The sequence below is a fragment of the Mesorhizobium sp. B2-3-10 genome (genome assembly GCF_006442275.1).
Classification (GTDB): domain Bacteria; phylum Pseudomonadota; class Alphaproteobacteria; order Rhizobiales; family Rhizobiaceae; genus Mesorhizobium; species Mesorhizobium australicum.
In genome coordinates this window covers 1-54,627 of record NZ_VFVT01000002.1, presented here as the reverse complement: position 1 = coordinate 54,627, position 54,627 = coordinate 1, and the positions used below count along the sequence as shown (strand labels likewise).

The 54,627-nt window shown below is 62.3% G+C and carries 60 protein-coding genes and 1 tRNA gene; 40 read left to right on the top strand and 21 right to left on the bottom strand.

All coding sequences use genetic code 11. The annotated features are described in order from the left end of the window. Positions 1 to 159 precede the first annotated feature (159 nt). Genes FJ943_RS06770 through FJ943_RS06755 form a run of 4 tightly spaced genes read right to left on the bottom strand, consistent with a single transcriptional unit; the run spans position 160 to position 3,538 of the window. Positions 160 to 1,137, bottom strand: a complete 978-nt coding sequence (locus FJ943_RS06770; protein WP_140720467.1) for a quinone oxidoreductase — start codon at positions 1,135 to 1,137, stop codon at positions 160 to 162. Between the two features lie 27 nt (positions 1,138 to 1,164). After that, complete coding sequence (gene pcsA, locus FJ943_RS06765; RefSeq protein ID WP_181174510.1) at positions 1,165 to 1,983, bottom strand: phosphatidylcholine synthase; 819 nt, start codon at positions 1,981 to 1,983, stop codon at positions 1,165 to 1,167. After that, the gene (locus FJ943_RS06760) at positions 1,980 to 2,594 is read right to left on the bottom strand and encodes a DUF1326 domain-containing protein (protein WP_023795157.1); all 615 of its coding nucleotides are present in this window, start codon (positions 2,592 to 2,594) and stop codon (positions 1,980 to 1,982) included. Before FJ943_RS06760 ends, pcsA begins: the two co-directional genes overlap by 4 nt. A gap of 14 nt (positions 2,595 to 2,608) precedes the next feature. Further along, a complete protein-coding gene (locus FJ943_RS06755; protein WP_140619648.1) occupies positions 2,609 to 3,538 on the bottom strand; it encodes a DUF2182 domain-containing protein in 930 nt (309 codons plus the stop codon). A gap of 72 nt (positions 3,539 to 3,610) precedes the next feature. On the opposite strand from FJ943_RS06755, the gene FJ943_RS06750 reads away from it, so the two are divergent. Further along, positions 3,611 to 4,825 carry a UbiH/UbiF family hydroxylase gene (locus FJ943_RS06750; protein ID WP_140720463.1) on the top strand — a complete coding sequence of 405 codons (1,215 nt, stop codon included), beginning with the start codon at positions 3,611 to 3,613 and terminating at the stop codon, positions 4,823 to 4,825. A gap of 147 nt (positions 4,826 to 4,972) precedes the next feature. Beyond that, positions 4,973 to 5,296, top strand: a complete 324-nt coding sequence (gene hspQ, locus FJ943_RS06745) for a heat shock protein HspQ (RefSeq protein ID WP_027142695.1) — start codon at positions 4,973 to 4,975, stop codon at positions 5,294 to 5,296. A gap of 84 nt (positions 5,297 to 5,380) precedes the next feature. Here the strand turns inward: hspQ and FJ943_RS06740 are convergent, their stop codons facing one another. Then, positions 5,381 to 6,010, bottom strand: coding sequence for an invasion associated locus B family protein (locus tag FJ943_RS06740; RefSeq protein ID WP_015317881.1), 630 nt, complete (start codon positions 6,008 to 6,010; stop codon positions 5,381 to 5,383). A gap of 232 nt (positions 6,011 to 6,242) precedes the next feature. Here FJ943_RS06740 and FJ943_RS06735 point away from each other — a divergent pair, with 232 nt between their 5' ends. The 4 genes from FJ943_RS06735 (at position 6,243) to mgtE (ending at position 12,872) form a co-directional block, all read left to right on the top strand. Then, positions 6,243 to 8,063 carry an extracellular solute-binding protein gene (locus FJ943_RS06735; RefSeq protein WP_140720461.1) on the top strand — a complete coding sequence of 607 codons (1,821 nt, stop codon included), beginning with the start codon at positions 6,243 to 6,245 and terminating at the stop codon, positions 8,061 to 8,063. A gap of 15 nt (positions 8,064 to 8,078) precedes the next feature. Continuing rightward, complete coding sequence (locus FJ943_RS06730) at positions 8,079 to 8,759, top strand: DsbA family protein (protein ID WP_140720460.1); 681 nt, start codon at positions 8,079 to 8,081, stop codon at positions 8,757 to 8,759. Positions 8,760 to 9,344: 585 nt separating this feature from the next. Next, positions 9,345 to 11,237: an ABC transporter ATP-binding protein/permease gene (locus FJ943_RS06725; RefSeq protein ID WP_181174527.1), complete on the top strand. Its 1,893-nt coding sequence runs from the start codon at positions 9,345 to 9,347 to the stop codon at positions 11,235 to 11,237. A 270-nt stretch (positions 11,238 to 11,507) separates the two neighbouring features. Beyond that, on the top strand, positions 11,508 to 12,872 hold the full coding sequence (gene mgtE, locus FJ943_RS06720) for a magnesium transporter (protein ID WP_140720456.1): 1,365 nt from the start codon (positions 11,508 to 11,510) through the stop codon (positions 12,870 to 12,872). A gap of 57 nt (positions 12,873 to 12,929) precedes the next feature. On the opposite strand, the gene gor is transcribed toward mgtE, so the two are convergent. The 3 genes from gor to rpiA all read right to left on the bottom strand — a co-directional run bounded on the left by gor (position 12,930) and on the right by rpiA (position 15,788). Next, a complete protein-coding gene (gene gor / locus FJ943_RS06715; RefSeq protein WP_140720454.1) occupies positions 12,930 to 14,321 on the bottom strand; it encodes a glutathione-disulfide reductase in 1,392 nt (463 codons plus the stop codon). A gap of 116 nt (positions 14,322 to 14,437) precedes the next feature. Continuing rightward, the gene (locus FJ943_RS06710; protein WP_140720452.1) at positions 14,438 to 15,070 is read right to left on the bottom strand and encodes a DUF2059 domain-containing protein; all 633 of its coding nucleotides are present in this window, start codon (positions 15,068 to 15,070) and stop codon (positions 14,438 to 14,440) included. Next, positions 15,057 to 15,788, bottom strand: coding sequence for a ribose-5-phosphate isomerase RpiA (gene rpiA, locus FJ943_RS06705; protein WP_140720450.1), 732 nt, complete (start codon positions 15,786 to 15,788; stop codon positions 15,057 to 15,059). Before rpiA ends, FJ943_RS06710 begins: the two co-directional genes overlap by 14 nt. Positions 15,789 to 16,039: 251 nt before the next feature. Between rpiA and FJ943_RS06700 the strand changes: the two genes are divergently transcribed. From FJ943_RS06700 to FJ943_RS06680, 5 genes are all read left to right on the top strand, one after another. Further along, positions 16,040 to 16,723, top strand: a complete 684-nt coding sequence (locus FJ943_RS06700; RefSeq protein ID WP_140720448.1) for a phosphoglycolate phosphatase — start codon at positions 16,040 to 16,042, stop codon at positions 16,721 to 16,723. A gap of 138 nt (positions 16,724 to 16,861) precedes the next feature. Further along, a tRNA-Val gene (locus FJ943_RS06695) sits at positions 16,862 to 16,936 on the top strand. A gap of 151 nt (positions 16,937 to 17,087) precedes the next feature. After that, positions 17,088 to 17,345 (top strand): PepSY domain-containing protein, encoded by a 258-nt coding sequence (locus FJ943_RS06690; RefSeq protein ID WP_015317872.1) that lies wholly within the window; start codon positions 17,088 to 17,090, stop codon positions 17,343 to 17,345. A gap of 138 nt (positions 17,346 to 17,483) precedes the next feature. Next, complete coding sequence (locus FJ943_RS06685) at positions 17,484 to 18,227, top strand: lysozyme inhibitor LprI family protein (RefSeq protein ID WP_246671836.1); 744 nt, start codon at positions 17,484 to 17,486, stop codon at positions 18,225 to 18,227. Positions 18,228 to 18,331: 104 nt separating this feature from the next. After that, on the top strand, positions 18,332 to 18,808 hold the full coding sequence (locus FJ943_RS06680; RefSeq protein ID WP_140720444.1) for a hypothetical protein: 477 nt from the start codon (positions 18,332 to 18,334) through the stop codon (positions 18,806 to 18,808). A 3-nt stretch (positions 18,809 to 18,811) separates the two neighbouring features. On the opposite strand, the gene FJ943_RS06675 is transcribed toward FJ943_RS06680, so the two are convergent. Beyond that, on the bottom strand, positions 18,812 to 20,695 hold the full coding sequence (locus FJ943_RS06675; protein WP_140720442.1) for a murein L,D-transpeptidase: 1,884 nt from the start codon (positions 20,693 to 20,695) through the stop codon (positions 18,812 to 18,814). A 209-nt stretch (positions 20,696 to 20,904) separates the two neighbouring features. Beyond that, complete coding sequence (locus FJ943_RS06670; RefSeq protein ID WP_015317868.1) at positions 20,905 to 21,651, bottom strand: 3-oxoacyl-ACP reductase family protein; 747 nt, start codon at positions 21,649 to 21,651, stop codon at positions 20,905 to 20,907. Between the two features lie 100 nt (positions 21,652 to 21,751). On the opposite strand from FJ943_RS06670, the gene FJ943_RS06665 reads away from it, so the two are divergent. Further along, positions 21,752 to 22,366, top strand: coding sequence for a TetR/AcrR family transcriptional regulator (locus FJ943_RS06665; protein ID WP_140720441.1), 615 nt, complete (start codon positions 21,752 to 21,754; stop codon positions 22,364 to 22,366). Positions 22,367 to 22,429: 63 nt separating this feature from the next. Then, entirely contained in the window at positions 22,430 to 22,825 is a 396-nt protein-coding gene (locus FJ943_RS06660; protein ID WP_015317866.1) for a rhodanese-like domain-containing protein, read from the top strand. 12 nt (positions 22,826 to 22,837) lie between these two features. Here the strand turns inward: FJ943_RS06660 and FJ943_RS06655 are convergent, their stop codons facing one another. Further along, positions 22,838 to 23,749, bottom strand: coding sequence for an alpha/beta fold hydrolase (locus FJ943_RS06655; RefSeq protein ID WP_015317865.1), 912 nt, complete (start codon positions 23,747 to 23,749; stop codon positions 22,838 to 22,840). Positions 23,750 to 23,796: 47 nt separating this feature from the next. Here FJ943_RS06655 and FJ943_RS06650 point away from each other — a divergent pair, with 47 nt between their 5' ends. Continuing rightward, positions 23,797 to 24,249, top strand: coding sequence for a MarR family transcriptional regulator (locus FJ943_RS06650; RefSeq protein WP_140720439.1), 453 nt, complete (start codon positions 23,797 to 23,799; stop codon positions 24,247 to 24,249). Between the two features lie 16 nt (positions 24,250 to 24,265). On the opposite strand, the gene FJ943_RS06645 is transcribed toward FJ943_RS06650, so the two are convergent. Both FJ943_RS06645 and FJ943_RS06640 read right to left on the bottom strand, forming a co-directional pair. Next, complete coding sequence (locus FJ943_RS06645; RefSeq protein WP_015317863.1) at positions 24,266 to 24,877, bottom strand: pyridoxamine 5'-phosphate oxidase family protein; 612 nt, start codon at positions 24,875 to 24,877, stop codon at positions 24,266 to 24,268. Positions 24,878 to 24,941: 64 nt separating this feature from the next. Beyond that, positions 24,942 to 25,295, bottom strand: a complete 354-nt coding sequence (locus FJ943_RS06640) for a DUF971 domain-containing protein (RefSeq protein ID WP_015317862.1) — start codon at positions 25,293 to 25,295, stop codon at positions 24,942 to 24,944. Positions 25,296 to 25,488: 193 nt separating this feature from the next. Here FJ943_RS06640 and moaA point away from each other — a divergent pair, with 193 nt between their 5' ends. The 12 genes from moaA to FJ943_RS06580 all read left to right on the top strand — a co-directional run bounded on the left by moaA (position 25,489) and on the right by FJ943_RS06580 (position 34,712). Continuing rightward, positions 25,489 to 26,484 (top strand): GTP 3',8-cyclase MoaA, encoded by a 996-nt coding sequence (moaA, locus tag FJ943_RS06635; protein WP_140720437.1) that lies wholly within the window; start codon positions 25,489 to 25,491, stop codon positions 26,482 to 26,484. Positions 26,485 to 26,512: 28 nt separating this feature from the next. After that, entirely contained in the window at positions 26,513 to 27,013 is a 501-nt protein-coding gene (locus tag FJ943_RS06630; RefSeq protein WP_246671835.1) for a hypothetical protein, read from the top strand. A 136-nt stretch (positions 27,014 to 27,149) separates the two neighbouring features. Further along, a complete protein-coding gene (locus FJ943_RS06625; RefSeq protein WP_015317859.1) occupies positions 27,150 to 27,509 on the top strand; it encodes a hypothetical protein in 360 nt (119 codons plus the stop codon). Between the two features lie 178 nt (positions 27,510 to 27,687). Further along, entirely contained in the window at positions 27,688 to 28,608 is a 921-nt protein-coding gene (locus FJ943_RS06620) for a DMT family transporter (RefSeq protein WP_140720971.1), read from the top strand. A 54-nt stretch (positions 28,609 to 28,662) separates the two neighbouring features. Further along, on the top strand, positions 28,663 to 29,289 hold the full coding sequence (mobA, locus tag FJ943_RS06615) for a molybdenum cofactor guanylyltransferase MobA (protein ID WP_140720435.1): 627 nt from the start codon (positions 28,663 to 28,665) through the stop codon (positions 29,287 to 29,289). Continuing rightward, positions 29,286 to 29,795 carry a molybdopterin-guanine dinucleotide biosynthesis protein B gene (gene mobB / locus FJ943_RS06610; protein WP_140720433.1) on the top strand — a complete coding sequence of 170 codons (510 nt, stop codon included), beginning with the start codon at positions 29,286 to 29,288 and terminating at the stop codon, positions 29,793 to 29,795. Before mobA ends, mobB begins: the two co-directional genes overlap by 4 nt. Positions 29,796 to 29,954: 159 nt before the next feature. Beyond that, on the top strand, positions 29,955 to 30,740 hold the full coding sequence (locus FJ943_RS06605; protein WP_015317855.1) for an ABC transporter substrate-binding protein: 786 nt from the start codon (positions 29,955 to 29,957) through the stop codon (positions 30,738 to 30,740). Between the two features lie 74 nt (positions 30,741 to 30,814). After that, positions 30,815 to 31,531: an ABC transporter permease gene (locus tag FJ943_RS06600; protein WP_015317854.1), complete on the top strand. Its 717-nt coding sequence runs from the start codon at positions 30,815 to 30,817 to the stop codon at positions 31,529 to 31,531. Beyond that, positions 31,528 to 32,352 (top strand): ABC transporter permease, encoded by an 825-nt coding sequence (locus FJ943_RS06595; protein ID WP_140720432.1) that lies wholly within the window; start codon positions 31,528 to 31,530, stop codon positions 32,350 to 32,352. Before FJ943_RS06600 ends, FJ943_RS06595 begins: the two co-directional genes overlap by 4 nt. A 113-nt stretch (positions 32,353 to 32,465) precedes the next feature. Continuing rightward, positions 32,466 to 33,335 carry an NAD(P)-dependent oxidoreductase gene (locus FJ943_RS06590; RefSeq protein ID WP_140664534.1) on the top strand — a complete coding sequence of 290 codons (870 nt, stop codon included), beginning with the start codon at positions 32,466 to 32,468 and terminating at the stop codon, positions 33,333 to 33,335. Positions 33,336 to 33,340: 5 nt separating this feature from the next. Next, positions 33,341 to 34,045: a DNA alkylation repair protein gene (locus tag FJ943_RS06585; protein ID WP_140720430.1), complete on the top strand. Its 705-nt coding sequence runs from the start codon at positions 33,341 to 33,343 to the stop codon at positions 34,043 to 34,045. A 103-nt stretch (positions 34,046 to 34,148) separates the two neighbouring features. Then, positions 34,149 to 34,712 carry a DUF3299 domain-containing protein gene (locus FJ943_RS06580; protein WP_140720428.1) on the top strand — a complete coding sequence of 188 codons (564 nt, stop codon included), beginning with the start codon at positions 34,149 to 34,151 and terminating at the stop codon, positions 34,710 to 34,712. Positions 34,713 to 34,721: 9 nt separating this feature from the next. Here the strand turns inward: FJ943_RS06580 and FJ943_RS06575 are convergent, their stop codons facing one another. From FJ943_RS06575 to FJ943_RS06560, 4 genes are all read right to left on the bottom strand, one after another. Then, entirely contained in the window at positions 34,722 to 35,213 is a 492-nt protein-coding gene (locus tag FJ943_RS06575) for an Lrp/AsnC family transcriptional regulator (protein WP_015317849.1), read from the bottom strand. 108 nt (positions 35,214 to 35,321) lie between these two features. Further along, entirely contained in the window at positions 35,322 to 35,996 is a 675-nt protein-coding gene (locus FJ943_RS06570) for a uracil-DNA glycosylase family protein (RefSeq protein ID WP_140720426.1), read from the bottom strand. Continuing rightward, the gene (locus FJ943_RS06565; RefSeq protein WP_140664545.1) at positions 35,936 to 36,547 is read right to left on the bottom strand and encodes a glutathione S-transferase; all 612 of its coding nucleotides are present in this window, start codon (positions 36,545 to 36,547) and stop codon (positions 35,936 to 35,938) included. The genes FJ943_RS06570 and FJ943_RS06565 overlap by 61 nt, the downstream gene beginning before the upstream one ends. Before the next feature lie 33 nt (positions 36,548 to 36,580). Continuing rightward, positions 36,581 to 37,204 carry a thermonuclease family protein gene (locus tag FJ943_RS06560; protein WP_015317846.1) on the bottom strand — a complete coding sequence of 208 codons (624 nt, stop codon included), beginning with the start codon at positions 37,202 to 37,204 and terminating at the stop codon, positions 36,581 to 36,583. A 76-nt stretch (positions 37,205 to 37,280) separates the two neighbouring features. On the opposite strand from FJ943_RS06560, the gene FJ943_RS06555 reads away from it, so the two are divergent. Further along, positions 37,281 to 38,801 carry a HAMP domain-containing sensor histidine kinase gene (locus FJ943_RS06555; protein ID WP_015317845.1) on the top strand — a complete coding sequence of 507 codons (1,521 nt, stop codon included), beginning with the start codon at positions 37,281 to 37,283 and terminating at the stop codon, positions 38,799 to 38,801. Positions 38,802 to 38,829: 28 nt separating this feature from the next. Here the strand turns inward: FJ943_RS06555 and FJ943_RS06550 are convergent, their stop codons facing one another. Then, a complete protein-coding gene (locus FJ943_RS06550; protein WP_140720424.1) occupies positions 38,830 to 39,828 on the bottom strand; it encodes a nicotinate-nucleotide--dimethylbenzimidazole phosphoribosyltransferase in 999 nt (332 codons plus the stop codon). 197 nt (positions 39,829 to 40,025) lie between these two features. Between FJ943_RS06550 and FJ943_RS06545 the strand changes: the two genes are divergently transcribed. Both FJ943_RS06545 and FJ943_RS06540 read left to right on the top strand, forming a co-directional pair. Continuing rightward, the gene (locus FJ943_RS06545; RefSeq protein WP_140720422.1) at positions 40,026 to 40,256 is read left to right on the top strand and encodes a DUF1289 domain-containing protein; all 231 of its coding nucleotides are present in this window, start codon (positions 40,026 to 40,028) and stop codon (positions 40,254 to 40,256) included. 37 nt (positions 40,257 to 40,293) lie between these two features. Then, entirely contained in the window at positions 40,294 to 40,971 is a 678-nt protein-coding gene (locus FJ943_RS06540) for a TIGR02281 family clan AA aspartic protease (RefSeq protein WP_041163451.1), read from the top strand. 2 nt (positions 40,972 to 40,973) lie between these two features. On the opposite strand, the gene dusA is transcribed toward FJ943_RS06540, so the two are convergent. Both dusA and FJ943_RS29550 read right to left on the bottom strand, forming a co-directional pair. Then, positions 40,974 to 41,972, bottom strand: coding sequence for a tRNA dihydrouridine(20/20a) synthase DusA (gene dusA, locus FJ943_RS06535; protein WP_140720420.1), 999 nt, complete (start codon positions 41,970 to 41,972; stop codon positions 40,974 to 40,976). Positions 41,973 to 42,018: 46 nt separating this feature from the next. Next, complete coding sequence (locus FJ943_RS29550) at positions 42,019 to 42,156, bottom strand: hypothetical protein (protein WP_157163660.1); 138 nt, start codon at positions 42,154 to 42,156, stop codon at positions 42,019 to 42,021. 80 nt (positions 42,157 to 42,236) lie between these two features. Between FJ943_RS29550 and FJ943_RS06525 the strand changes: the two genes are divergently transcribed. Genes FJ943_RS06525 through FJ943_RS06480 form a run of 10 tightly spaced genes read left to right on the top strand, consistent with a single transcriptional unit; the run spans position 42,237 to position 51,618 of the window. Further along, entirely contained in the window at positions 42,237 to 43,166 is a 930-nt protein-coding gene (locus FJ943_RS06525; protein WP_348642064.1) for a heme-binding protein, read from the top strand. Further along, complete coding sequence (locus tag FJ943_RS06520) at positions 43,163 to 45,040, top strand: methanol/ethanol family PQQ-dependent dehydrogenase (RefSeq protein WP_140720418.1); 1,878 nt, start codon at positions 43,163 to 43,165, stop codon at positions 45,038 to 45,040. Before FJ943_RS06525 ends, FJ943_RS06520 begins: the two co-directional genes overlap by 4 nt. A 58-nt stretch (positions 45,041 to 45,098) precedes the next feature. Beyond that, entirely contained in the window at positions 45,099 to 45,890 is a 792-nt protein-coding gene (locus FJ943_RS06515; RefSeq protein ID WP_246671833.1) for a substrate-binding domain-containing protein, read from the top strand. Continuing rightward, positions 45,887 to 46,420, top strand: coding sequence for a c-type cytochrome (locus tag FJ943_RS06510; RefSeq protein WP_140720414.1), 534 nt, complete (start codon positions 45,887 to 45,889; stop codon positions 46,418 to 46,420). Before FJ943_RS06515 ends, FJ943_RS06510 begins: the two co-directional genes overlap by 4 nt. Beyond that, positions 46,417 to 47,430 carry a cytochrome c oxidase subunit II gene (coxB, locus tag FJ943_RS06505; protein ID WP_015317836.1) on the top strand — a complete coding sequence of 338 codons (1,014 nt, stop codon included), beginning with the start codon at positions 46,417 to 46,419 and terminating at the stop codon, positions 47,428 to 47,430. The genes FJ943_RS06510 and coxB overlap by 4 nt, the downstream gene beginning before the upstream one ends. After that, a complete protein-coding gene (gene ctaD / locus FJ943_RS06500; RefSeq protein ID WP_140720412.1) occupies positions 47,427 to 49,403 on the top strand; it encodes a cytochrome c oxidase subunit I in 1,977 nt (658 codons plus the stop codon). Before coxB ends, ctaD begins: the two co-directional genes overlap by 4 nt. Further along, the gene (locus tag FJ943_RS06495; protein WP_140720411.1) at positions 49,400 to 50,005 is read left to right on the top strand and encodes a cytochrome C oxidase subunit III; all 606 of its coding nucleotides are present in this window, start codon (positions 49,400 to 49,402) and stop codon (positions 50,003 to 50,005) included. The genes ctaD and FJ943_RS06495 overlap by 4 nt, the downstream gene beginning before the upstream one ends. Further along, entirely contained in the window at positions 50,005 to 50,346 is a 342-nt protein-coding gene (locus FJ943_RS06490) for a hypothetical protein (RefSeq protein WP_140720409.1), read from the top strand. Before FJ943_RS06495 ends, FJ943_RS06490 begins: the two co-directional genes overlap by 1 nt. Next, positions 50,343 to 51,221, top strand: coding sequence for a cytochrome c oxidase assembly protein (locus FJ943_RS06485; protein ID WP_140720407.1), 879 nt, complete (start codon positions 50,343 to 50,345; stop codon positions 51,219 to 51,221). Before FJ943_RS06490 ends, FJ943_RS06485 begins: the two co-directional genes overlap by 4 nt. Further along, positions 51,202 to 51,618 (top strand): c-type cytochrome, encoded by a 417-nt coding sequence (locus tag FJ943_RS06480; protein WP_140720405.1) that lies wholly within the window; start codon positions 51,202 to 51,204, stop codon positions 51,616 to 51,618. Before FJ943_RS06485 ends, FJ943_RS06480 begins: the two co-directional genes overlap by 20 nt. A gap of 184 nt (positions 51,619 to 51,802) precedes the next feature. On the opposite strand, the gene FJ943_RS29880 is transcribed toward FJ943_RS06480, so the two are convergent. Continuing rightward, positions 51,803 to 51,874: a hypothetical protein gene (locus tag FJ943_RS29880; RefSeq protein WP_246671849.1), complete on the bottom strand. Its 72-nt coding sequence runs from the start codon at positions 51,872 to 51,874 to the stop codon at positions 51,803 to 51,805. A gap of 977 nt (positions 51,875 to 52,851) precedes the next feature. Between FJ943_RS29880 and FJ943_RS06465 the strand changes: the two genes are divergently transcribed. Continuing rightward, positions 52,852 to 54,627: DUF5801 repeats-in-toxin domain-containing protein (locus tag FJ943_RS06465; RefSeq protein ID WP_224644356.1), on the top strand; the 1,776-nt coding region annotated here is incomplete at its 3' end.

The following is a 54,627-nucleotide window of genomic DNA, read 5'->3' as shown; positions in this document are numbered from 1 at the left end:
TGCGAAAGCAGCACCCAACTTGAAAGAGCTTCAAGAATTTCAGCGGAAACTCAAGGGCAAAGATCAGCCTTCCTTCGCACAAGCATATGGCGGGCCGGCTTTTCGGGCAAACCATGCTCGCGGCTGCGGCAGCGCGCTGAAAACCCAGGCAGATTGCCGTCAGGGAACCAGGATGGTCGTACCTGTCGTTCTGCGGCCTTCAAGGTCCGCATGTGCCTTGCCGGCATCTTTCAGCGCATAGCGCTGATTGATCTTGATCTCGACGGCGCCGCTGAGCACGACCTCGAACAGTGCGGCGGCGGAGGCATCGAGGTCCTCACGTCTGGCATTGTAGACGAACAGCGTCGGCCTGGTTGCGAACAGCGAGCCCTTCTGCGCCAGCAGCGACATCGAGAACGACGGGATGGGTCCCGAGGACTGACCGAAGCTGACGAACATGCCGAGCGGCTTCAGGCAGTCGAGCGATGCCGGAAATGTGTCGTTACCCACCGAATCGTAGACGACGTCGCACTTCTTGCCGCCGGTGATGGCTGCTACGCCGGCGACGAAATCCTGCTCCTTGTAGTTGATGACATGGTCGAAGCCGTGCGCCTTGGCGAGTTCGATCTTGTCGGTGGAGCTGGCGGTGCCGATGACCATCGCGCCGAGATGCCTCGCCCATTGGCCGAGGATCAGGCCGACCCCGCCGGCCGCGGCGTGAAACAGGATGGTGTCGCCCGCCTTCACCTTGAAGGTGCGGCGCAGAAGGTATTCCGCGGTCATGCCTTTCAGCATCATGGCGGCGGCCTGCTCGTCGCTGATGCCGTCCGGTACCTTGACGACCTTGCTGGCATCGATGACGCGCTCTTGCGCGTAAGCGCCTGTCGTCACGGCATAGGCAATCCGGTCGCCCGGCTTCAGCCAATTGACGTCCCCGCCGACTTCCAGCACCACGCCGGCGGCTTCGCTGCCCGGAATGAGCGGAAATCCGCCGGGCGGCGGATAAAGACCCGAGCGATGATAGACATCGATGAAATTGAGACCGATCGCGGTATGCCTGATCAGGATCTGCCCCGAACCCGGCTGGCCAGGATCGGCGTCCTCATGGATCAGGACTTCCGGACCGCCATTGGAGTGGATGCGGATGGCTTTGGACATGGAGAGGATTCCTTGAAGAGCGGCTGGTCAGGCCTTTTTGGCGCCGAGGTTCGGAAGGAGCTGCATGAGGCCACCAATGGTTGCGAGATAGAGCCCGGTAACGGTGATTCCGATCTTCGTGAAAGTGCCGACTTGCTCGCCCAGCACGCCGATCTGGTCGTAGAAAGCGGCGAGTGCGGCCTGCGCAAGCGCGAGCGCGCCGAAAGCACACCACAACAGCGTCATGCCGAGGTTGATCGGCCGCAGCCGCTTCACCCGCACCGGATGGATGAAGTTTATCGGGACAAAAGTCAGAATGCCGGCCACCACCACCACCGCGAACGAGACCCATTGTCCCGGTTCGATGACAAACAGCGTGAACACGACCATGTTCCAGACCACCGGGAATCCCTTGAAGAAATTCTCCTTCGTCTTCATGCCGGTGTCGGCATAGTAGATCGCGCTGGAGACGACGATGATCGCCGCCGAAAGGAACGACAGGCCCTCGCCCATGAAGCCCCGTTGGTAGAGCGCGAAGGCCGGGATCAGCACGTAGGTCACGTAGTCGATGATGTTGTCGAGGAGTTCGCCGGACCAGGTCGGCAGGATTTCCTTGACCTCCAGCTTTCGGGCGATCGGCCCGTCGATGCCATCGACGAACAGCGCCAGGCCTAGCCACCAGAACATGGCCGTCCAGCGCTCCTCGCTCGCCGCCACCAGCGACAGGAAAGCCAGGAACGAACCGGAGGCGGTCAGCAGATGCACCGAAAACGCACGCGCCTGCGGCCAGGTGACCTTCTTCTTCGGCCGCGGAATCCGGTCGGTGATCTTCCCGGCGATCTTGCGGGCTTTTGTGTTCTTGCTCACGGGCCCCGCCAATCAAGCTTGCAGATCTCGGCCGAGCGGCCGGCGAAATTCCAGTTGCGGCCAAAGGCGCGCATCTTGCTCTTGTCGGACCTTGCCACGATGATCTCCGGCGCGATCCAGTATTCCGAGTTCGTGATCACCGTATCCTTGTCGCGGTCCTTGCCCGCGATTGGCGTGACCGCCCCGTCGATGATCTTCGGAATCTGGAAGATACGCGTCTTGTCCCGTGTCTCGTAGGTGATCGGCACCTGTTCTACGCCCAGGAATTTGCCGACGAGGATCGAGAGCAGCGACGTGGTCCCGCCGGCCTTGCCGGTGAAGATCCTGGTCAACGCCTTGACCGCGTAAACCGAGGCTCTGATGTCGATGAACAGGCCCGCGGTCCAATTGCCGCGGCTCATGTAACCGGGGATTTCCATGATCAGCCCAAGGTTGAGGCCGGAGAGGTCGACTTCGCCGAAGTGACCCGCATCGATACGGAAACCCGCCCATGTCTGGCAATAGCCTTCTGTTGGTGGGTGACTGCCGAGCGACAAGACGCAAGGGCAAAAAACCGTGCAATTGCAGGAGAGTACGAGCTCTCCTTTCATTGCCCAGCCCGGGTCAGTCATCGAATTCCCCCCAATCACAGTGAGACTACTAGCAGCACGGCTGCCCAGACAAGCAGTATCGCACCGGCCAGCCGGGTTGGAAGACTGCCCATCGTTTGTTTTTCAATTAGGGTGAACACGCCGATCAGCGCCATCCAGAAGACGTTCATGACGCCGACGGCGAACATCACCAGCATCAATGCCCAGCAGCATCCCAGGCACCAGATACCTTGCACGATGCCCAGCCGAAAGATGCGGAAGGTCTCGGCACTCCAGTTTGAAAACAAGGTCGAGAATGGGTTCCGGCATTTCGTCAGGCAGGCCTCCTTGAGGCCGCTGAACTGGTAGAGGCCGGCAACCAGCAAGGCCAGCCCACCAGCAACGCCAAGCACCGGATCGAATACCCCCGCGGACGCGGCGACTGCGTGGACGGCAAGTGTCAGTGCCGCAAACAGCAGCGATGCGGCGAGCCAGGCGCAGAGGTAGCCGGCAACCAGCACCAGCGGATGGACGACCGGCGCCCGCTTGATCCGCGCCGTATCGGCGATCTCGCAATAGGTGCGGATCATCGGTGCCGCCGACGGCAGCATCGCGGCGATCGCCATCAGGAACCACATGAGGATGAGTGCCAAAGCACGCGGGCCGATGCTTGCGTCCAGCGGCGCTGGCGAAAGGCAAAGAACGAAAAAATGGTCCAGGAAATCGGGCAGCGGCAGCTGTGGCAGGTTGCGCAGGAGAGCGTCACCCGGCGCGCTGATCCGCGCCTCGGCGCCGCGTATCGCCATCGCGGCAAGCAGCAGCCAGGCCAACGCGATGCTTGCACAGACGACGACGTTGACCGTCAAACGCGGGTCGCGCGCGACATTTGCCGTGGCGCGGCCGGCGCGGTCGAGATGGCTGAAGTCGTCCTGTTGGCCGGTCATGACATCCGAATGGGCCGAATCGCCGCGTTGATCAAGCCGCATGATCTGCCCTATATGCCTGTTTGGACTGGCAGGTCTGGTGGCCGCCTCTCAACTGCAGACCGGAAGCCGATCTTGGAGCATCAGGAAACAGCGCGGATACTGATTGCGGGCACGGGGCCGGCGGGGTTGATCGCCGCGCTTGCCTTGGCCGATGCCGGCTTTCCGGTGACGATTGCCGGGCCGGAAACCTCGGCTCCCGACGGTCGCACCACGGCGCTCATGACGCCTGCCCTGAAGGTGCTCGAAGGGCTGGGCGTGCTCGAGGACATCAGGTCCAAGGGCGCGCCTTTGAAGGTGATGCGCATTGCCGATGCGACCGGCCGGCTGATCCGCAGCCCCGTCGTCACCTTCCGCGCCAGCGAGATCGGCGAGGAACAGTTCGGCCTGAACCTGCCCAACGGCGTCCTTGGCCCGGCGCTTGCCAGCAAGGTGGCCGCGCATTCCGGCATCGAGTGGCGCAGATCCATGGCGAAGGCATGGCATCTCGGCGCCGGCAAAGCGCATGCCACGCTGGCTGATGGCAGCGAGATCGATGCGTCCCTTGCGGTCGCCGCCGACGGCCGCCTGTCGCCGGCCCGCGAGGCCGCGGGCATCTCGACGGCGGCGCGCGCCTACCCTCAGGCGGCGCTTGTCCTCAATTTCGGCCACAACCGCGAACATGGCTTCACCTCGACGGAATTCCATACAGAGACCGGCCCGTTCACGCAGGTTCCACTGCCGGGCAATCGCTCCAGCCTTGTCTGGGTGGTCAAGCCAGAGACCGCCAAGGAGCTTGCCGCTTTGGACGATGCAACGCTCTCGCTCCGCGTCGAGCAAAAGATGCAATCGATGCTGGGCCGGGTATCCGTCGAGCCGGGTCGCCAGATTTATCCATTGTCGACGGTGACCCCCCTGCGTTTCGCGGCGCGACGGGTGGCGCTTGTCGGTGAGGCGGCGCACGTGTTCCCGCCGATCGGCGCGCAAGGCCTCAACCTAGGCATCAGGGATATTGACGATCTGGTTGGAATCGCGCGTGAAAATCGTGAGGATCCGGGGGCTGTTGCGGCCCTTGCTGCATACGATTTCAAGCGCCGGCCCGATATTCTGGCGCGCAGCAGCGCAGTCAATCTGCTCAACATGTCGCTGCTTTCGGACATGTTGCCGGCGCAGATGGCGCGTGGCGTTGGCCTGGGTGTACTTGGCGGCTTTACGCCGCTGCGCGCCTTCTTCATGCGGGAAGGGCTTCGCCCGGGCAGCGGCTTTGCGGCAGTTGCGGGCGGCCTTCGGAAGCCGGCTCGGCAGCGGTAGCGATTTTGCGGACTTTGCCGCGGTATCGCGACGTTCATCAAAACCTTTGTTGCGCATACCGCGTATCTTGAAGGCGCTCAGACGCTCGGGATTGAATTGATGCGGAGTCTGCGCCAAATAAAGCCAAGGAATTCAGTGGTGAGTGCGATGAAAACGGCCAAATTCGCGATCGGACAGGTGGTTCGCCACCGGCTGTTCCCGTTCCGAGGCATCATTTTCGACGTCGATCCGCAATTCGCCAACACCGACGAATGGTACGAGGCCATCCCCGCCGACGTACGGCCGCGCAAGGACCAACCATTCTACCACCTGCTCGCCGAGAATTCGGAAACCGAATACATCGCCTATGTGTCCGAGCAGAATTTGCTCGAGGACCAATCGGGAGAACCTGTCCGCCATCCGCAAATCAAGGAAATGTTCGACAAGAAGCCGGATGGGCGCTATGCGCCGAAACGGCAGTCCAGGCACTGACTTCCGGCATGCTGAGTATGGCCAGAAATGAAAAAAGCGGGGCATGACCCCGCTTTTTTGACTCGCTATATTCCCGACGCCGGATCAGTTGGCGGTCTTCGCCTTGTCCTGCTCGTCCTTGAGCTTCTTGGCGAAATCCTGGTTGTTCTTAGCGACGAAGTCCTGAAGCTTCTTCTGCCGGTCCTCGATGTCCGACTGCTGCAGCGGCGGGCCGTCATAGGCGCCGCTGAAGCCCTGCAGCGCGATCTTGATCGGGTTGGCCTGGTTCTGGAAATTGATCGAGGTCAGCGTGATCCCCTGACCCTTCTTGAACGAAGCGACAAGCTGATCGGTCAGCGGCACTTCCGCCACGCAACGATCCGGGAAGCAGATGACATAGTCGAGCTTCTGCGCCTTGCCGGTGTCGATCTGCAGGCCGATGCCGGGAGGCACGAGGCGGCCGGTCGGGACCGTCACCTGGAACACTTTGCGGTTCACCTTGCCCTTGAGCTCGATCAGGCTGACGCCGGTGACGAGTTGGCCATTGCCAGCGGTGACGATGTTCTGGACATTGCAGATGTCGACGTCTTCCTGCTTGGTGCAGGCCTTGAACCAGCCCTGCGGAATCTGCGGCTGCTGCTGCGCGGAAGCAGAGGGAAGTCCTGCGCCGAGAAAGCCAACCACGCCTGCGGCCATGACCGACAGGCGGTACGCGTTGCTGTTCAGGCTCGTCATGTCGTGCACTTCCTCTCAATGATCCCGGGACCGGCTTCTTCGCGCCGTGTGGTCCAGCTACCTGTTGCCAAAATGAGGCAACAGAATGACTTCGGACGGCGTGTTACACTGCAAGCGGCGTCGAATCCAGCCCGCCGACCGGTAATTCTTGACGACGCCATTGGCCGCCACGCAGGTGCCCCATGCTAGGGTGCGGACCGAATCATCAAGCCGACCTGTTAAGGAGACGGTCATGGGCCGCGTTCTTGTTTGGCTGGTCACCGCATTATCGTTTTTCAGCCTGTCGTCGCCTCCGGCGCTGTCGGAGCCGAAACACGCGATTGCGATGCAGGGCGAACCGGCCCTGCCGCCGGACTACACCCATTTCAGCTACGTCAATCCCGACGCGCCGAAGGGTGGCAGCATTACCTATTGCGTCGTCGGCAGCTTCGACAATCTCAACCCTTTCATCCTGAAAAGCCTGCGCACGACCGCGCGCGGCATGATGGACACGATTTACGGCAATCTGGTCTTCGAGCCGCTGATGCAGCGCAGTGCCGACGAGGCCTTTACCCTTTATGGGCTTCTGGCCGACACCGCCGACATGGATCCCGAGCGCAAGACCATCGAATTCCATCTCAACCCGAATGCCAAATGGTCGGATGGTCAGCCAGTGACGCCGGAAGACGTGCTGTTCACCTACGATGCCTATACGCAGAAAGGCCGTCCGCCCTACAGCGACCGCATGGCCAGGATCGCCAAGCTCGAAAAGACGGGCGACCACAGCGTGCGCTTTACCTTCAATGACAAGGCCGATCGTGAGTTTCCGCTGATCATCGCGCTGACGCCGATCATCCCCAAGCACGCTTTCGACATCGGCACTTTCGACAGGACGACGCTGAAGCCGTTGATCGGCAGCGGTTCCTACAGGATCGCGCAGGTGACGCCCGGCCAGCGCATCGTCTTCAAGCGCAACCCCGACTATTGGGGCAAGGACGTTCCCGCCAAGCGCGGTTTCGACAATTACGACCAGATCACCATCGAGTATTTTCTCAACGCCAACGCCAAGCTCGAAGCCTTCAAGAAGGGTCTTTGCGCCATCGATGACGACAGCGATCCGGTGAAACGCGAGCGCGATCTCGACTTTCCGGCGTTTCATAGGGGAGACGTTGTCTCAGAAACCTTCGATACCGGCATTCCACCCGTCGTGACGGGTTTTCTGTTCAACACGAGGCTGCCGAAGTTTTCCAACCCCGTGGTTCGGCGCGCGCTCGGCATGCTTTATGATTTCGAATGGGCCAACAAGAACCTGTTCGGCGGCAAGTACACCCGCACGATGAGCTACTGGCAGAACTCGGAGCTTTCCGCGCTCGGCCATCCTGCTGATGACAGGGAAAAGGCGCTGCTGGCGCCCTACCCCGGCCGCGTGCCGGCCGACGTCATGGACGGCACCTGGAAACCGCCGGTGACGGACGGTTCGGGCCAGGACCGCAAGGTGCTGAAGACAGCTTTCGACCTTCTGAAAAGCATCGGCTACCATGTGCAGGACGGCACGATGATCGATCCTGACGGTAAACCTTTCGGCTTCGAGATTCTGACCGCCTCGCAGGATGAAGAACGTCTGGCCGGCATCTACCAGCGCACGCTTGAGAAGATCGGCATCAATGTCAGCATACGCAGCCTGGACGGCGACCAGATCCAGTCGCGCAAGCAGCGTTTCGATTTCGAGGTCCTGATCGGCTCCAGCGGCTTCAACAATTCGTTGTCCCCTGGCATCGAGCAGATCGGGCGCTGGTCGTCCGCCGCGGCCAGGACCGAGGGATCGTTCAACCTCGCCGGCGTCGCCGATCCGGCGATCGATGCGGCCATCGACGCAATGCTGCGAGCCCGTTCAAAGGAGGACTACGTCGCGGCGGTTCGCGTTCTCGACCGGCTGCTGATCTCCGGCTATTACATGGTGCCGATGCAGTACAATACGCAGCAGTGGCTTGCTTACTGGAATTATCTGGAACATCCGCGCAAGACGCCCATATTCGGTTATCAGCTGCCAACATGGTGGCGCAAACCGAACTGAAACCCGGAGATCGAGATGAGCGAAGCGAACGCCATAACCGTCGATGTGGTGTCGGACGTCGTCTGCCCGTGGTGCTTCATCGGTCAGAAGCGGCTGGACAAGGCGATCGCCGCGGCCGGCGACGTCGAAGTGCATATACGCTGGCGGCCGTTCCAACTCGATCCAACCATTCCGCCGCAAGGCAAGGACCGCCACGACTACATGCTGGCCAAGTTCGGCAGCGACGAGCGCATTCGCGAAATTCATGCCCGCATCGAACCGCTTGGCGAAGCTGAAGGCATTTCCTTTGCCTTCGACGCCATCAAGCTGGCGCCGAACACTCTCGACGCGCATCGGCTGATCCGCTGGGCCGGTGCCGCCGGCGAGGACGTTCAGAACCGACTGGTGCGCCGCCTGTTCCAGCTGAATTTCGAGGAAGGCGCCAATATTGGCGACCACACCGTCTTGGTCGAAGCTGCCCGCGAAGCCGGCATGGACGCCGCTGTTGTCGAAACGCTCTTGCCGAGTGACGCTGATGTCGAGGCGGTTCGCACGGAAATCGCCACCGCGTCGCGCATGGGCATCACAGGCGTGCCGTGCTTCCTGCTCGAGGACAAATATGCCGTGATGGGCGCGCAGGATGCCGACACGTTGGCCGATGCGATCCGCCAGGTCGCGGCGGCCAAGGCGCGTGGCGAGTTGGAGAAGGTTGTCTGAGGGCCAGCGGACGCCACTTCGGCCCAATTTGCCTTTGCTGATGAAACAGCCGCTTGCCATTGGGCCGGTGCGGATCACCCTTTTGGTTGACGAATGGGCAAGCGACGATCCTGCACTCCCGCTGTTCCAATGCGATATTGGCGACTTCGCCACGGCAAGGAATCAGACGTTGAGGACAGCGTGTTCTCAGGCATTCTGGCCAGGTCTCGGCGAGAGAACCCCGGCCCTCATGATTTTTTGAGGTCACGAAACCGTGTGCCAGGTTTCCCCAGGGGAAGATCGACAGAAGCCCCGTTCGCCGCGTCCAAGTTGCTGAAACCAATCAAAATTTTCTGGTCGTTGCCCACCGTTTTGCTGGCGATTCGATCTTCAATCTGTTGCCTCAGTGCAACGGCCGCGAGAGCAATCCCATAGGCTTGGTTTAAAAATTAATGGAAAATGATCAATTGGTGTTACCATCCGTAACAAAACAAAAAAGGTTTGGGCGGGATCGTGATTCGGATCGGCAGGCGATCGCAAGAGTCAGTACCGGATGGACTACACAGCGACGCCGCAGGGCGGTCGCATTTGACGCCGGTATCCTCGATGCGCAATTTCTGGGGGCTCGTGCGAGCCTACTGGATTTCGGACCGCTGGAAGGAAGCCTGGGCGCTGACGCTGGTGATAGCCCTGCTCACCGCGCTGTCCAGCAAGGCCAGCGTGTGGTTCGCCATGGCGTCGGGCGAATTGGTGAATTCGATCGCCTTCCTGCACGATGCCGCCAACACCAGGCCCTTGGAGACAATCCTGACCAACGCCGGCATACTGGTGCTGCTGGTCATGCTCAAGGACGTCGGCTTCACCGGCGTGCGCAATCTCGTCTCGGCAACCTTGCACCGCAAATGGCGCGGCTGGCTGAACGACCAATTCAACCAGGCCTTGCTCGACGGCAACCATACTCATTTTCACGCTCAACATGATTCCGCGGACGGCGGCATCGTTGCGCCCGACAATGTCGACCAGCGCATCCAGGAATCGATCAAGGACATGACCGGCGGTGCGATCGGCCTCGCCATGGGCGTGCTGGGGCTGGCGACTTCGCTCTACTTTATAGGCCAGAACCTGTTGCAGTCGTCAGTGGAGGTCAAAGGCCTGGAGTTCCTTGGCAGCTATGGCAGCGCTGTTCTCGCCCTTCTCGCGGTTGCCACTTACGTCCCCCTCAACACCTGGATCGCCGTCAAGCTCGGCAGCCTGCTGGAACGTCTCAACATTCGCATGCAGAAGGCCGAGGGAAGTTATCGTAGCGAACTGACGACGTTCCTGCGCCGCAGCTTCCATGTCGCCGCCTCGCATGGCGAGGGCGTGCAGAAGAGGATGCACGACCGGCTCTATGTCGACATCGATCGCACCTGGGGGCGGCTGAATGTCGTCAACTCCAGCTATATGTCGTTCGAGCTGATCTACAACTTCGTCGGCGCCCGTATCGTCGCCTATGCTCCAGGCCTTGTGCCGTTCATCCACAGCCGCTTGGACTATAAAGGCTACATCACCGGCTCCGAAATGGTCGCCCAGCTCATCAGCCAGTGTTCCTGGTTCATTCATGTCATGCCCGCCATCGCGACGCTGCGCGCCAACAGCCAGCGCGTGACGGAGCTCGCCAACGCGATCGAGAAAGTCCAGCACCCGCAGGAATTCTACAGCCAGAGCGGCCGTTCCGACTTCCACTACGCCAGCCAGAATCCGGTCTTCGGTCTGACCATCCAGAAGCTGGAGCTGGCGCATCAGGGTGAGGATGCGACACCATTCCTAAGTTCCGCCAACCTGCGCTTCCGGCGCGGCGAATGGACCTTCCTGAAAGGCGAATCCGGGTGCGGCAAGACCTCGCTGATCAAGGCGATCAACGGCCTGTGGCCTTATGGCCGCGGCACCATCGTCTTCCCCGAGGGCGTCAAGAGCTTCTATGCCGCCCAGGAGGTCAAGCTGCCGCAGGTGTCGCTGAAACAGCTGGTCTGCCTACCAGGCTCCGAAGGCGACCACGGCGATACCCAGGTCGCGTCGGCACTGCACAAGGCTGGCCTTGGCGATTTCATCGAACACATGGCCAATGAAAGCCGCGAGGGCAAGAGCTGGGATCAGGTCCTGTCGGGCGGCCAGAAGCAGAAGCTGGTGGTGGCTCGTATCATCCTGCAGCAACCGGGCCTGCTGTTCCTCGACGAGGCGACCGGGGCTCTCGACCCTGATGGCAAGATTGCCTTCCACCAAGCCATCAAGGACAACTGCCCTGATGTGACGGTGATCAGTGTCATGCACGAAGCCGTGGCACCGAGATCTGCTGCCGGGACCGAGTTCTACCACTCGATGGTCCTGATTGCCGACGGCGTCGCCACGAAGAAGCCGCTTGCCCCAAGCCTGCCGCTGGAACTCACCACGATCCTGGCCCAGCCAAGGCCGGTCGAGGACAAATGGACGCGTTTCTCGCGCCGGCTGAAGCAGAAATAACGCTGATGTCCCCGTGGCTTGCCACGGTGAACGGTCCACGGCGATCACAGTCTCGCGATCCGGGCCGTTCGGCACTGTTTTCCTTCCTCACCGCGATTGACTCGGCAAGGCGCGCTCCTATGTTGCGCCGGCTTGCAGCAGTCAAAAGCGAACCCGCAAGCAGAAAGGTCACCGCGCCATGCCTGGCGACAGTCACAGTCGAACGCAACCGCCGTCCGCCTAGACGTGACCTGAATGGTTCATGTCCTGCCGGACGGCAAGGAGTGAGCCATGAACGATTTTTTCCCCGTAGCGGACGACGAGGCCGTCGCTATCGCCCGCATCCTTGCCAATGATCACGTCGCCGACCTTGTCGAGGCGCTCAACCATGAATCGCGCGAAACCGCGACGGAGCTGCTTTGCGCCGTACCCTTCGAACGGCTGGTCGAGATTTTCGACCAGCCTGAGCTCGAAGGCGCGCCCGAACTGGCGGAGGCCCTGCCCCGTCCCAAGGCGAGCAAGCTGCTCACCGCCATGTCAGTCGACCGCGCGGCCGACATCCTGCGCGAGCTCGACGAGCCGGCACGCTCCGAGCTGCTCGGTGCGCTGGCGCCGCCGCTGCGCGCCACCCTGCTTTCCATTCTGGGCTATCCCGAAGGCAGCGCCGCCTCGATCATGACGACGGAGTTCGTCAGCGTGCCCTCCGACTGGACCGTCGGACGCACGCTCGACTACATCCGCAAGGTCGAACGGACGCGCGAGACCGTCTATGCAATCTACATCGTCGATCCGCGGACAAATCTCCTGGTGCGGTCGACGGGCTTGCGTCGGCTCATCACCGGTGAACCGGACGACCCGATCCTGTCGGTAGCGCCGGACCGCGTGCCGGTGACGGTCACTCCGCTGACGGATCGTGAACACCTGGCGCAGACGATCTCCAAATACGATCTGCTCGCCGTCCCGGTCGTCGACAACGGCAAGATCCTCGGCATCGTCACCATCGACGACATCATCGACACGATGATCGAGGAGACGACCGAAGACGTGCATCGCTTTGGCGGCATGGAGGCTTTGGACGAGCCGTATATGAAGATGAGCTTTCTCGCCATGATCAAAAAGCGCGGCGGTTGGCTCTGTGCGCTGTTCATCAGCGAGATGCTGACGGCCAATGCCATGCAAAGCTATGAGGGCGAGCTGGAGAAGGCGATCGTGCTGACGCTGTTCATCCCGCTGATCATGAGCTCCGGCGGCAATTCCGGCTCGCAGGCGACCTCGCTGGTCATCCGCGCGCTGGCGCTGCGCGAAATCGGCCTTCGTGACTGGTGGCGGGTGGCGCTGCGCGAACTGCCTACCGGTCTCGTGCTCGGCGCCATGCTGGGCGTGGTCGGCGTCTGCCGCATCGCGCTCTGGCAATATATGGGCTTCTATGACTATGGCCCGCACTGGCCGTTGATTGCCGCGACCGTTGGTGCCGCACTGGTCGGCATCGTCACCTTCGGTTCGCTGTCGGGGTCGATGCTGCCTTTCGCCCTGAAACGGATCGGTTTCGACCCCGCCAGTGCATCCGCGCCGTTCGTCGCCACGCTGGTCGATGTCACCGGACTGGTGATCTATTTCTCGGTGGCGCTCGTCATCCTGCGCGGCACTTTGCTGTAGCGGTTCGACTGCCGCCGCCGGCCATGGCTGGCGGCGGCAGCGCCGCGTCAAGCGACGTCAGACGCGCTCGCCGTCTTTCACCCGATAGGTCGGCTTGTACATGGTAACGAGCTCTTCGGAGGCGGTCGGGTGCACGGCCATCGTGCGGTCGAAGTCGTCCTTGGTCAGTCCGGCCTTCAGGGGGATGCCGAGCAGCTGTGCCATTTCGCCGGCATCCGGCCCCAATATGTGGGCGCCGAGAACCCTGCGCGAAGCGCCATCGACGACCAGCTTTATCAGCATCTTTTCGTCACGGCCCGACAGCGTGTGCCGCATCGGCCGGAAGCTGGCGCGGTAGATTTCGATATCGGCGAAGCGCTTCACGGCTTCGTCTTCCGACAGGCCGACCGTGCCAATTTCCGGTTGCGAGAAGACAGCCGTCGCGATCGTGTCGTGGTCGGGCGCCGTCGGGTTGTCCTTGAATGCCGTCTCGACGAAGCACATGGCTTCGTGAATCGCCACCGGGGTCAGCTGCACGCGGTTGGTGACATCGCCGATCGCCCAGATATTGTCGATGTTGGTGCGGGAATACGGGTCGACCTTGATCGCACCGGTCGCGGCGGTCATCTCGATGCCTATGCCTTCCAGGCCCATATTCTCGGTGTTGGGGAGGCGGCCGATGGCCAGCATCACCTGATCGACCGTCAGCACCTGCCCCCCGATGAGCTGCGCGTCGAGCCGTCCGTCCGGCCGCTTGCTGACCGATTCGGAGACGGAATGGCAAAGGATCTTTATGCCCTTCTTCTCCATCGTCTCGTGCAGCGTGCGCCGCAGGTCGATGTCGAAGCGGCCGAGGATTTCCTTGCCGCGATAGACCAGCGTGGTGTCTACGCCGAGGCCATGGAAGATGTTGGCGAACTCGACCGCGATATAGCCGCCGCCCTCGATCATGATCGCCTTTGGCAGGTCCTTGAGGTCGAAAGCCTCATTGGAAAAGATGCAGTGTTCGTGGCCGGGCAGCGCCGGATGCGCCGCCGGACGGCCGCCGGTGGCGATCAGTATCTGATCGGCGGTGACGGTGCGGTCCTCGCTCAGGAGGTGGATCACGTGCGGGTCGACGATCATCGCCCGCGTGTGAAACGTCTCGCCACCCGAACCCTCGACATTCTTCTTGTAGATCGCTTCCAGCCGGCTGATCTCGCGGTCCTTGTTGGCGACCAGCGTCCGCCAGTCGAAACTGGCTTCCGGCACTGTCCAGCCATAGCCCGCGGCGTCGGCGAAATGCTCGGGAAATTGCGAGGCATAGACATAGAGCTTCTTCGGCACGCAGCCCCTGATGACGCAGGTGCCACCGAAACGGTATTCTTCGGCAATGCCAACGCGTTTGCCGAGCGCTGCCGCGACCCGCGCCGCCCTCACCCCTCCGGAGCCGCCGCCGATGACAAAGAGGTCGTAGTCATAACCGGCCATGAAGCGGCTCCTTGAACGCCAAAATGCGACTGACAGGTAGGCCGCAAACCGTCAAAAGAAAAGCCCGGACAAGCCGGGCTTCACAGATGGCCGCAAGGCCGTCGGAAAGATCACGATCAGTTCTGCGTGCCGTCCGCCGGCGCAGAACCGTCGGCGGGGGCCGCGCCATCCGCCGGAGCAGCTCCGTCCGCAGGAGCAGCACCGTCCGCGGGCGCGGTTGCATCGGCGGGTGCGGCCGGCGCCTTGGCTTTTGCCGCCGCTGCCAGAGTCTCGCCGACTTGCTGGGCGAGATCGCGCGCGACGCCGTTCTGCCAGATGTCGGCGGCCTTGACGAGGTCACGCGTCACGGTCGGGCCGCTGTCGAGCAGCTTCTTGCCGGACTCGGAGCTGTAGAAAGCCGCGATGTCGGAGAGTTCCTTTTCGGAAAACACCTTCGCATAGGCAAGAGCCGCCTCCTTCTCGAGATCCGCACGGCGTGAGGCCATCGCCAGCGCCTTCTCGTTGATCGTCTTGCCGATCAGTTCCTGCATGTCCGGGTTCTTCTGGATAAGCTGCGATTCGAGCGCCGCGGCGGCTTGCGGCAGGATGTTGTCGAACGGGTCGGTCGCGTGGATCGCGGCGACCGCGGCGCGTGCGGCCTTCAGATGCGATTCCGTGACGTCCTGCGCGAAGACAGGCGAGGAGAACGCGAAGACGGCCGAAGCCGCCACAAGGACGGAAAGACGGCAAACCCGGTTATGCAACATCATGATCGGTAGAACTCCCTGGTTTTCGGGCGGCATGGACAGTTTGGATACCGTCGCCGCCGGCGATGATGGCCGCTGACGCCAGCCCGATGAAAAGACCATGCTCGACCACGCCAGGAATGGCGTGGAGAGCATTCGAAAGCGCTCTTGTATCCGGAATGCGGCCAAAAGATGCATCGAGGATAAAATGGCCGCCGTCTGTAACAAAAGGCTGGCCTCCCGTCATCCTCAATGTCACCGGACCGGAAAGGCCGAGATTTCCAGCCGCCATGACCACGGCGATCTCGGTCGCGCGCAGGCCGAACTGGTTGACTTCGATTGGAAGCGGAAACCGGCCGAGTGTCTCGACCATCTTCGATCGGTCTGCGATGACGATCATGCGCTGCGAGGCCGCGGCCACGATCTTCTCGCGCAGCAGCGCCCCGCCGCCGCCCTTGATCAATGTCAGCTCCGGGTCGACCTCGTCGGCACCGTCGACGGTGAGATCGAGCTCAGGCGTTTCCTCCAGCGTCGACAGCGGCACGCCGAGTTCGCGGCACAGCGCAGCAGTGCGTTCAGAGGTCGGCACGCCTGTTATGGTCATGCCGGTGGCGACCTTGTCGGCAAGCAGCCGCACGAACTCCTCGGCAGTGGTGCCGGTTCCGATGCCGAGCCGCATGCCGTCGCTGACATGGGCAAGGGCCGCCCGCGCGGCCTCGACCTTCAATTGCCTCGCATCCATGCTGCTTTGCTGCCCCGAAACCGAATGCATGTCGCCCAAATGACCTCGGCTTTGGAAAAACGACATGCATGAAAGAAAGACCTGAAGCGCGCCGCATGAGTCTGTTTCGACGCGACGCGCTTTAGCGTTTTCGGCTCCTAGCATTTTTGCAGGCCGGGTCAAAGCCCTTGGCAGCCGCCCCGCCGGTCTGCTTGCCTTAACGCGTCGCAGCCGTTATCGCCTGCCATGCACAAACCTGCGCAGGATGGATCATGACTCGCCCGATCATCGTGTTCGACCTCGATGGAACGCTGATTGACACGGCGCCGGACCTGCTCGACAGCCTCAACCACAGCCTGGCGGCCAGCGAACTATCGGCCGTCGACGAAGCCGGCTTCAAACGCTTCGTCGGCCATGGCGGCCGGGTGATGATCGAACGGGCGCATGCCGCGCAGCAACGATCCCTCAAGGTCGAGGAGCACGACCGGCTGCTGAAACTGTTCCTCGATCACTACACCGATAACATTCCGGGCAAATCCCGCCCCTACCCCGGCGTGATCAAGGCGATTGCCCGCTTTGAGAAGGCCGGCTATCTGCTGGCCATCTGCACGAACAAATACCAGGCCAATTCGCTGGCGCTGATCGAAGCACTCGGCTTGACCAGGCATTTCGCGGCAATTGCCGGGCAGGACACGTTCGCGTTCCGCAAGCCCGATCCGCGCCACCTGATCGAGACCATCAAACTCGCCGGCGGTGATCCGCACCGCGCCTTGATGGTCGGCGATTCGCAAACCGATATCGACACCGCCAAGGCGGCCGGCATTCCTGTCGTCGCCGTTGATTTCGGCTACACCGACCGTCATGTGCGCGAGTTCGAGCCCTCGGCGGTGATCTCGCATTTCGATGCGTTGACGCTCGATCTGGCGCAAAGGTTGATCGGCGCCGCCGCACACTGAGCGCCACGATGAAAATCTCTGCGGAACGGGCCTTGGCGAGACCGCAAATCCGATCTGTGTGACAACACCAGACGCTGCCTTGACTTAATGGGTCGGCCTCCCTTATATCGCGGCTCGCTTGGCCTTCGGGCAACGAGCGGGCGATTAGCTCAGCGGGAGAGCACACCCTTCACACGGGTGGGGTCGCAGGTTCAATCCCTGCATCGCCCACCATCTGTTTGCTGAACATCACATCGGCAGCTACAGCCCGCTTTCCCCTTTGGCGCTCTGCCTTTCCGCACAGGCGCTGAACGCCGTAACACCCACATGCGGAACAAACCTGCATGACAGCGAGTTTCCTTGCGTCGAAACTTGAGGGAAAACCATGTCCAGATTTCTGCTTGCGGCCTCCGTCGTCGTTCTTTTCGCCGCCGGACCCGCCTTTGCCGCGGATGAAACTGCACTGCCGCCACCCAATGCCAAGAAGCTGTCGGAGATCATCGCCAAGGTCGAGCAGCGTGACGGGTTTCGGTACGTGAAGGAGGTCGACTGGGACAAGGACGGCTACACCGTCACCTACTATACCTCGGACAAGGCAAAGGTCGAAATCGTCTTCGATCCTGTGACGGCCGAACCAAAATAAGGTTCGCGGACATCACGTCGCGAATGCGCTGCGTCTGCGTGTTCTCAACGACAAGCCGAGCGTCAAAATTGTCCATCCTGGCGTATGTTAGGCTGGGCGCGGGGCCGCGCCTTCGGCAATCCTGTTGGCTTGGGGGCCATGATGCGATGTTTCGTTAGACCCTATCTTCTGTCTGTATTCGCCATCGTCTCAGCCGGCGGCTTCCTTGCCGTTTCTCCGGCATTGGCGGACGGGCCGTCCTTCGACTGCGGCAAGGCAAACCTGCCGGCGGAAAAGGCGATCTGCGCCGACCCGCAGTTGTCGGCGATCGATCTGCTGGTTTCGAAGGCCTATAAGGAATTCGAGCCGGCGTTCGGCGGCGACAAGCGCAAGATTGCCCGCGGGCTGATCGCCGATCGCAATGCTTGCAAGAGCGATACCCCCTGTATCGTCAGCGCGCTCGACAACGCCTTGCAGACCTATGGAAATGCGCCGTCCTGGGTGCAGGACTACACCATCGCGCTGATCGGCAAGAAGGCGCTGGACGCCGCTGCACGGAACCCCGGCAATAAGGACCAGCCCCTGCCCTCGGCGATCGGCCAATGCGCGTCGACGCATATCGAGACGCTGACCACGCGGCTTGGCGACGATCCGCTGGAAACGGCTACTCCCGAAGCGGGCAGCGCGGCCACATTCACCAATGGCGGCGGCGCCGTATCCTATGATCGCGAGGCTGGCCTTGCCGCCTCGAAGGTCGGCGAACCCGTCGTCATGTGCTTGATCTCCATTCCCAGGGACTGCCCCAAGGACGACGACCGTGGCCGGGTTTATTATTCCGTCGACCTCGTCGCGAAAGGCTCCTGGGCTCTCCCGGATTCGCAGCACATGTGCGGCGGCGCCTGAGCGGCGGGATTTTCACCAGCGGGCCACCACGAGTGTTCCGTCTCCCCTTGCGTCAATTCGCCATTGATGGCTGACTGTGGAACGACCGGCTTCAGGGGGTGGGCATGTCGACTGCGAAGCACTTGATGAAGCGCGTCCTCATGATGCTGGCCGGCTATCTCGTCGCCATACTGGTTGGTCTGATCGCCGTCGTGGCGATCTATGCCGCGCTGAGTTCCCTGCCCAACGCGCCAGCCTATTTCGACCTCATGGGGGTCTCGCCGATCGCGGCCTTTGTGGTACCGCCGCTCGGCATGTTCATCTATTTCCTGACCATCGTGGTAACCGCGCCCCAGACGCTGATTTTTGCGCTGATCGCCGAATTCTTCTCTCTTCGCAACGCTATGCTGCACATGGTCTTCGGCGCCGCGGCTGCGGTCGGAGGTTTCTTCCTGATCTGGCCGGGCGCGGCGGAGGACGTGGATCTGGAGCGCTGGGTCGACATCGGCATCATAGCCGCCGCCGGTCTGGTTGCCGGGCTGGTCTATTGGCTGATCGCCGGGCGCGACGCCGGTTTCAGGCGCTCGCTGTCGGAGCGATAACGACTAGCTCGAGGGTGAGCGCACCGCCTCGGTTGCGTCCAGGGCCTGCTTCAGCCGGGAATCGCGATCGTAGACGTCGCTGAAATACTCGACCTTGCCGGACATGTCGGGCCAGGCGGTGAAATAAGCGACATAGACTGGGATCTTGCGTATCACATCCTCGGTCGAGTGTCCGTGCTTCAATTTCTCCGCGATATAATCGACCGAGGTGCCGAGCACTGCCGCCGCCATGCCGCGCGGATCCTGCAGGCGCACGCAGCCATGGCTGAGCGCGCGCATATCCTGCTTGAAGAACGATTTCTGCGGCGTGTCGTGCATGTAGATCGCGTGCTTGTTGGGGAACAGGATCTTCAGTTCGCCCAGAGCATTGGCCTCGCTCGGCTGCTGGCGCACATTATAGGGAATGTTGGCGCCATAAGCGCCCCAGTTCACCGCCGACGAAGGGATGCGCTTGCCGCGTGAATCCGTCACCTCATAGCCGGCCCGGTCAAGATAGCCGGGATCGCCGCGCAACCTCGGCAGCATTTCGTTGACGATGATCGACTGCGGCACGCCCCAGTAGGGGTGGAAATCGACCTGCTTGATCTGGTCGTAGAAGAAGGCGGTCTGGTTGGTGACGCGGCCGACGACGGCACGCGTCTTCAATTTTTCCTGGCCGTCGTCGATATAGCTTGCGGTGAAGGCAGGCTGGTTAATGAAAACACGCGGGCTGCCGAGATCGGAAGGCAGCCAGCGCAGTTCTTCCAGCGCCACCTCCACCTTCAGCAGCCTGTCGGCCTTCGACGTCCCGGCCAGCGTGGCGACCGTGCGTGGACCGATGACGCCATCGCCCTTCATGCCTTCCTTCTGCTGCACCGCCTTGATCAGCGGCACCAGCTCGGGAACGTAGACTTCGCTGGTTGCCAGCCGCGACAGGACCTCGCCATAGGTGCCGCCCATTTCGTCATCGAGATTACGCGCGATCAGCGACAGCAGCTTCGGCAATTCGGGGCTGGTTTCGCCTGGCTTCAGCAGCAGCTTGGGATCGACGACGATTTCGTTCTCGGCGCTCGCCTGCAGCGCTTCCAGTTCGACGCGCAGCGCCTGATATTCCGCATTCTGCGGATGGCGCGATTCCAGATAGGTGCGAACCTCCTGGGTATGCGCCAGAGTCTTCAGCACGCCCATCATGTCGAGCGGCTTGGCCGGGAAATCGTAGTAGCCGGTCATGCGGTTGGGCTCGACACGGCCATTCTGGGCGTCATGGGCATAGCGCAGGACACGTGCCGACAGCGCCATCTCGAACCGCACGAGCTCCTTCAGCTTGGCTGCCTCGTCCACCGAGGACGAACTGGCGGCAGGCACATCGACCGTGTAGTCGGCAGGCGTGAGGCCATAGCTTGCAGCCTCGCCGAGCACCCGCACGGCATCCTGGGCGCGGTTGTTCAGGGTGGTTCCGGTCACCCAGATGAAATCCGGGTTGGCCGAGTAATAGGCGATCAGCGCCTTGGCGATGTCGGGCTCGGCATAGAGTTCATAGTCGGCGAGCCCAGCAATGGCTTCATGGAAGGCAGCACCCGTGGCCGAAGGCACGAAAGCGGCGTCTTGCGGTGCAGCCGGCTGCGGCGCCGTCGCCAGCGTCGAGAAGTCGACACGCACCAGCTTGTCGGCCTTGTAAGTATAGTAGGACGGACTGCTGATCCTCACGCCGCCGCCGGCCGGAGCGTTCGGCTTGGGTTTGTGCTTTGGCGGAGGAGGCGGAAACTCGCCTTTCGGCTCATGCCTGATGCCACCGCCGAACAGCATGTCGAAAAATCCCTGGGCTCCTGCCTGAGGCATGCCGAAAGCCAGCGTCGCCGTAATCGCCACCAGCGGCATCACGGTTGCTTTTTTACCGAGGAATTTCATGGATCACCCGCTCCGGTCGCAACCGGTTCCCGTTCCGCACGCTAGACCGTCCCGCTCACCGCATGGCGGATGTAAGGCGCGACTATACCGATTCATACCGATTTCGTTAAGCTTTCATAAATTTCGGCAGGGCTGTTGCAGAACGGTTTCACAACATCGTGACGGCCGGCGCGACCGAACTGTCGCGCCGGCCCGGGAATCCCTGTGGCTTACGCGTTTGCGCCTCCATCGATGGTCAGCGCGGCTCCGGTGACGAACCTGCCCTCCGGTCCGGCGAGCCAGGCAACCATGCCGGCGATATCGTCCGCCTGGCCGAATCGCGGGGTGGCCATCTTCTGGCGCTGATGCTCGGCATGCGGGCCGTCGGCCGGGTTCATGTCGGTGTCGGTCGAACCGGGATGGACGACATTGGCGGTGATGCCGCGTGACCCGAGGTCGCGGGCCAATGCCTTGGTCAGGCCGACCAGCGCCGCCTTGCTGGCCGAGTAGGCGCCCAGGCTGGTGTCGGTGACCCGCTCGGCCAGATTGCTGCCGATCGAGATGATCCTGCCGCCCTCGCCCATGTGCCTTGCCGCCGCTTTCGAGGCGATGAACGGCGCTCTCAGATTGATCGACATGGTTTCGTCGAAATCGGCAAGCGACAGCGCATCGATCGGCGCGGCGCGCCAGATGCCGGCACTGTTGACCAGGATGTCGAGCCGGCCGAAGGCAGTCACAGCATCGGCCACCGCCTGGTCTATGGCCTCGGCGTCACGGTTGTCGGCTTTAATGGCGATGGCGCGACCGCCCTTGGTCTCTATCTCGGCGACGACGGACCGAGCCTGCTCCTCGCCATGCACATAGGTCAGCGCCACATCGGCCCCCTCCGCCGCCAACCTTCGTGCAATGGCCGCGCCGATACCGCGGCTGCCTCCGGTGACGAGTGCTGCCTTGCCGTTCAAATTTCCTGATGACATCGGTTTCTCCATTTATGTAGCGATTGATACATAAATACCTGCCAGCCTTGCCTGGCCGCGTCAACTCATTTATGTATCGATCAACACAGAAAAGAGCATCATGTCGGAAAGAGGCCGTCCCCGAACCTTCGATCGAACCGCGGCCTTGCGGCGCGCGATGGACGTGTTTTGGGCCAAGGGCTATGAAGGCGCATCGATCAGCGATCTCGCCGTGGCAATGGGCATAAATTCGCCGAGCCTCTACGCCGCCTATGGCAGCAAGGAGGCCCTGTTCCTCGAGGCGACCGATCTCTATTCCCGCGTTGAGGGCGCCGACATCTGGCTCGCGCTGGAAGAGGCGCCAACGGCGCGGCTTGCGATCGAGCGGTTCTTGCGCCGGACCGCGAAGGCCTATTCGCAAAGCGATCGTCCGCAGGGCTGCCTGATTACGCTGGGTGCGCTGCACGAAGACTCGAGCCGGGGCGCGATCTGCGCGGATTTGCGGCGCCGGCGCGCCGAGAATCTAGCCGCGCTGAAGAAGCGTCTGCAGCGCGGCGTGGCCGAGGGTGAATTGCCTGCCGACTTCGATTGCCTTGCAGCCGCGACCTTTTTCGCAACAGTCCAGCATGGCATGTCGATTCAGGCGCGTGACGGCGCTTCCCGCGCCGCCCTGATGGCGACGGTAGCCGGGGCAATGGCCGCTTGGAAGGCCATGGCCGGCACCATCGAGGCGTGACAAACACCATCCGTTGTGCTCGAAATCCGACTTGCCAGCAAACTTGCGGCCGGAGGGAACCACGTGAAAAAAGGGTATCGCGAACTGCTGGATGAAGCCAATGCCGAGATCGAAGTGGTTTCGCCCGAGGAAGCGGCAGGGCTGCTTGAGGACGAAGACACCATCTTCGTCGATCTGCGCGATCCTCGTGAAATCGAACGCGACGGCAGAATTCCCGGCGCCAAGCACGTCACGCGTGGCATGCTGGAGTTCTGGATCGATCCCGAAAGCCCCTACCACAAGCCTTTCTTCGCTTCCGGAAAAAGCTTCGTCTTCTTCTGCGCCGGCGGCTGGCGTTCAGCGTTGGCTACCAAGACGGCGCAGGACATGGGTCTTTCCCCGGTCAAACACATCCTCGGCGGCTACACGGCCTGGAAGGCTGCCGGACTGCCTGTAGAGCCCGGAGACAAGAAGAAATAGCCTGAGTGCCGCTCAGTGGAGCAGCGACGGGTTCTGCTGCATGGTCACGAACCCGACGGCGCGTTCAACCACGCCCTTGTCGGCCAGAATGCGGCGATGGCCGAGTCCGTCGGCCCAGTGCAGCCGTACATGGTCGCCGGCGCCGGCATAGCGTCGTGCATGTTCAGCCGGCACCTCCCGGTCGTCGGGCGCGTGGATGACCAACGTCGGCACGGGCGCCTGGGCGAGCTGCCGGTCACCGGTGAATTCGTGCAACGGCCGGCCGGAGAGATATTCGACGCGGTCAGCCATGGCGACCTGCGAGCGGGGACCGACATTGAGCATGCGGCTGAAGTCGGCGAAGATTGCCGGCAGCGAGCTTGGTGCCGCGATCAGCACAAGACGTGCGGCCGACAGCGGCGGGATGTCCTTGACGGAGCCGGCGATGGCATTGGCGGCAACGGCGCCTCCGAAGGAATGGCCGACGGCAGCCACGAACGGCCCAAACCATTCGCCGGCCACTCTTGCGGCTTCGACGGCATTGACCATGTTCAGGTGCCTGCCCTGCGAATGGCCATGACCGGGAAGATCGAGCGAGACGACCTTGTAGCCGGCGGCGCGAAAACCTTCGATCAGCACGCGCATATATTCGGTACGCGAGCGCCAGCCATGGATGACGAGGACGGTGCCGGCGGACTCGCGGCCCGGCTCGGGGCGGAATTCATGAACCATGACGCAGCCGGTCGCGGTCTTCAGCCGATGATGCCGCGCCTCGGCCATGAACTCCGCGGCGCGGTCGATGGCGCGGCGCTCGCCGTCGGTCAGTGTCCTGGTGCTTGGCGTACGGCAGAACAATTCGAAAGCCGCGCGCCCGGTGATGCGCGGCGCGACATGTTCGGCCGCACCAAACACACCTCGGATGACCTTCAGCCCGAATGATGCCATAGTCAGAATCCATCCATACGTTCAAGCATGAACATAATAGTTCAAAGATGAACAATAAACAAGAGCTGCCCTGGGACAACCCGCGTTTTCGCAACTGGGTCGCGGTGGCGCGCGCCTGCCATGTGCTGGAGCGCACGCTGGCGGTGAAACTTGCGCCGCTCGACCTTAAGCCGGCGCAGCTCGACGTGCTGATGAACCTCTACCGCCACCCGGGCATGTCGCAGCACGACCTCGCCCGCAAGCTGCTCGTGGGCCGCTCCAACATCACCATGCTGTTGCCGCAGTTGGAGACGCGTGGCCTGCTGCGGCGCGAAGGCGATGAGAAGGACAAGCGCATCTTGCGGCTTACGCTGACCGAAGCCGGCGAGGCGCTGCTGATGCGGGCGTTGAAAGTGCATATGGCGCTGATCGAGAAGGCGATGAGCCAGTCGACGCCGGAACAATGCGACATGATCGGCGAGCAGATGCGCAAGATCTATGACGTGCTGAACGAGGCGTGATCGCGCTTCCAGGCGATCACCACATCGACTTCTTCGCCCGCTCCGGCCACTCCCTGTCGTAGGTTTCGCCGTCGATATTCTTGCGGCTGGTGATTTCCAAAATCCTTCCGGGTGTCGGCAGCGACTTCGGGTCGACATGCTTGGCAGGGTTCCACAGTTCCGACCGCACGATGGCGCGAGCGCACTGGAAATAGACCGAATCGACATCGATCACGGTGACCGAACGCGCAGGCTTGCCGTCGACCATGAACGACGCGCACAACGCTGGGTCCGTGGTGATATGGGCCCGGCCGTTGATGCGCAGCGTCGTGCCGGAGCCCGGCACCAGGAACAAAAGGCCGACGCACGGATCCCTGATGATGTTCTTCAGCGAATCGGCACGGTTGTTGCCGCGCCGGTCCGGCATCATCAGCGTTTTCACATCGACGATGCGCACGAAGCCCGCGAGATCGCCGCGCGGCGAACAATCCAGCCCCTCCGGGCCGCTGGTGGCTAGCGCGACAAAGGGCGAGGCTTCGATAAAGGCGGCGTATTCGGGAATGACATGGTCGAGTTCCTTGACCACCGAGGCCTCGCCCGGCAATCCGTAAAGGGCTTCGAGTTGTTCGACTGTGGTGATGACCGACATTTTTTTCCGTCTCCCGTTCCGCCCCCTACGCCCGATCGGTGACGTTTTGACGACGCAATGGCGGCTAACGATCGCGGCTCAGACCCTTCTCGTCGAGTTCCGCGAGATAGGCATTCCAGCGCGCATCCTTCTCATGGCCGAGCGTGTGCAGGTAATTCCAGGTGAAGATGCCGGTGTCATGGAAGTCGTCGAAGGTGATTCGCACCGCATAGTTGCCGACCGGCTCGATCTTCAGGATGGCCACATCGCGTTTGCCGGGAACCGTCACCCGCTGTTCGGGCGAATGGCCCTGCACTTCCGCCGACGGTGAGGCGACGCGCAGCAGCTCGGCCGGCAACTCGAACGGCTGGTGGCCGGGAAAGGTCACGGTGAGCAGCTTGCGGTCCTTGGAGACCCTCAGTTCTTTCGGAGCCGTCATGATCGATCCTGCCTGAATTTGCCCTTCCCTACGCTGCTTCGCGCCAAGCGAAAAGGTATGGGATCGTGCCGACACGCAATGTCGGTCGCGGAATGTTACCAAAGATCGAGGTCGGCTATCTTGAATGGCGGGCTGGATCGTATCACATAGCTGTATATAACGGCGCCGTTAACGGCCACGGAAACGCTCGAACATGAACATGATCGACCCCTTCGGTCGCACGATCAGCTATCTCAGAGTGTCGGTCACCGACCGCTGCGATTTCCGCTGCACCTATTGCATGGCCGAGGATATGGCCTTCCTGCCCAAGAAAGACCTGCTGTCGCTGGAAGAACTCGACCGGCTCTGCACCGTGTTCATTGAAAAGGGTGTCAAACGGTTGCGCCTCACCGGCGGTGAGCCGCTGGTGCGCAAGAACATCATGCATCTGGTGCGCCAGCTTTCGCGACACCTTGACAGCGGCGCACTGGAAGAACTGACGCTGACCACCAACGGTTCGCAGCTTTCACGCTTCGCCGCGGAACTCGCCGATTGCGGCGTCAAGCGCATCAATGTTTCGCTCGACACGCTTGATGCCGACAAGTTCCACGCCATCACCCGCTGGGGTCATCTCGGCAAGGTCATGGCCGGCATCGACGCTGCCCAGGCGGCTGGATTGAAAGTCAAGCTCAACGCGGTGGCGCTGAAGGATTTCAACGACGCCGAGCTGCCCGAAATGATGCGCTGGGCGCATGGCCGCGGCATGGACCTGACCGTCATCGAAACCATGCCGATGGGCGAGATCGACGCCGATCGCACCGACCAGTACTTGCCGCTGTCGCTGCTGCGCGCATCACTGGAGCGCCAGTTCACGCTGAACGACATCCCGTTCAAGACCGGTGGCCCGGCCCGCTATGTCCAAGTCGCCGAGACCGGCGGAAAACTCGGCTTCATCACGCCGATGACGCATAATTTCTGCGAAAGCTGCAACCGGGTCAGGCTGACTTGCACGGGCACGCTCTATATGTGCCTTGGCCAGGAAGACGCGGCCGACCTGCGCGCCCCGTTGCGCGCGTCCGAAGGCAATGAACTGGTTGCCGACGCTATAGACGAAGCCATCGGCCGCAAGCCGAAGGGCCATGACTTCATCATCGACCGCCGCACCAGCCGTCCGTCGGTGTCTCGGCATATGAGTGTCACGGGCGGCTGACCTCGTCGCCTGTCCGTGCGAGAATGCCATGCAATCATCGGCTTCGGGGCAAGGCATGCGACGGCTCTACTCAATCGTCATATCTCTTGCCGCGGTCTCGGCGAATACCGCGTTTGCCGCGCAATCCACCTACGTGAACGAGCGCTTCGGCACCGTTTGCACCTTCCCCGACGACATCTTCACCGATCGCCAGCCCGAGCCTGAGAATGGCGACGGTCAGGTATGGCTGAGCGCGGACGGCGCCAGCCTGACATGCTCCGGCATCCTCAACATCGACCATGAGACGCCGAAAGACTTTGTCGTCAGCGAAAAGGCGAGCAATGAGCCTGGCTACAAGGTCACCTACGGCAAGGCCGGCAAGGATCGGGCGGTGCTGTCGGGAGTGAAGAACGGAAAGATTTTTTACGAGCGGCGGCTGTTCGGCGGGGATGGCGTCATCCGCACGGTCTGGATCGACTATCCGCCGGCGCTGAAATCGAAATATGACCCGCTGGTCGGCGCCATCGCCGGCAGCCTCAAGGGGCCATGAACCGTTCGAGCCAAGAGTATTTTAGCCACACCGCAAACAAATCTCTGTCGGCAAATGTCGGTCTGATTTACTGGTCATGGTTTCCCGCCTACCCTCCGTTCCGTAGCGATTCATCGCATTTTCGGGGGATTACATCATGCGCAAACTTCTTCTCGCTTTCGCCTTGCTCGGCTTGGCTGCCCTGCCGGCGGCTGCCCAGTCGATCGGCGGCACTTACACCGTTGCCGGCACCAATTTCGATGGTTCGTCCTATGGCGGCGAAGCCACCATCACGCTGACCAGCGGCACCACCTGCACGATCCACTGGGAGACCGGCGGTTCTTCTTCCGATGGCATCTGCATGCGCAACGACAACGCATTCTCCGCTGGCTACGAAATGGGCAAGGATATCGGCCTCGTCGTCTACAAGGTCGAGGATGACGGGTCGCTGCATGGTCTGTGGACCATCGCCGGCAAGGAGGGGAACGGCACCGAGGTGCTGTCACCCAAGAAGTAGACAATCCCTCGTCCGCACCGTGTCGGGAGGCGTTGCCGCCTTCCGACAGAATTCATACCTCGTCCGGGATGGTTTCACGCCGGCGAAGATGGATATCGGGTCCTGGCCCAGCCCTTTGCCGTTGCTGTCTCGTGGCGGGCTGTTACAGCCTTGCTTGCCAAAGCAACCGGTAGATGTCTTGCCCCTTTCCCCAAATCTTCGCGGCGCGTTGTTCATGGTGGTAGCGATGGTTGGCTTCACGCTCAACGACGCCATCACCAAATACTCTTCGGAGTCGATGAATATGGCGCAGGTCATGTTGATCAGAGGGGCGTTCGCCTCGCTGTTCGTCGGTCTGCTGGCTTGGCAACGTGGCGCACTTTTTCAGCCGCGCCTGATGCTGCAGCCGCTGGTGGCGGTCCGTGTCCTGGGCGAGGCGGGCGCTACGGTGTCCTTCCTGGTCGCGCTCGCCCATTTGCCGATCGGCAGCGTTTCGGCCGTTCTGCAAGCGCTGCCGCTGGCGGTGACGATGGGCGCGGCGCTGTTTTTCGGTGAAGCGGTCGGCTGGCGGCGCTGGCTGGCGATCGCCATCGGGTTTGCCGGGGTCATCATTATCGTGCGGCCGGGTTTCGAGGGCTTCAGCATTTACTCGCTGGTGGCGCTGGCATCCGTCGCCTGCTGCACGGTGCGGGACCTTGCCACCAAGCGCATCCCCCAAGCGATCCCGACGATGCTGGTCTCGACCGCCACCGCGCTGGCCATGACCGTAGTCGGTGCGTTTTTGTTGACGTCGATGGGTGGCTGGACACCGATGACCGGCAAAAGCACGGCGCTGCTGGCGCTGGCCGCGGTGCTGGTGCTCATCGGCTACCAATTCATCATCATGGCGATGCGATCGGGTGAGATCTCCTTCATCGCCCCGTTCCGCTACACGGCGCTCCTCTGGTCGATACTGCTTGGCTTGATTATTTTCGGTGACATACCGGACGTGCCGATGATTGCCGGCGCGGCAATAGTTGTTGGCTCGGGTCTCTATACGCTTTATCGCGAGCGGATGGTCGGCCGGCGAAAGATCGTCGCCGAAAGCACCGGCCCGGCCATGGCGCCGGAAGGACTCTAGCACCCCCTTGAAGCCGCTTGCGATTTCCCGCGGCTGGCGTACAGGCTGGATAGCATGAAGCGGGATATCGCGGGGATCATCCTGGCAGGTGGCCAGTCGAGGCGGATGGGCGGTGGCGACAAGGCGTTGTTGCCGCTGGGCGGCGGCTGCGTGCTCGACCAGGTGCTGTCGCGATTTGGCCCGCAGCTCGAGACCCTGGCGCTCAGCGCCAATGGCGATCCGGCGCGGTTCGCCCGGTTCGGGCTGCCGGTGCTTGCCGATACCATCGAAGGCTTTGCCGGGCCGCTTGCCGGAATCCTGACCGGCCTGGAATGGGCCGCCGCCGGCACGCCTTGCAGGGCGATCGTCACAGCGGCCGGCGACACGCCTTTCCTGCCGCCGGATCTCGTTGATCGTCTTGCGGCGGCGGCGCATCAACACCCCGGTTCGATCGCCGTCGCCTCTTCGGTGGGCCGGCGGCATCCGACCTTCGCGCTGTGGCCAACCGGATGCCGCGAAGCCTTGCGGCATTTCCTGGTCGATGAGGACAACAGGCGCGTTTCGGCCTTTATCGAACAACACGGCCATGTCGACGTGGAATTCCCTGTCCCGCAATCCGTCGGAATCGATCCTTTCTTCAACATCAATGTGCCGGACGATCTTGCCCAGGCTGAACAGCTGTTGCAGAGCATGTCGCCATGAACAGACGCATCTTCGGCATCACCGGCTGGAAAAACTCCGGCAAGACCACACTGACGGAAAGGCTGGTCGCGGAGCTTGTGCGGCGCGGCTGGAAAGTCTCGACGGTCAAACATGCTCATCATCATTTCGACATCGACAAGCCCGGCGCGGACAGCTTCCGCCACCGGCAGGCGGGTGCTACCGAGGTTGCGATCGTATCGGGCAATCGCTGGGCGCTGATGCACGAATTGCGTGGCGAGCAGGAGCCGCCGCTGGACGCCATCCTGTCGCGGCTCGCCCCCTGCGACATCGTGCTGGTCGAAGGCTACAAGCGCGAATCCCACCGCAAGATCGAAACGAGGCGGCTGGAAGCGAAGGACCGGACGCCGCTTGCGGTGGGTGATCCCAATATTGTCGCCGTCGCCGCGGATTTCGCCATCGCCGACCAGAGCCTGCCGGTGTTCGAGCTCGACGACGCAAAATCCATAGCCGACTTCATCGAGCGTACGACCGGCCTCGTTGCTTGAGAAGTAACGTAACGGTAGAAGCCCATTACCGATTTCGGCGGTTTTGCGGTTGCTTTTTTCTTGGAAAGAGTGGGAGTATCGGCCTAGCGGGCGGTCAAAAAGCACCGCCCCACAGAGCCGTTTCGGAACGACGGCCGGGACCATAAAGAGAGGACTATCATGCGTATTGCACTGCGTATCGCGCTCGCCGCATCGGCTGCGCTGCTGACGCTCGGCGTAGCCCAGGCCCAGGAGAAGACCCTGCGGATCGGCACCGAAGGCGCCTACCCCCCCTTCAACAACCTCACCGCCGATGGCCAGCTTGTCGGCTTCGACATCGACATCGCCAAGGCACTTTGCGATGAGATGAAGGTCAAGTGCACCTTCGTCGCCCAGGATTGGGACGGCATCATCCCCGCACTTCAGGCCGGCAAGTTCGACGCCATCGTGGCCTCGATGTCGATCACGCCGGAGAGGCAGCAGAAGGTCGACTTCTCGCACAAATACTACAACACCCCGTCGGCGATCGCCGTGCCGAAGGATTCGCCGCTCAAGGGAGTGACCAAGGAAGACCTCGCCGGAAAGAATATCGGCGTCGCCACCACCACCACCCATTTCAACTATGCCTCGAAGACCTACACGGACAGCACCATTAAGGGCTATCCGAGCAGCCCCGAGGAACAGGCTGACCTCGCCAATGGCCGTCTCGACGCCATCGAGGACGATATTGTCGTGCTGCAGCAGTTTCTGGATTCGCCTGAAGGCGCCTGCTGCAAGATTCTCGGCCAGCCCTCGCCGCAACCTGTCGAAATTTTCGGACCTGGCGCCGGCATCGCCGTTCGAAAGGGCGATACCGACCTGGTCAACAAGCTGAATTCCGCCATCGACGCCATCCGCGCCAACGGAAAATACAAGGAAATCAACGACAAGTACTTCAAGTTCGACGTCTACGGCGCCGAGTCCTGATCATCATTGCCAAGGCGGCGGGGTTTCCCTGCCGCCTTGTTCATCTCGGGAGCGCCGTGGGGTAAGGCCAGTCAATGCCAGTCCAAAGCATATGGACACTGCTCAGTTGGGGACCGGAGGGCTGGAGTGACGATATTGCCTATGGTGCGTTGGTCACCATCGCGCTCGCGCTTGCAACGCTGCCGATCGGCCTGACGATCGGCTTTTTCGTAGCCTGGGCCAAGCAGTCCGAAGAACCGTCGCTGCGGCTGGCCGCCAACATCTACACCACCATGTTTCGCGGCCTGCCGGAATTGGTGACGCTGTTCCTGTTCTTCTTCGGCATGCCCATCTTGCTGCAATACGTCATCCGCCTCTTCAAGCCCGAGGCAACGATCGATGTCGACAGCTTCATCGCCGGCATGATCGTGCTGTCGCTGATCTTTTCTTCCTACGCCAGCGAGGTATTCCTCTCCGCCTTTCGCGCCATTCCGAAGGGCCAGTATGAAGGCGGCTATGCAATCGGCCTGTCGAAATGGCTTACCATGCGCAAGGTGATCCTGCCGCAGCTGCTGCGCATCGCCTTTCCCGGCCTTGAGAATTGCTGGCTGAGCCTGCTCAAGGACACCGCCCTCGTCTCGGTCGTCAACCTCGCTGAAACCCTGCGCAATGCCGGCGTGGCGGCACGTGTCACCAAGCATTCCTTCCTGTTCTACAGCGTCGCCGCACTGGTTTTCCTCGTCCTGGCGATCCTGTCGTCGATCGCGACCGGGTTCATCTTGCGCTCGCTGGGGCGGAGGGAGGCACGATGAGCGTCACGGAAGCGATCTCGGTCGACCGCCCGCCGCCGCGGGCACGCGGCTGGCCGCGCACCCGCATCGTCGGTTACGCACTCGTCGGCCTCTGGATCCTCTTCGGCCTCGGTATCCTCGCCTATCTCGTCTACGCCTGGAATGGCGAGTTCTTTGCCAGGTATGTACCCGCCTATCTGCAGGGGCTGTGGACCACGCTGTCGCTCGTGGCGATCTCGATGGTGGCCGGCGCGATCTTTTCGCTGCCCGTCACCTATGGCCGCATGTCGAAGAACCGGTTCTTGTCCGGCCTTGCCTATTGCTATGTCTATTTCTTCCGCGGCACACCGCTGCTCGTCCAAGTCTACCTCGTTTACTATGGCTTGGGCTCTTTCCGGCTGCAGCTCGAGTCCATCGGGCTGTGGTGGTTCTTCCGCGAGGCCTTCAACTGCGGCGTGTTTGCCTTTGCGCTCAACACCGCGGCCTACCAGGCCGAAATCCTCCGCGGCGCCATCGAGAGTGTTCCCAGGGGCCAATGGGAAGGCGCTGCCTCGCTCGGCCTCCACAAGCTGCAGACGCTGCGCAAGGTCATCCTGCCGCAGGCGTTCATCGTGGCCTTGCGGCCCTACGGCAATGAACTGGTTCTAATGATCAAGGCCTCGGCGATCGTCGCCATCATCACGGTCTATGACCTGATGGGGAATGCGAAGCTTGCCTACGCCAAATCCTTCGATTTCCAAGCCTATGTCTGGGTCGCCATCGTCTATCTGGTGATGGTCGAAATCCTGCGCCATGGCGTCGAATGGATCGAGCGCAGGATTACGATCCACCTCAATCGCTGAGCCGTTCCTGATCGGCCTGTGCCAGTCGATGCCGCAGCGCGCGCCTTGACGAATTCGTCGCATGGCCTAGAGCTTCCACAGCTGAAATCTCTTTTCCGTCGGAAGGACAAGGCATGGCATCGGTGGCATTTCTCGGTCTTGGCGTCATGGGCTATCCCATGGCCGGACACCTGAAGAACAAGGGTGGCCACGACGTGACCGTCTACAACCGCACCCAAGCCAAAGCTGAGCAGTGGGTCGCCCAACATGGCGGCGGCTTTGCCGCGACGCCGGCCCAGGCCGCCGAGGGCAAGGATTTCGTTTTTTCCTGCGTCGGCAACGATGACGACTTGCGCTCGGTGACTACAGGCCCCGCGGGCGCCTTCAAGGCGATGAAGAAAGGCTCGGTCTTCATCGACAACACCACGGCTTCGGCTGAAGTCGCGCGCGAACTGGCCGAAGCCGCGCAATCGGGCGGCTTCTCATTTCTCGACGCGCCCGTCTCCGGTGGCCAGGCCGGCGCCGAGAACGGCGTGCTGACCGTGATGGTCGGCGGCGATGAGGCCGCCTTCGACAGGGCCAGGCCAGTTATCGACGCTTTTGCCCGCATGGTTGGACTGATGGGATCGGCGGGCGCCGGGCAGCTCACCAAGATGATCAACCAGATCTGTATCGCCGGGCTGGTGCAGGGGCTTTCGGAAGGCATCCATTTCGGCAAGAAGGCAGGTCTCGACATTGAGAAGGTCATCGAGGTGATTTCCAAGGGCGCGGCCGGTTCCTGGCAGATGGAAAACCGGCACAAGACCATGAATGCCGGCAAATATGACTTCGGTTTCGCCGTCGACTGGATGCGCAAGGATCTCGGCATCTGCCTTGAAGAGGCCGATCGCAATGGCGCCAGGCTGCCGGTGACCGCGCTGGTCGACCAGTTCTACAAGGACGTGCAGGCGATGGGCGGCAAGCGCTGGGACACGTCCTCGCTGCTGGCGCGGCTGGAGAAGTAGGCGCAGTGTCCCTGCCCGTTCCAGGCTGGACCGCGCAGGACATCGTCGCTCATCTGCATTCGATCGGAACCGAGGAAGTCCGCGCCGGCATGGGGCGGTTCGGTATCAACACCGCGACCGCGCTCGGTGTCGCCAATGCGGATTTGCGGCCTTTGGCGCGCAAGCTGAAACGCAACCATGAGCGATCCCTGGCGCTGTGGGACAGCGGCGTTCGCGAAGCACGGCTGATGGCGGCCTTCACCGGCGAGCCGAAAAAGATCACCATCGGAGAGTGCCGCCGCTGGGCCGGCGATTTCGATTCCTGGGAGATCGTCGACACCGTCTCGGATCTGTTCGTGGATACGCTGTTCTGGCGCCAGCTGGTCGAGGAGTTTGCCGCCGACGAGCGCGAATTCGTTCGCCGCACGGCCTTCGCGATGCTGGCATGGGCGTCAGTGCATTTGAAAAAGGAACCGGACGCGACGTTTCTGTCCTACCTGCCGCTAGTCGAGGCTCATTCCCTCGACGAGCGCAATTTCGTCAGGAAAGCGGTCAACTGGGCGCTGCGGCAAATCGGCAAACGGTCGGCGGGTTTGCATGGCCCTGCCCTTGCCCTGGCGCAGGAACTTGCCAACTCCGCGAACAGGACGGCGCGCTGGATCGGCAAGGATGCGGTGAAAGAACTCTCGCATGCCAAAACCCACGAACGTCTCGCCACCAGAAAGACCTGACAAGGCGGGGATTGCCGCAGCCGGTTCTCGCCGACATGTGACGCGGCTCGAGCATTGACGCCACCGACAGCGGCGTCTTTACTCGCCCGCAAAGGATGCGACCATGAACCATTTCAAAGCGATCCTGGCGCTTGCGGCCGCGCTTGCACTCTCCACCGCGGGCGCTTCGGCCGAGACCACGCACATCTTCTGGAAGGATCTGCGCCCGGCGACGCAGGCCATCGCCGAAGACGCCGGCTTGCCGATGATCGCGGCGAAACTGCCGGATCATGGCGAGACACTCTCAGTCGCCCTGCACGACAAGACCATACAATTAGCCGGCTATGCATTGCCGGTCGATCGCGACGGAGATCTCGTTTATCAGTTCCTGCTGGTGCCATGGACGGGTGCGTGCAGCCACATGCCGACGCCTCCGCCCAACCAGATCGTGCTGGTCACACCAGCCCGTCCCTACAAAATGTCCGAGGCCTACCAGTCGGTTGCCGTCACCGGCGCCCTGAACCCGGACATGGAGAAGAGCCAGCTGTTCATTCTCGACGGCGTCAGCGTCATCCAGTCCGGCTACACCGTGCGCAAGGCAGATGTCGTGGGCGTCGACACGGTTCCGGACTCTGTTGTGTTGCCGGTGAACTCGCCCTGGAGCTTCCTCAACAAGAAGAAGAATTGAACGGCGGGCTCAGGCTGCGTTCGCGCCCGACTCCTTGTCCAGCAGCATATAGTCGAGCGGGATTTCCGTCGTGTACTTGATCTGCTCCATGGCGAAGGACGACGACACGTCCCGGATCTCGATCTTGGCGATCAGCCGTTTGTAGAAGGCGTCGTAGGCGGCGATGTCGGGCACCACGACGCGCAAGAGGTAATCGACGTCGCCACTCATGCGATAGAATTCGACCACCTCGGGAAATTCCTGGATAACCTCGGAAAACCGGCGCAGCCATTCATGACTATGCGAATTGGTGCGGATCGACACGAAGACGGTGACCCGCACATTGACCTTCTCGTGGTCGAGAATGGCGACGCGCCGTTTGATGACGCCCTCCTCCTCCAGCTTCTGGATGCGTCGCCAGCACGGCGTGGTCGAGAGGCCGACTTTCTTGGCGACGTCGGCGACCGCGAGCGTCGCGTCCTCCTGCAGCAGGCGGAGAATTTTTCGGTCGAGGCGATCCATCGGAGGCTCCTGGTGGAATAGTTTCGCTATATTCCCTTTTATTTGGGCCATTCACAAGAAAAAAATTCTGCCGCTTGCGTCGAAAGCGAGTGTTTTCTTGCTCAATGCCTAACCGAGGCGATAGCGGATTTCCGAGCGCAGGAAAGGCAGCAAATCCATTTCAAACCACGGATTCTGCTTCAACCAGCCTGTGTTGCGCCAGGATGGATGTGGCAGCGGCAGCACTTTGGGGCCGACGGAATTCTCCCAGATGGCGCGCCAGTCCATCACCGTTTCCGTCAGCGAGGCGCGCCGCGCCGCGCCCATATGCCAGGTCTGCGCGTAGATGCCGATCGTCAGCACCAGGTCGATCCTCGGCATCAGCGCCATCAAGGGCGCCCGCCAGGCCGGGGCGCATTCGCGCCTCGGCGGCAGGTCGCCGCCCTTGGCGTCCTGTCCCGGAAAGCAGAAGCCCATCGGCACGATGGCAAATTTCTCGATGTCGTAGAATTCGTCGCTTGTCACATCAAGCCAAGTCCGCAAACGGTCGCCCGAAGCATCGGTGAAGGGCATGCCCGACAGATGCACCTTGGTTCCGGGTGCTTGGCTGGCGATCAGGATGCGGGCGCTGGAAGAGGGTCGTAGCACCGGACGCGGCTCATGCGGCAGCGGCTTGCCGATGGGATTGTCCGCGCAGATGCGGCAAGCGCGGACCGTCGTGGCGAAGCTGTCCAGTTCCACGCTCAAGCAGCGGCACTCGGCCGGCTGGAGATTGCCTGATGCCAACGCGACACATTGGTGCATTCCTCTGGCACCTTGATGCGTGCCGGCTTCATGAAGTCGATTGCGATCAGCCCTGTGATGTCGGCAATGGAATAGCTGTCGCCGGCGACGAATTCACGGCTGCCGAGTTCAGCATCGAGCAGCATGAGAAACTCCACCGCCTTCGGCTTGTTGGCCTCACCCCATTCGGGGACCTGCGGAATTTCCCATTCCTTCATGGCGGGATGGACATGGCGGAAAGCCTGCGTGACGCTGCTGAGCAGGTTGAATTCCATTCGCCTCTGCCACATCTCGACCTGCGCCTTGCCAAGCGCGCCGTTTCCGAACAATGCCGGCTCGGGATGGAGTTCCTCGAAATAGCGGCAGATGGCGACGGATTCGGTGAGGATGGTGCCATCATCGAGTTCCAGCACCGGCAGGCGCCGCAGCGGGTTGCGCGAGCTTATTGGCTGCTGCTTGTGTTCCAGCGCGCCCATGTCAACGGGCACCAACGGAACCGCGATCCCCTTCTCGGCGAGAAAAACCCGAACCCGCCGAGGGTTGGGTGCCCGGCCGCCGTCGAACAGCTTCATTTCGATCCTCCTCTTCCTTCCGCCAGACACGCTTCACCAGAAGCGAAAGATCTCGCGCGCCGCGTCGCCGATCGACGCCAGTGTGCCATGTTTTCGCTCGACGACCTCGCCGTGATGACTGTCGCGCCAGTCCTGTGGCAGGTCGAACGTGCCCGCCCAGATGCCAACCCTGGCCGCGCGGGCCGTCGCTTCCTCGCCTTCGAAAGCGCCGTAGGCAACGGCCCAGCCGGCCTCGACTTGGGCGCGGTTTAGGTCGGTGCCGCCGGCCTTGCAGTCGCCGAGCAACCGGCCATAGCGGTCGCGCTGCCAGCCGCTGCAGGTGACCGGCCTGCCTGCGATCAGCCGCACCAGCGACTGGCGCGCCAGCGTGCCACAGGCATAATCGGCGCCGTTCTTGTGGCAAGTCTGGGTGTATTCCGGGGCGTCGATGCCGCGCATGCGGATGCGCTCGGTGCCGAGCGTGATCGAATCGCCGTCATTGATGATGGCTATACCTTGCGTCTTGCGTGTCTCCACTCGATCGAGACGCGCCGCAAGCAGGATCAGCAGCCCCAGAATGATGACGGTCAGCCCGTAATCCAGCAGCTTTCGCCACGGACTTCTCGGGCGCGCTGCCGCGTACCTCGGGCGCGACCTTGGCGACCACGAACGGCTCATATGGCAAACGGTTGGTTAATCATTCGAACGTAGCTTAACACCTTGAAATCGCTGCGCGCATAAATTGAAGCTTTTGATGCCCTTGCAACGCTCGAACACGGCGGACAAGTTCATTGTGGACCGCAGGAAACGGCATCGCAACAGCGATGTCGCGCGCGCGGTGCGCAAGACGCGCGACCGTCTTTCGCAGCAGGCCGGCAATCTCGATTTCGACCGCGAGCTGCTGAAGCTCCATGCCCAGGCGATGACCAGCGGTGCCGTCGTCATCCCGATGCTCGTCCTGGCGATCGCCGCGGCCGGTCGTCTGGCCGGTGTCGGCAATGAGATCGGGCTCTGGGCGTTGTTTACGCTGACCTCTTATACGATCGTCGTTTTCATGGCGCGGCGCATCGAGCGCACGGAAGCTTCCGAACTTAACGCCTTGCAAACGCGAAGGGAATTCCTGGTCGGCCATTTCCTTTGTGGTCTGGGCTGGGCCTGGTTCGTCTGGCTGGGCTGCGGGGCCTGCGAGGTCGACCAGTTCCAGGCGGTCAAGGCGGTGGTGCTGCTGTTTGCCATGGCAGGGACGGCGCTCATGGCCTCGTCCCTGGGCGGAGCACTGCTGGCGACCTTCGCGGTTCCAGTGGCGCTCTACGCCTATGCCGCGACCAAGTCGTGGATGCCGGTCGAGGCCATCATGGCCGCGTTGCTTGTCCTGTCGCTGCCTTTCTTCGCCTATATTGCCAGTCACCTCAATCGCTTCTCCCTGCTGCTGTTGTCGTTCCGCTCCGAAAAGGACGCGCTGATCGCCGAAGTGGAGACGGCGAAGTCGATGTCGGACGAGGCGCGGCGGCGGGCTGAGGACGCCAACCTGGCAAAATCGCGTTTCCTCGCTTCGATGAGCCACGAATTGCGCACGCCGCTCAACGCCATTCTCGGCTTTTCCGAGGTGATGGCGAACGAAGTCCTCGGGCCGATGAGCAATCCCACCTATCGTGACTACGCCCACGACGTGCATGACTCAGGCCAGCATCTGCTCGACCTGATCAACGAGATCCTCGACCTATCGCGCATCGAGGCCGGCCGCTACCAGCTCAACGAGGAGCCGGTCATGTTGCTCAACATCGTCGAGGATTGCTGCCACATGATGGAGTTGAAGGCGCGCAACAAGGACATCCGCGTCATCCAGGATTTCGAACAGACATTGCCGCGGCTGTTCGCCGACGAGCGCGCCGTGCGCCAGATCACGCTCAACCTTCTGTCCAATGCCATCAAGTTCACCGCCACCGGCGGCGAAATCCGCGTCCGGGTCGGCTGGACGGCGGGCGGCGGACAATACATTTCGATCAAGGACAACGGTCCGGGCATTCCCGAGGACGAGATTCCGGTCGTGCTTTCAGCCTTCGGCCAGGGTTCGATCGCCATCAAGAGCGCCGAGCAAGGCACCGGGCTTGGCCTGCCGATCGTCCAAGGGCTGCTCGCCATGCATGGCGGCGAGTTCGAGCTTCATTCCAAGCTGCGCGAAGGCACCGAGGCGATCGCTATTTTCCCGCTGAGCCGGGTGATGGAAGAACTGCCGGCGCTGCCGACCGCGGCGGTGGCCGCGCGACGGCGGTAAGGACCCCGTAAACGCTGGTGCTGCGTGGTCAACCCCGCACAGCCGCCGCCATGCCCGAACTGGTCAGTGCCGCCGCCTTGACCAGCCCAGCCGCCAGAGCGGCTCCCGCCCCTTCGCCGTGGCCGATCCCCAGATCGAGCAGCGGACGCAGCCCGAGGTGCTCGGCCGCCCTTGCATGCGCGAACTCCGGCGACAGGCTGGCGAGAAGACAATGATCAAGGGCTGCGGGGTTCGCTGCATGCAGCACCGCCGCGGCTGCCGTTGCCGCGAATCCATCGAGCAGTACCGGTATTCGCTGCGTCCGCGCGGCAAGGATTGCGCCGGCTATCGCCGCGAACTCGCGGCCGCCCACCCGGCGCAGCGCCTCAAGCGGATCTTCTAGATGGCGGCCGTGAAAGGCCAGCGCCGCATCGACCACCTCTGCCTTGCGAGCCCGCATCGCCGCGTCGGCACCGGATCCCGGGCCAACCCAGTCGGCACCCCTGCCCCCCAAAAGCGCGGCGAGCAGGGCGGCGGCGACGGTGGAATTGCCGACACCGAGATCGCCGAGGCAAAGCAGGTCGGTGCCGCCGGCAATCGCCTCCATGCCGAAGGCCATGGTGGCGGCGCAACCGCGCTCATCGAGCGCCGCGTCCTCGGTGATGTCGCCGGTCGGGATGTGCAGGGCAAGATCGAACACTTTCAGACCGAGGTCGTTGGCAATGCAGATCTGGTTGATCGCCGCACCGCCGGCCGCGCAAAGCTCGACCGCGTTAGCGGTCGCCGCCACGGGCCTCGGCGAAATGCCTTGCCTGGCAACGCCATGGTTGCCGGCAAAGACAGCCATCAGGGGCCTGGTCACGGCAGGCGGAGCGCGACCGCTCCAGGCTGCGAGCCATGCGGCGATGTCCTCGACGCGACCAAGCGAATTCTCAGGCTTGTCGGCCTTGGCAAACAGTGTGCGCACGCGCGCTTCAGCTTTGAGGTCGGCCAATGGCAGATTGCCGAGCAGGTCGCGGAAATCGTCGAAAGGCAGTGCACTGGTCATGTCGCGAACAATCGTTGCTGGAGCAGAGGAGCGGAATAGCTGTCTTGCGTGACCGGCACAACCTCCTCGATCGTCCTTCCTGATTTGCCGCAAAGGCAGCCACGGAAGGCGCGATCGGGAGGGCTTGCATTGGCTTTGCCGTTGCACCATGTGGAGATGAAAGAGCGGATTCCGAACGGGTCCCTCGAGAGAAAGTCATGACGGCCATCGAATCTCCCTGCATCCTGGTCTGTTCGATCGATATGAAAACCGGCTTCTGCTTCGGTTGCGGCCGCACGCGCGAGGAGATCGGCGCCTGGATAGGGATGACGCCCGAGACGCGCCGCAGCGTGATGGCCGAACTGCCAGCCCGGCTCGAAACCGTCGAGCGCCGGCCGCGCCGGGAAACGCGCCGCACCCGCATGGCACGCGAACGCGACGCACCCTAGCGAGGGACGAGTGAGCAGCCGGCTGTTCTGGGTTGTGATGGCGGTGATCGGTGTAGGGGCAGCCCTGCTCATGCTCAACGATTCCGCCGGCAGCACGTTCGGCGTCGAGAATTACGATTTTGGCCGGCTGATCTGGCTTGGGGCTTTCGGCGCCCTTATCGGCGCCGGCTTGCTGCGGTCCGCTCCGCTGGGAGTAATGGCCCGCAATCTCGGCGCCTGGGCGGCTATCGTGCTCGCGCTGATCGCCGGCTATCAATATCGCTACGAGCTGCAGGACGTCGCCAGCCGGGTGACCGCCGGCCTTGTTCCCGGCAGCCCGCTGGCGCTCGGTGTCGAAGACGGCCACGCCACCGTGACCTTGGACAAGGCCGACAATGGCCATTTCGAAGCGCGCATCCTGGTCAACGGCAACCCGGTTCGCGCCGTTGTCGACACCGGCGCCACCAGCACGGTTCTGACTTCGGAGGACGCCCAGGCCGCAGGCTTCAATCCCGCGGCGCTCAACTACACGATACCGGTTTCGACCGCCAATGGCATGGCGCGCGCCGCGGCGGTCAAAACCGACGAACTGGCGATCGGCGGCATCGTGCGCAAGGATATGCCGGTGATGATCGCCGCCCCCGGCATGCTGAGCCAAAGCCTGCTCGGCATGAACTTCATCGGTTCGCTGTCGGGCTTCGACGTGCGCGGCGACCGGATGATCCTCAGGGACTGAGCTCAGGCCGCTTCGGCGGTCGCTCCACCGAGTTCGACAGCCGCGAAAGCAGTCTTCAGCACGTCAGCCCCGGCCCCGGGTCGGGTTGCGTCGGTGGACAGGATCTGACGATAGCGGCGCGCGCCGGGCAGCCCATGAAACAGCCCGACCATATGGCGGGTGACATGGCCGAGCCGGCCGCCCTGTTCGATATGGCGCGCCGCATACTCCGCCATAGCATCGATCAGTGCCGCGAAATCGAACGCTTCCGACCGTGCACCGTAGAAGGCGGCGTCAACGCCGGCCAGAATGCCTGGTGTGTGGTACGCGGCGCGGCCGAGCATGGCTCCGTCGACATGATCGAGATGCAGCCGCACCTCGCCAAGAGACTGAATACCGCCATTGATACCTATGAATTTGCTTTGTTTTCCAGCCTTCAACCGATAAACCCTGTTATAGTCTAGCGGCGGGATGTCGCGATTTTCCCTGGGGCTCAGCCCTTCCAGCCAGGCCTTGCGAGCATGCACCCACAAGGCATCGGCGCCGGCATCGAAAACCCCATTCGCCAGCGCATCGAGCGCCGGCTCCGGATCCTGTTCGTCGACGCCGATGCGGCACTTGACCGTGACTGGCACCGTCACCGCCGCCTTCATCGCCGCGATGCAGGTTGCGACGAGGTCGGGTACTTTCATCAGGCAAGCGCCGAACGTGCCCGACTGGACGCGGTCGGACGGGCAGCCGACATTGAGATTGATCTCGTCATAACCAAAGGCTTCGCCAACGCGCGCCGCTTCGGCAAGTTTTGCCGGATCGGAGCCGCCAAGTTGCAGGGCGACGGGATGTTCCACCTCATCGAAGCCAAGCAGCCGCTCGCGCGCGCCGTGGATAACCGCGTCGGCCACAACCATTTCGGTATAAAGCAGCGCATGTGTCGTCATCTGGCGATGGAAGAACCGGCAATGGCGGTCCGTCCAGTCCATCATGGGTGCAATAGCCAGTCTATATTGTTGATTTTTCAGCATTTTCTTTAACATTCAAAACGCTAGACCCTGCCGAGTGCACACGAATTTACGCCAAGTCGATCATGGTGAGACGCTGACAAAGTCCCGTATAGCGCGCCTGAAGCCCTTCGGCGAATTCATCGACCTTCATATCGACGACATGTGCGATGTAGGCAAGTCCCTCTCCGATCTGTGTCGTAAGCACATGAGTTGTCCGGATTAGGTAGCAGATGAGTTGTCCGGGTTTATCGCCCGCCAAAAGAGGCTTGGGATGACACGGACAGCATGGCTGAGCACCAGCCTCCAAATCCAACTGCACGAATTTTTCCAAAGCAGGAACATAGAAGCATTGTGCGAGTTAGGCACGGACGCCTGCTCGCGTTCCACGATCTGCCAGGGTTCTCTTTGATGTTCGAACGAATGCCCAAGACAATGTATCGCTGTCAGCTTTTCGTATCTGCCTTTGGTTTGTTGTTGCTGATGGGCGACCTGCTCCACGATGACAGGGCCATGGCGCAGCAGGCTTGTCCGGCCGATCACGATAGGCTGCTTACAGTCCTCAAAGCCAATGTGAAGGCAAGCGGCGGACCAGCGAATGGCGGCTTTGAAACCAACGAATGGGGCGCGATCGTTGCCCGCGATGGCACTGTCTGCGCGATTGCGTTCAGCGGCCCCGCAGTCGATTCGCAATGGCCGGGCAGTCGGCTCATCGCAGCGGAGAAAGCCAACACCGCCAACGGTCTCAGCCTGGCTCAAATGGCCCTGTCGACGGCCAATCTCTACGCCGGCGTGCAACCGGGTGGGCCGCTGTTCGGGCTGCAGGCGACCAACCCCGTCAACCAAACCGCGGCTTATGCGGGCGATCCCAAAACCTTCGGCAGCGCCAACGATCCGTTGGTCGGCAAGCCTATCGGCGGCGTCGTCGTGTTTGGCGGGGGCTTGGCCCTTTACGACGGCAAAACGATCGTCGGCGCGCTTGGCGTCAGTGGCGATTCCTCTTGCGCCGACCACAATGTCGCCTGGCGCGTTCGCGCGGCTCTCGGCCTCGACAAGGTCCCGGCAGGCGTCAATCCCAACCGCAAGGATGCCATCATCTATGATCTCGATCCCGGCGGAAAAAGCGCCTCCGGCTGGGGTCACCCGCTATGCTCGGGCACCGAGGCCGACATCGCAGCGGAAATCGGTTCAGGCGTCGGAGGCGCGACACCGAAATGAAGCAAGCAGCGCGGTGTGCAACACCCTGCGTCGACGCGGTACGCACGAACCGCCCGGCGGCAGCTAGAAAACGTCTCCAGAGCTTCCTTGCGGGGTTGCTGCTGGCTTGCACTCCTCTGCTGACGGGCGCTTCCGAAGCTCCGCCACCGTCAGCGATCTCGCCGCCGGCTTCCGCCGCACCGCGCGACGATGGGCAATGGACGATGCCGGCCAAGAACTACGCGTCGACCCGCTACAGTGAGCTCACGGAAATCAACGAAGGCAATGTCAAGAACCTGCAGGTGGCCTTCACCTTCTCCACCGGGGTCAACAAAGGCCAGGAAGCGGCGCCGCTGGTCGTCGGCGGCACTATGTACATCGTGACCCCCTTCCCCAACATGGTCTACGCGCTCGACCTCACCAAGCCAGGCGCGCCGATGAAATGGAAGTTCGAACCCAATCCCGAACCCGCGGCGCAAGGGGTTGCCTGTTGCGACGTCGTGAATCGCGGCGCGGCTTTCGCGGACGGGCGCATCTTCTTCAACACACTGGACGGTCACACCATCGCACTCGATGCGAACACCGGCCAGCCGATCTGGAACTCCCATATCGGCAACATCAACATAGGCGAGACCATCACCATGGCGCCGTTGGTAGTGAAAGGCAAAGTGCTGGTCGGCAATTCAGGCGGCGAGATGGGCGTCCGCGGCTGGGTCAAGGCGCTTGACGCCGGCGACGGTCATGTCGTCTGGACGGCCTACGGCACCGGACCGGACAAGGACGTGCTAATCGGCCCCGATTTCAAGCCGCATTACGACATGGACAAGGGCAAGGACCTTGGCGTCACGACATGGCCGCCGGAAGCCTGGAAAATCGGCGGCGGCAACATGTGGGGCTGGATTTCCTACGACCCGGATCTCAACCTGATCTTCCACGGCACCGGCAACCCCGGACCGTGGAACCCGGATCTGCGGCCCGGCGACAACAAATGGACGTCAGGGATTTTCGCCCGCGACCCTGATACCGGAGCGGCGAAATGGTTCTACCAGTGGAGCCCGCATGACCTCCATGACTATGACGGGATCAATGAGCAGGTCCTGCTCGACATGAACTGGCAGGGCAAGCCGCGTAAGGTGCTGGTCCGGCCCGAGCGCAACGGCTATCTCTACATTCTCGACCGGACCACCGGCGAAGTGCTGTCCGCGAAGCCCTACGGCCCCGTCAATTCCAGCAAGGGTGTCGACCTCAACAGCGGCCGTCTGGTCGAAAATCCGGACAAGAAGACCGGTACCGGCAAGGTCGTCCGCGACATCTGCCCGACCGCATCGGGGCTCAAGGACTGGCAGCCTTCCGCCTTTTCGCCGAAGACCGGGCTGCTCTACATCCCGCATAACAATCTGTGCATGGACGAAGAAGGCGTCGAGGTGAATTACATTGCCGGCACGCCCTATGTCGGCATGAACGTACGCATGATCCCCGGGCCCGGCGGAAACCGGGGCGCCTTCACCGCCTGGGACATCGCCGCGGAGAAGCCCGCCTGGAGCCTCAAGGAGAACTTCCCGGTGTGGAGCGGCGCGGTCGTGACCGCCGGCGATGTCGTCTTCTACGGAACCATGGAGGGTTGGTTCAAGGCGGTCAGCGCCAAGACCGGCGAGTTGCTTTGGCAATTCAAGACGTCGTCCGGCATCATTGGCCAGCCCATCACATATCGCGGCCCCGACGGACACCAATATGTGGCGATCCTGTCGGGTGTAGGCGGCTGGGCCGGCGCCATCGTGTCCGGCGATCTCGATCCGCGCGACGCCACCGCTGCCCTCGGTTTCGTCAACGCGATGAAGGATCTCAAGGACGCGACAACGGCGGGAGGCACGCTCTATGTGTTCCGGCTCCCCTGAGGCACTCGAGCGGCCCTCGCGCCAGGTGCGAAAGGCGCTCCAGCGGATGGCAACCGGCATGGCCGCCCTCGCCTTGCTGCTCTTGCCGGCGACAGCGAATGTGCGTGAACTGAGGGTCTGCGCCGACCCGAACAACATGCCCTTCTCCAACGCCGCCGGTCAGGGCTTCGAGAACAGGATCGCTGAGATCGTGGCCGCCGATCTCGGCGCCAAACTGATCTACACTTGGTGGGCACAGCGCCGGGGCTTCGTGCGCAACACGCTGAAGGCCGGCCTTTGCGATCTCGTGCCCGGCACGCCGGCCAATCTCGAAATGCTGCGCACCACCACCCCCTATTATCGGTCGTCCTATGTTTTCGTCACCCGCCAGGACGGTCCGGATGTGGCATCCTTCAACGATCCGCGGCTGCGCGCTATGCGGATCGGCGTGCAACTCATCGGCGACGACGGGGCCAATTCGCCTCCCGTCCAGGCGCTCGGCCGCCGCGGCATCGTCGGGCATCTCGTCGGCTATCCCGTCTATGGCGACTACTCCGCACCCAACCCTCCGGCGCGCATCGTCGAAGCAGTGGCGACCGGAGACATCGATCTTGCCGTCGTCTGGGGCCCGCTCGCCGGCTACTTCGCCGCCAAGCAGAAAGTGCCTCTCCGCGTCACGCCCGTCACGCCTCGCATCGACGGGCCGCAATTGCCCATGATCTACGACATCTCGATGGGCGTTCGGCGCGAGGACGATGCGCTGCGTGGCGATGTGAACAGCGCGCTGGCCAGGCACAAGGCCGAGATCGACGCATTGCTGTCGCAATATGGCGTGCCGCGCCTCGATGGCCCGGGGAGCCCAGTGCGATGAAGCACGGTGCCGCCATGCTCTTGTTTACGGCCCTAGCGCTTACGGCATGCCAGCGCGAGGAGCGTGACACGCGCCCGCAATCCTCGCTCGGATCGGGTGAGCAGCCGGCGCCTGTGACCACATTGGAACCCGGTGGACAGCGGCCTTCGGCCAGCGACAACAAGGCAGCCAGCTTCGAGGCCAATGCCTTCCACCTCAGCGAGGGCAAGCGCCTGTTCAGCTGGTTCAACTGTTCGGGCTGTCATGCCAATGGCGGCGGCGGCATGGGGCCGGCCTTGATGGACCAGAAATGGCTTTACGGCAGTTCGATCGAAAGCATCCACGCCACCATCCGCGATGGGCGGCCAAAGGGCATGCCGAGCTTCCGCGACAAGATACCCGATGACCAGATTTGGGAGCTTGCCGCCTTCGTTCGCTCGCTGAGTGGCAACGCACCCTCGTCCGCCGCGCCGCAACGCAATGACGACATGATGCCGCATCCGTCGGAAAACCGCATGCCAGATGCAGCCACGCTGGGGAAATCACCGTGAAGCGCCTTGCGTCGACCGGGTTCGGCACGGCCTGCGTCTTGTTTCTGCAGGGATGCGCGGGATGGCAATCAGCGCTCGACCCGAAAGGGCCAGCTGCCAGTGAGCTGGCATGGCTCATCTGGTTTTTCACCGCGCTTTGCGCGGTGATCTGGGTCCTGGTGATGATCGCTCTTGCCACACCGTTGATGATGCGGTCGCGGGACGGCGCCGAGCCGCTCGTGCTCGACGCCGGCGCCGACCATCGAAAGTTGCGCGTTGTCGTGATCGCCGTCGGGCTGACCGCAGTGATCGTGGTCGGACTGACCTTGCTGAGCTTCTTCGCCAACAGGACACTTGCGGCGATCGGCTCCGACGCCGCGCTCACCATTCGCGTCACGGGCCACCAATGGTGGTGGGAAGTCCGCTACGAAGACGCCACGCCGAGCCGCATCCTGACCACGGCGAACGAGATCCACATCCCCGCCGGGGAGCCCGTACGGCTTCTGCTGACATCGACGGACGTGATCCATTCCTTCTGGGTGCCGAGCCTTTCCGGCAAGCTCGACCTCATCCCCGGCCATATCAATGTGCTCGACATCAAGGCCGACAAGCCTGGCGTATATCGCGGCCAGTGCGCCGAGTTCTGCGGTGCGCAGCATGCGAACATGGGTACCTTCATCATCGCTGAGCCGAAGGAAAAGTTCGACGCTTGGTGGAACGACCAGTTGCAGCCGTCTGGCCCTCCGGCGAGCGACGAGGCCAAGGCTGGCGAGGACCTGTTCCTCAAGCGTCCCTGCGTGATGTGCCACAGGATCGGGGGCACTCCAGCGGGAGGAACCGTCGCGCCGGATCTGACGCATATTGCCAGCCGGCGCACGCTCGCCGCCGGCACGTTGACGATGAGCCGAGGCAATATCGCTGCCTGGATAGCGGACCCCCAAGGCGTGAAGCCCGGTTCCCACATGCCTGTGGTGGAGCTCAACGGCGACGAACTCAACGCCATCGTCGCCTACCTCGAGGGTCTGAAATGAGCAGCGCGGATCTGATCAGCGAACGCGACCTGCCGCCGAAACGCGAGACCGCCACCAAGGGCGACCTGGCTCCCGAGCATGACGGACCGCGCGATACTGGCATGGACGATGCCAGCCTGCACCACTGGCTCACGCGGGCATGGCGCACGCCGCCCGGCATCATCGGAGCATTGTCGGCCGTCGACCACAAGGTCATCGCAAGGCGCTATCTGATCACGGCCTTCATCTTCCTGTGCCTTGGCGGGCTGAACGCGGTCGCCATGCGAATCCAACTCTCCGGGCCGCAGCGCGGGCTGATCGGGCCGGACCTCTACAACCAGCTGTTCACGATGCATGGCGTCACCATGATGTTCCTGTTCGCTGTGCCCATCGTTCAGGCAACGGGAATCTATCTGGTGCCGCTGATGGTCGGCACCCGTAACATCGCCTTCCCGCGGCTCAATGCATTCGGCTACTGGATCTACGTCTCGGGCGGGGCCTTTGCCTGGATCTCATTCCTCCTCAACATGGCGCCGGACGTCGGCTGGTTCGCCTATGTGCCCCTATCCGGACCGGAATTCTCTCCTGGCAAGCGCGCTGACGTCTGGGCGCAAATGATCACCTATACCGAAGTGTCGTCGCTTGCGGTCGCCGTCGCCACCATCGTCACCGTGTTCAAGCAACGCGCGCCCGGCATGTCGCTGGACAAGATACCGCTTTATGTGTGGGCACTGCTGGTCACTTCCTTCGTCGTCGTCTTCGCGATGCCGGCGGTCATGATCACCTCGACCTTCCTCATTCTCGACCGGCTTGTCGGAACCCACATTTTCAACCCCGCGGAGGGCGGCGACGCCCTGCTGTTTCAGCATCTGTTCTGGTTCTTCGGTCATCCCGAGGTCTACATCATCTTCCTGCCGGCGACGGGCATGGTCTCCTCCATCATTCCCGCTTTTGCCCGGCGACCGACGTTCGGCCATTTAGGGCTGGTCCTGTCGCTGATCGCGGTGGGTTTCCTGTCGTTCGGCCTCTGGGTGCATCATATGTTTGCAACCGGATTGCCGAAGCTCGGGGCGAGCTTCTTCACGGCGTCCAGCATGCTGATCGCCATCCCCAATGGCGTGCAGATCTTCTGCTGGCTGGCGACCTTGTGGGATGGCAGACCGGTGATCCGCACGCCGCTGCTGTTCGTCTTCGGCTTCTTCTTCATCTTCGTCATCGGCGGGCTAACCGGCGTCATGCTCGCCTCGGTGCCGCTCGACCTTCAGGTGCACGACACCTACTTCGTCGTCGCCCACTTCCACTATGTGCTGATCGGCGGATCGGTATTCCCGCTGCTGGGCGCGGCCTATTTCTGGTTCCCCAAGATCACCGGGCGCATGATGAGCGAACGTCTCGGACGCTGGCATTTCGGGCTGGCCTTCATCGGCTTCAACGCGGCCTTCTTCCCGATGCATCTCGTGGGCCTGTGGGGCATGCCGCGCAGGGTCTATACCTATCCGGCGGAGCTTGGCTGGGCCAACATCAACCTGTTCATCAGCGCCGGCGCGGTGCTGTTCTTCCTGAGTTTCGTGCTGTTCACCTTCAACCTGATACATGGCGCATTGAAAGGGGCTCCGGCCGGCGATAACCCCTGGGATGCCGGCACCCTGGAATGGGCCACGTCGTCCCCGCCTCCAAGTTACAATTTCTCGCGCATTCCGATCGTGACGAATGTCGAGCCGCTGTGGGCCGAACGAGAGGCGCTTCCCGTCGCAACTGGACTCCGCGTCGATGTCCGCGAGTTGCTCATCTCGACGGTGGCGGAGGCCTACCCCGACATCCGCGAGAAATCGGCGACGCCGTCGATCTGGCCGCTGCTGGCGGCGATCGCCGTGGGCGGCACGTTCCTCTACTCGATCTTCACGCCGTGGGCGATCGTCTGGGGTGCCATGCCGATCGCGCTCACGCTGCTCGGCTGGTTCTGGCCCAAGGGCGATCCGGAGGACGAGGAATGAACCAGCGGCCCGTCACCGACCTTTCCGCCCTCCCTACGTTTGGCCATGGTCCGCGCAGCCCAACCTGGTGGGGCACGCTCGGCTTCATGGCATTGGAAGGGACGGGCTTCGCGCTGGCGGCCGGCGCCTATCTCTATCTGGCGATGTCATGGCCCAACTGGCGTCTGAGCGCCCCGGAACCTAACCATTGGCCGGGAACGATCGTCACCCTGTTGCTGATCGCCAGCCTGGTGCCAAACCACATCCTCAATCGCTACGCCGAGCATTGCGCAATGGTACCGGTGCGGATCGGCATGGTCGTGATGTCGCTGTTCGGTGTCGCCCCGCTCGTGGTGCGCTGGTTCGAGTTCCCGGCATTGAATATCTATTGGGACACAAACGCCTATGGCTCGATGCTTTGGGTGTTGCTTGGACTGCACACCACGCATCTGATCACCGACGTGGGCGACACGATCGTGCTGACGGTGCTGATGTTCACACGCCATGGCTATAGCGGCCGGCGCTTCGGCGATGTGGGCGACAACGTCTTTTACTGGGATTTCGTGGTGCTCACCTGGATCCCGATCTACCTGCTTATCTACTGGGTACCGAGGCTAGGCTGATGCGCGCGCTGCGGTTGGGAATGTCCTGGGGTGGTCTTTTGTCGGGGCCTTTGGCTTGGGCAATCTCGACGCAGCTGAACTACGCGCTTGTTCCGTGGCAGTGCAATCGCCAGGTTCCGGTCGTGCTTCCGATCGCATTGCTGCTGGCCTTCCTTTCACTTCTCGGCGGCATGCTTTCTTGGCGGGCACGGCGGCAAGGGGGCGCGGCTTTCAAGCCGGAGCGCACGCGCGGCACCGAGAAATTCGTCGCCGATCTCGGCATTCTTGCGGCTTTGCTTTTTGCCCTCGTCATCGTCATGCAGGGCAGCGCCGCACTCATTCTCGACGAGTGCCTGCGATGAGCTTCGAGGCCTTCTTCTCAACCTCGATCTGCTATGGCGCCGGCGCGCCCGAAGCGGGATGGACGCTTGCGTTTCCCATCACGCTCCCTTTGGCCGCAATCGCGCTCATCTATGCGCTCGGAGCGAGCCGGCTATGGCGCCGCAGCAGCCGGGGCCGCTCCGAGCGGACGCGGCAAGTTCTGTTGTTCACCGCCGGCTGGGGCGTGCTGACCGGAGCGCTGGTCAGCCCGATCCATGCGCTTGGCGAACGGGTGTTTGCCGCCCACATGATCGAGCATGAACTGCTGATGGCGGTAGCGGCGCCACTCCTTGTCGCCGCCTGCCCCGGCGCAGCCCTGATATGGGCATTGCCGACCGGACTTCGCCGAGGGACGGGAAGGCTCACGCACGGCAGGACTCTTCGTGCGATCTGGACCGTTGCCAGCCGCCCCCTCAACGCAACCGCCATCCACGGCATCGCGATCTGGATCTGGCACGTTCCCGTCCTGTTCGAGGCAGCGCTTCAGCAGGGCGTGCTGCACTACGCCCAGCATGCGAGCTTCCTCGGCACAGCCCTGCTGTTCTGGTGGGGGATTCTGCCGCGTTCCGGCCGCCAGCAGGCCTATGGCAGCGCGGTCATGCATCTCTTCTTCACGTCACTGCACACTGGTCTGCTCGGCGTGCTGCTGCTGTTGTCGCCCAGACTCTGGTACCCGCAGAATGCCGCCCGCGCGGCGCTCTGGGGTCTAACCCCGATCGAGGACCAGCAGCTCGCCGGACTGCTGATGTGGGTTCCGGCTGGCCTGATCTATGGCGGAGCCGCCTTGCTGCTTGCCGGCCTTTGGATAAGCAAGAGCGGAATCAGGGAGGCAAGCCATGCGCTCCGGCCTGGCTAGGATGGTGGGCAGCGCGCTCGCCGCGATCCTGCTGCTGACCGCGGCAGTCGCCGCAGCGACCTTGTGGTCCGACCGGCGCGATCGTGTTCGCCACGAATCGGACATGGCGACCGGCGGCTTGGAAGCGCGCGCCATTCCGATCATGATCGCGAACGGCTGCTCCGGATGCCATACGATCCCCGGCGTGCCGGGGGCACAAGGCCAGGTTGGTCCGCGCCTCGATTCCAGCCTTGCCGACCGGGTCTTTATCGCCGGCATACTGGCGAACAATCCGGAGAACCTGATCCGCTGGATACGAGCGGCCAGGGAGATCAATCCGCACACGGCAATGCCGTCGACGGGGATCACAGAGCAGCAGGCGCGTGATATCGCTGCCTACCTCTACGCCCTGAGATGATCAGCCCTCGCCGCCGCGCCGGGACCACAGGCCGCGGCCGGGGTCGTAGCCGACCACTGCCGCCAGGAAAAACACGACGAGGCAGGCGAGAACGACAAGGGCGGAAACGGGATCGAAGCGCAGATAGAGCGTGAAGCGTATCAGTTCGACCGCCGAACTGAACGGCCCTCGAGCGACAGCGCCTTCATGGACCGATCACCACTCCCCAGGGACCGCGTCCCACCGGCACCGACTTCACCACCTCCTCATTCTCCAGATCGATGAACGAGATGTCGCCGGAATTGCCATTGGCACCGCCAGCGTCTTGGCATCCACTTCGGCCACCCGGTTGGCCGGACCGAGCGCGACATAGGCAGTGGCGCCGTCGCGTGCCATTTCGATGTCGACCGCCTGGACGCCCTCGCTGCGGATGCCGGGGACCTCGAACTCGACCTTGCCGGTCTCTGCACGAGACGTGGTGTCGAGACGGTCACCGTCCCGCGACCAACAGAAGCAGCAGGATCGAGAGCGCCAGTTTCATTGATGGAGAGGTTGGGCGAGAATAGGAGTTCATCGACGACCTGAGGGTCGGCCACGTCGACTTCGCCTCTTCGCCCGAAGGCCGTCAACTGGCGACGGAAGAACCGGCAATACCGATCCGTCCAATCCATCATAGGTGCAGTTAGCGAATTTTGCTTCCAGCATGTTTGATTTTAGTTGCTCTCTGCCGAGGCTGGTCAGTGTTGATCACCGAACAGCGTGCAAAGCCTGTAATCTACTGCATTCTCTTTGCATTTCAAACACTTGGCAGGCGAGAATTGCCGCGATTCACGGCTGTTCGATGCTCGTTTGAATCGGTTTAGATTCATATTAATTTCAAAAATGCAATAGGCATATTGAATTATCCACAAATTGGAGTAGCTTTTTAGCTATTGCTAATAAAAGGAGGACGGCATGCACATCCGTGCGTGCCAAGGGAGGGGGGTCATCATCATGGCCTATTTATTGCCTGATAGCATCCGCCGGCTGCGGATGATCCACGCGCGCAGGACACGTCCGCGCGGGAACGCCTGACCGGGGCATGAGCGAAGGGCTTGGAACGCCCTCGACGCCCTACCCCCGATCCATTCCACCACTCCACTTTCTTTAACGAGGACGCGTAGCGCCGGCCGTACCGGCGGATGCGCGCCCATGCGGCCGGTTGCCGGCGTTGGGGCCGATTTCCGCCTGCCGCAATAACCAGGGAGAATTCCGATGGCACTCGACATCCTCGCCCAAGACATCATCATCGACGAAACGACCGGCCTCCAAGACAATGATATCAACCCGGCCGTTGCGCCGTACAGCACCAACACGACGCTGCAATATCTCGAGACTCTCGGTTCTCCGCTCGAAACCGCATTCCAGGCTAACTTCGTGCGGGCCACGGCGAGCGCCGGAGAAACCATCAACTCGATCGTTCTTACGCAAAACGCTTCCGGCACGCCGTTCTCCACCACGGTTGGCGTGAACAGCAACCTTCAGACTGACGACGGAAAATATATATGGCTGTTCCAGGACGCAACGCATGCGAACGTCGTGATCGGTGTCATCGGCACCTCTGATCCGTCTGCCGCGCCCGTTGCGAATGGCCCCCTCGCCTTCTCGTTTGGTCTGGACTCCACGAGCGCCACAAACGCGGACCTTTACTTAGTCGAGTATGTGCCGTTGCACCATCCGGACGCGACCAACCCGGACGACCGCATCGATCTAACCGATAAGGTGTTCGCATCGGTCGCCGGAACCTCGGTGGTTAATTTCTCGGGCCAGAACGCGGCTCCCGGCAATCATGATTTCTATGTGATCGATTCGGGAAGCGACGCTACGAAGCAGATTTTGGTGACAGGTTTCCTCGGGGCGGCCAATGCCACCGCCAACGTCAGTACACAAGGCTTCGGCGTCAATAACCAGAGCATCAATCCGGCTGAGGCGTTGCAGGTCGATTTCGTGACTGGCGGCACCTTGGCCGCGGGTACCGCTTCGCAGATACAGTACGGCGGCCACCTCGAGAACATTACGCAGGCCGGGTTTACGATCAACCAGATCACGCCTTCCAATCCGAGTTTGCGGGTGGACATCAAAATCAGCACCGTCAATGTCACGGGCAACGAGCAAGGCTTGAACTTTTATGACGGCAGCCCCACCACCCCCGCGCCCATCGCCAGCCTTACGCTGACCGGCACATCCGGGTTTGCGTCGCCGATCACCGCTAATGGCACCTATGCCACGGGAAGCGGCAACGTCACCGTCAGCGGCATGGGCACAGGCACCGTAACCATCACCGGCCTCGACAACGTCACCACCGTCAACATCACCACGAGCAATCCCATGGATCGGCTGACGGTTACGGGGGTCGATGCAAACGAAGGCTGTGACATCACCGAGTTCCATTTCACGGCGCAAAACACCAATGGCCATACCGAGGAGGTCGGCTCTTTCATCAACTTTGACGATGACGGGCCGAGCATATCGACGACCGGCACCGAGCCGACGCTAACCGTCGACGAGACGGTTCTTGGGACCGACGACACCAAGAGCTTTGCCGCCAACTTCAGCCCGGTCTACGGCGCCGACGGCGCCGGAGCGGTCACCTATGCGCTCGCCGTCACGGCCGGCTCGACCGGGTTGATCGACACTGCGACCAACCAGGAGGTCGTGCTGTCGGTCACTGCCGGCGGCGTCGTCGAGGGCCGCACCTCCGGCACCAGCGACCTCGTCTTCACGGTATCCGTCGACGCCAGCGGCAACGTCACCCTCGACCAGATACGTGCCTTGGTCCACTCGAACCCCAACGACCCCAATGACAATGCCACGCTTTCCGCCGACAACCTGGTCAAGCTCACCGCAACCGTTACCGACAAGGACGGTGACCACCAGTCGGCAACGCTCAACATCGGCCAGAACCTCAACTTCCACGATGACGGGCCGAGCATATCGACGACCGGCACCGAGCCGACGCTAACCGTCGACGAGACGGTTCTTGGGACCGAC

Excerpts from the sequence above, each read along its gene's own strand:
- FJ943_RS06770 (WP_140720467.1), bottom strand. The coding sequence starts at position 1,137 with ATGTCCAAAGCCATCCGCATCCACTCCAATGGCGGTCCGGAAGTCCTG.
- FJ943_RS06760 (WP_023795157.1), bottom strand. The coding sequence starts at position 2,594 with ATGACTGACCCGGGCTGGGCAATGAAAGGAGAGCTCGTACTCTCCTGC.
- FJ943_RS06755 (WP_140619648.1), bottom strand. The coding sequence starts at position 3,538 with ATGCGGCTTGATCAACGCGGCGATTCGGCCCATTCGGATGTCATGACC.
- hspQ (WP_027142695.1), top strand. The coding sequence starts at position 4,973 with ATGAAAACGGCCAAATTCGCGATCGGACAGGTGGTTCGCCACCGGCTG.
- FJ943_RS06740 (WP_015317881.1), bottom strand. The coding sequence starts at position 6,010 with ATGACGAGCCTGAACAGCAACGCGTACCGCCTGTCGGTCATGGCCGCA.
- FJ943_RS06735 (WP_140720461.1), top strand. The coding sequence starts at position 6,243 with ATGGGCCGCGTTCTTGTTTGGCTGGTCACCGCATTATCGTTTTTCAGC.
- FJ943_RS06730 (WP_140720460.1), top strand. The coding sequence starts at position 8,079 with ATGAGCGAAGCGAACGCCATAACCGTCGATGTGGTGTCGGACGTCGTC.
- FJ943_RS06725 (WP_181174527.1), top strand. The coding sequence starts at position 9,345 with ATGCGCAATTTCTGGGGGCTCGTGCGAGCCTACTGGATTTCGGACCGC.
- mgtE (WP_140720456.1), top strand. The coding sequence starts at position 11,508 with ATGAACGATTTTTTCCCCGTAGCGGACGACGAGGCCGTCGCTATCGCC.
- gor (WP_140720454.1), bottom strand. The coding sequence starts at position 14,321 with ATGGCCGGTTATGACTACGACCTCTTTGTCATCGGCGGCGGCTCCGGA.
- FJ943_RS06710 (WP_140720452.1), bottom strand. The coding sequence starts at position 15,070 with ATGATGTTGCATAACCGGGTTTGCCGTCTTTCCGTCCTTGTGGCGGCT.
- rpiA (WP_140720450.1), bottom strand. The coding sequence starts at position 15,788 with ATGGATGCGAGGCAATTGAAGGTCGAGGCCGCGCGGGCGGCCCTTGCC.
- FJ943_RS06700 (WP_140720448.1), top strand. The coding sequence starts at position 16,040 with ATGACTCGCCCGATCATCGTGTTCGACCTCGATGGAACGCTGATTGAC.
- FJ943_RS06690 (WP_015317872.1), top strand. The coding sequence starts at position 17,088 with ATGTCCAGATTTCTGCTTGCGGCCTCCGTCGTCGTTCTTTTCGCCGCC.
- FJ943_RS06685 (WP_246671836.1), top strand. The coding sequence starts at position 17,484 with ATGATGCGATGTTTCGTTAGACCCTATCTTCTGTCTGTATTCGCCATC.
- FJ943_RS06680 (WP_140720444.1), top strand. The coding sequence starts at position 18,332 with ATGTCGACTGCGAAGCACTTGATGAAGCGCGTCCTCATGATGCTGGCC.
- FJ943_RS06675 (WP_140720442.1), bottom strand. The coding sequence starts at position 20,695 with ATGAAATTCCTCGGTAAAAAAGCAACCGTGATGCCGCTGGTGGCGATT.
- FJ943_RS06670 (WP_015317868.1), bottom strand. The coding sequence starts at position 21,651 with ATGTCATCAGGAAATTTGAACGGCAAGGCAGCACTCGTCACCGGAGGC.
- FJ943_RS06665 (WP_140720441.1), top strand. The coding sequence starts at position 21,752 with ATGTCGGAAAGAGGCCGTCCCCGAACCTTCGATCGAACCGCGGCCTTG.
- FJ943_RS06655 (WP_015317865.1), bottom strand. The coding sequence starts at position 23,749 with ATGGCATCATTCGGGCTGAAGGTCATCCGAGGTGTGTTTGGTGCGGCC.
- FJ943_RS06650 (WP_140720439.1), top strand. The coding sequence starts at position 23,797 with ATGAACAATAAACAAGAGCTGCCCTGGGACAACCCGCGTTTTCGCAAC.
- FJ943_RS06645 (WP_015317863.1), bottom strand. The coding sequence starts at position 24,877 with ATGTCGGTCATCACCACAGTCGAACAACTCGAAGCCCTTTACGGATTG.
- FJ943_RS06640 (WP_015317862.1), bottom strand. The coding sequence starts at position 25,295 with ATGACGGCTCCGAAAGAACTGAGGGTCTCCAAGGACCGCAAGCTGCTC.
- moaA (WP_140720437.1), top strand. The coding sequence starts at position 25,489 with ATGAACATGATCGACCCCTTCGGTCGCACGATCAGCTATCTCAGAGTG.
- FJ943_RS06630 (WP_246671835.1), top strand. The coding sequence starts at position 26,513 with ATGCAATCATCGGCTTCGGGGCAAGGCATGCGACGGCTCTACTCAATC.
- FJ943_RS06625 (WP_015317859.1), top strand. The coding sequence starts at position 27,150 with ATGCGCAAACTTCTTCTCGCTTTCGCCTTGCTCGGCTTGGCTGCCCTG.
- mobA (WP_140720435.1), top strand. The coding sequence starts at position 28,663 with ATGAAGCGGGATATCGCGGGGATCATCCTGGCAGGTGGCCAGTCGAGG.
- mobB (WP_140720433.1), top strand. The coding sequence starts at position 29,286 with ATGAACAGACGCATCTTCGGCATCACCGGCTGGAAAAACTCCGGCAAG.
- FJ943_RS06605 (WP_015317855.1), top strand. The coding sequence starts at position 29,955 with ATGCGTATTGCACTGCGTATCGCGCTCGCCGCATCGGCTGCGCTGCTG.
- FJ943_RS06600 (WP_015317854.1), top strand. The coding sequence starts at position 30,815 with ATGCCAGTCCAAAGCATATGGACACTGCTCAGTTGGGGACCGGAGGGC.
- FJ943_RS06595 (WP_140720432.1), top strand. The coding sequence starts at position 31,528 with ATGAGCGTCACGGAAGCGATCTCGGTCGACCGCCCGCCGCCGCGGGCA.
- FJ943_RS06590 (WP_140664534.1), top strand. The coding sequence starts at position 32,466 with ATGGCATCGGTGGCATTTCTCGGTCTTGGCGTCATGGGCTATCCCATG.
- FJ943_RS06580 (WP_140720428.1), top strand. The coding sequence starts at position 34,149 with ATGAACCATTTCAAAGCGATCCTGGCGCTTGCGGCCGCGCTTGCACTC.
- FJ943_RS06575 (WP_015317849.1), bottom strand. The coding sequence starts at position 35,213 with ATGGATCGCCTCGACCGAAAAATTCTCCGCCTGCTGCAGGAGGACGCG.
- FJ943_RS06570 (WP_140720426.1), bottom strand. The coding sequence starts at position 35,996 with ATGCACCAATGTGTCGCGTTGGCATCAGGCAATCTCCAGCCGGCCGAG.
- FJ943_RS06565 (WP_140664545.1), bottom strand. The coding sequence starts at position 36,547 with ATGAAGCTGTTCGACGGCGGCCGGGCACCCAACCCTCGGCGGGTTCGG.
- FJ943_RS06560 (WP_015317846.1), bottom strand. The coding sequence starts at position 37,204 with ATGAGCCGTTCGTGGTCGCCAAGGTCGCGCCCGAGGTACGCGGCAGCG.
- FJ943_RS06555 (WP_015317845.1), top strand. The coding sequence starts at position 37,281 with ATGCCCTTGCAACGCTCGAACACGGCGGACAAGTTCATTGTGGACCGC.
- FJ943_RS06550 (WP_140720424.1), bottom strand. The coding sequence starts at position 39,828 with ATGACCAGTGCACTGCCTTTCGACGATTTCCGCGACCTGCTCGGCAAT.
- FJ943_RS06545 (WP_140720422.1), top strand. The coding sequence starts at position 40,026 with ATGACGGCCATCGAATCTCCCTGCATCCTGGTCTGTTCGATCGATATG.
- FJ943_RS06540 (WP_041163451.1), top strand. The coding sequence starts at position 40,294 with ATGGCGGTGATCGGTGTAGGGGCAGCCCTGCTCATGCTCAACGATTCC.
- dusA (WP_140720420.1), bottom strand. The coding sequence starts at position 41,972 with ATGCTGAAAAATCAACAATATAGACTGGCTATTGCACCCATGATGGAC.
- FJ943_RS06525 (WP_348642064.1), top strand. The coding sequence starts at position 42,237 with ATGGCTGAGCACCAGCCTCCAAATCCAACTGCACGAATTTTTCCAAAG.
- FJ943_RS06520 (WP_140720418.1), top strand. The coding sequence starts at position 43,163 with ATGAAGCAAGCAGCGCGGTGTGCAACACCCTGCGTCGACGCGGTACGC.
- FJ943_RS06515 (WP_246671833.1), top strand. The coding sequence starts at position 45,099 with ATGGCCGCCCTCGCCTTGCTGCTCTTGCCGGCGACAGCGAATGTGCGT.
- FJ943_RS06510 (WP_140720414.1), top strand. The coding sequence starts at position 45,887 with ATGAAGCACGGTGCCGCCATGCTCTTGTTTACGGCCCTAGCGCTTACG.
- ctaD (WP_140720412.1), top strand. The coding sequence starts at position 47,427 with ATGAGCAGCGCGGATCTGATCAGCGAACGCGACCTGCCGCCGAAACGC.
- FJ943_RS06495 (WP_140720411.1), top strand. The coding sequence starts at position 49,400 with ATGAACCAGCGGCCCGTCACCGACCTTTCCGCCCTCCCTACGTTTGGC.
- FJ943_RS06490 (WP_140720409.1), top strand. The coding sequence starts at position 50,005 with ATGCGCGCGCTGCGGTTGGGAATGTCCTGGGGTGGTCTTTTGTCGGGG.
- FJ943_RS06485 (WP_140720407.1), top strand. The coding sequence starts at position 50,343 with ATGAGCTTCGAGGCCTTCTTCTCAACCTCGATCTGCTATGGCGCCGGC.
- FJ943_RS06480 (WP_140720405.1), top strand. The coding sequence starts at position 51,202 with ATGCGCTCCGGCCTGGCTAGGATGGTGGGCAGCGCGCTCGCCGCGATC.